The organism is Micromonospora sp. LOL_023 (genome assembly GCF_048060115.1).
GTDB lineage: Bacteria > Actinomycetota > Actinomycetes > Mycobacteriales > Micromonosporaceae > Micromonospora_E.
Window position 1 is genome coordinate 1 of the sequence record NZ_JBHMIM010000010.1, and the last position, 57671, is coordinate 57671.

At 68.9% G+C, this 57671-nt stretch carries 47 protein-coding genes (1 of these 47 running past the window's edge); 14 read left to right on the top strand and 33 right to left on the bottom strand.

The window, feature by feature from the left end; translation table 11 throughout:
* Window positions 1–94 precede the first annotated feature (94 nt).
* The 3 genes from ACFHVL_RS07485 to ACFHVL_RS07495 are packed head-to-tail and all read right to left on the bottom strand — an operon-like array spanning window position 95 to window position 3625.
* Complete coding sequence (locus ACFHVL_RS07485; RefSeq protein ID WP_416626455.1) at window positions 95–1438, bottom strand: FAD-dependent oxidoreductase; 1344 nt, start codon at window positions 1436–1438, stop codon at window positions 95–97.
* Complete coding sequence (gene kynU, locus ACFHVL_RS07490) at window positions 1431–2720, bottom strand: kynureninase (RefSeq protein ID WP_416626457.1); 1290 nt, start codon at window positions 2718–2720, stop codon at window positions 1431–1433. Before kynU ends, ACFHVL_RS07485 begins: the two co-directional genes overlap by 8 nt.
* Before the next feature lie 11 nt (window positions 2721–2731).
* On the bottom strand, window positions 2732–3625 hold the full coding sequence (locus ACFHVL_RS07495; RefSeq protein ID WP_416626459.1) for a tryptophan 2,3-dioxygenase: 894 nt from the start codon (window positions 3623–3625) through the stop codon (window positions 2732–2734).
* A gap of 143 nt (window positions 3626–3768) precedes the next feature.
* On the opposite strand from ACFHVL_RS07495, the gene ACFHVL_RS07500 reads away from it, so the two are divergent.
* From ACFHVL_RS07500 to ACFHVL_RS07515, 4 genes are all read left to right on the top strand, one after another.
* The gene (locus tag ACFHVL_RS07500; protein ID WP_416626460.1) at window positions 3769–4206 is read left to right on the top strand and encodes an Lrp/AsnC family transcriptional regulator; all 438 of its coding nucleotides are present in this window, start codon (window positions 3769–3771) and stop codon (window positions 4204–4206) included.
* Between the two features lie 48 nt (window positions 4207–4254).
* Entirely contained in the window at window positions 4255–5418 is a 1164-nt protein-coding gene (locus ACFHVL_RS07505) for a MalY/PatB family protein (RefSeq protein ID WP_416626462.1), read from the top strand.
* A gap of 87 nt (window positions 5419–5505) precedes the next feature.
* Window positions 5506–5871 carry a MerR family transcriptional regulator gene (locus ACFHVL_RS07510; protein WP_416626464.1) on the top strand — a complete coding sequence of 122 codons (366 nt, stop codon included), beginning with the start codon at window positions 5506–5508 and terminating at the stop codon, window positions 5869–5871.
* Complete coding sequence (locus ACFHVL_RS07515; protein WP_416626465.1) at window positions 5868–6734, top strand: TIGR03619 family F420-dependent LLM class oxidoreductase; 867 nt, start codon at window positions 5868–5870, stop codon at window positions 6732–6734. The genes ACFHVL_RS07510 and ACFHVL_RS07515 overlap by 4 nt, the downstream gene beginning before the upstream one ends.
* Window positions 6735–6752: 18 nt before the next feature.
* Here the strand turns inward: ACFHVL_RS07515 and ACFHVL_RS07520 are convergent, their stop codons facing one another.
* Window positions 6753–9191: a low temperature requirement protein A gene (locus ACFHVL_RS07520; RefSeq protein ID WP_416626467.1), complete on the bottom strand. Its 2439-nt coding sequence runs from the start codon at window positions 9189–9191 to the stop codon at window positions 6753–6755.
* A 230-nt stretch (window positions 9192–9421) separates the two neighbouring features.
* On the opposite strand from ACFHVL_RS07520, the gene ACFHVL_RS07525 reads away from it, so the two are divergent.
* Window positions 9422–10195, top strand: coding sequence for a hypothetical protein (locus ACFHVL_RS07525; protein ID WP_416626469.1), 774 nt, complete (start codon window positions 9422–9424; stop codon window positions 10193–10195).
* 78 nt (window positions 10196–10273) lie between these two features.
* Here the strand turns inward: ACFHVL_RS07525 and ACFHVL_RS07530 are convergent, their stop codons facing one another.
* From ACFHVL_RS07530 to ACFHVL_RS07555, 6 genes are all read right to left on the bottom strand, one after another.
* On the bottom strand, window positions 10274–12238 hold the full coding sequence (locus tag ACFHVL_RS07530; RefSeq protein ID WP_416626471.1) for a phosphatase PAP2 family protein: 1965 nt from the start codon (window positions 12236–12238) through the stop codon (window positions 10274–10276).
* Window positions 12239–12389: 151 nt separating this feature from the next.
* Window positions 12390–12533, bottom strand: a complete 144-nt coding sequence (locus tag ACFHVL_RS07535) for a hypothetical protein (RefSeq protein ID WP_416626473.1) — start codon at window positions 12531–12533, stop codon at window positions 12390–12392.
* 103 nt (window positions 12534–12636) lie between these two features.
* Window positions 12637–12855, bottom strand: coding sequence for a hypothetical protein (locus ACFHVL_RS07540; RefSeq protein ID WP_416626474.1), 219 nt, complete (start codon window positions 12853–12855; stop codon window positions 12637–12639).
* A gap of 49 nt (window positions 12856–12904) precedes the next feature.
* Window positions 12905–13354, bottom strand: a complete 450-nt coding sequence (locus ACFHVL_RS07545) for a DivIVA domain-containing protein (RefSeq protein WP_416626475.1) — start codon at window positions 13352–13354, stop codon at window positions 12905–12907.
* A gap of 78 nt (window positions 13355–13432) precedes the next feature.
* Window positions 13433–13636, bottom strand: a complete 204-nt coding sequence (locus ACFHVL_RS07550) for a DUF397 domain-containing protein (protein ID WP_416626477.1) — start codon at window positions 13634–13636, stop codon at window positions 13433–13435.
* A gap of 14 nt (window positions 13637–13650) precedes the next feature.
* Window positions 13651–14511, bottom strand: a complete 861-nt coding sequence (locus ACFHVL_RS07555) for a helix-turn-helix domain-containing protein (RefSeq protein ID WP_416626478.1) — start codon at window positions 14509–14511, stop codon at window positions 13651–13653.
* A 141-nt stretch (window positions 14512–14652) separates the two neighbouring features.
* On the opposite strand from ACFHVL_RS07555, the gene ACFHVL_RS07560 reads away from it, so the two are divergent.
* Complete coding sequence (locus ACFHVL_RS07560) at window positions 14653–14940, top strand: hypothetical protein (protein WP_416626480.1); 288 nt, start codon at window positions 14653–14655, stop codon at window positions 14938–14940.
* A 194-nt stretch (window positions 14941–15134) separates the two neighbouring features.
* On the opposite strand, the gene ACFHVL_RS07565 is transcribed toward ACFHVL_RS07560, so the two are convergent.
* The 5 genes from ACFHVL_RS07565 to ACFHVL_RS07585 all read right to left on the bottom strand — a co-directional run bounded on the left by ACFHVL_RS07565 (window position 15135) and on the right by ACFHVL_RS07585 (window position 29435).
* Complete coding sequence (locus ACFHVL_RS07565) at window positions 15135–15650, bottom strand: SUKH-3 domain-containing protein (RefSeq protein WP_416626482.1); 516 nt, start codon at window positions 15648–15650, stop codon at window positions 15135–15137.
* Window positions 15640–17694 carry a polymorphic toxin-type HINT domain-containing protein gene (locus tag ACFHVL_RS07570; RefSeq protein WP_416626484.1) on the bottom strand — a complete coding sequence of 685 codons (2055 nt, stop codon included), beginning with the start codon at window positions 17692–17694 and terminating at the stop codon, window positions 15640–15642. Before ACFHVL_RS07570 ends, ACFHVL_RS07565 begins: the two co-directional genes overlap by 11 nt.
* Before the next feature lie 2 nt (window positions 17695–17696).
* Complete coding sequence (locus tag ACFHVL_RS07575) at window positions 17697–18083, bottom strand: hypothetical protein (RefSeq protein ID WP_416626485.1); 387 nt, start codon at window positions 18081–18083, stop codon at window positions 17697–17699.
* Between the two features lie 314 nt (window positions 18084–18397).
* Entirely contained in the window at window positions 18398–25189 is a 6792-nt protein-coding gene (locus ACFHVL_RS07580) for a polymorphic toxin-type HINT domain-containing protein (RefSeq protein WP_416626487.1), read from the bottom strand.
* 61 nt (window positions 25190–25250) lie between these two features.
* Window positions 25251–29435, bottom strand: coding sequence for a LamG-like jellyroll fold domain-containing protein (locus ACFHVL_RS07585; protein ID WP_416626489.1), 4185 nt, complete (start codon window positions 29433–29435; stop codon window positions 25251–25253).
* A gap of 118 nt (window positions 29436–29553) precedes the next feature.
* On the opposite strand from ACFHVL_RS07585, the gene ACFHVL_RS07590 reads away from it, so the two are divergent.
* The 4 genes from ACFHVL_RS07590 (at window position 29554) to ACFHVL_RS07605 (ending at window position 31832) form a co-directional block, all read left to right on the top strand.
* Entirely contained in the window at window positions 29554–29736 is a 183-nt protein-coding gene (locus ACFHVL_RS07590) for a hypothetical protein (protein ID WP_416626490.1), read from the top strand.
* A 221-nt stretch (window positions 29737–29957) separates the two neighbouring features.
* On the top strand, window positions 29958–30590 hold the full coding sequence (locus ACFHVL_RS07595) for a hypothetical protein (protein WP_416626491.1): 633 nt from the start codon (window positions 29958–29960) through the stop codon (window positions 30588–30590).
* 96 nt (window positions 30591–30686) lie between these two features.
* On the top strand, window positions 30687–30842 hold the full coding sequence (locus ACFHVL_RS07600; RefSeq protein ID WP_416626492.1) for a hypothetical protein: 156 nt from the start codon (window positions 30687–30689) through the stop codon (window positions 30840–30842).
* Window positions 30843–31214: 372 nt separating this feature from the next.
* The gene (locus tag ACFHVL_RS07605; RefSeq protein ID WP_416626494.1) at window positions 31215–31832 is read left to right on the top strand and encodes a helix-turn-helix domain-containing protein; all 618 of its coding nucleotides are present in this window, start codon (window positions 31215–31217) and stop codon (window positions 31830–31832) included.
* Between the two features lie 85 nt (window positions 31833–31917).
* On the opposite strand, the gene ACFHVL_RS07610 is transcribed toward ACFHVL_RS07605, so the two are convergent.
* Genes ACFHVL_RS07610 through ACFHVL_RS07670 form a run of 13 tightly spaced genes read right to left on the bottom strand, consistent with a single transcriptional unit; the run spans window position 31918 to window position 48718 of the window.
* Entirely contained in the window at window positions 31918–33132 is a 1215-nt protein-coding gene (locus ACFHVL_RS07610) for an alpha/beta hydrolase (RefSeq protein ID WP_416626496.1), read from the bottom strand.
* Window positions 33129–34139 (bottom strand): LLM class flavin-dependent oxidoreductase, encoded by a 1011-nt coding sequence (locus tag ACFHVL_RS07615; protein WP_416626498.1) that lies wholly within the window; start codon window positions 34137–34139, stop codon window positions 33129–33131. The genes ACFHVL_RS07610 and ACFHVL_RS07615 overlap by 4 nt, the downstream gene beginning before the upstream one ends.
* 51 nt (window positions 34140–34190) lie before the next feature.
* Entirely contained in the window at window positions 34191–34571 is a 381-nt protein-coding gene (locus ACFHVL_RS07620) for a TIGR04076 family protein (protein WP_416626500.1), read from the bottom strand.
* Window positions 34568–35569 carry an NADPH:quinone oxidoreductase family protein gene (locus ACFHVL_RS07625; RefSeq protein ID WP_416626502.1) on the bottom strand — a complete coding sequence of 334 codons (1002 nt, stop codon included), beginning with the start codon at window positions 35567–35569 and terminating at the stop codon, window positions 34568–34570. The genes ACFHVL_RS07620 and ACFHVL_RS07625 overlap by 4 nt, the downstream gene beginning before the upstream one ends.
* Window positions 35566–36018: a nuclear transport factor 2 family protein gene (locus ACFHVL_RS07630; RefSeq protein WP_416626503.1), complete on the bottom strand. Its 453-nt coding sequence runs from the start codon at window positions 36016–36018 to the stop codon at window positions 35566–35568. The genes ACFHVL_RS07625 and ACFHVL_RS07630 overlap by 4 nt, the downstream gene beginning before the upstream one ends.
* Window positions 36019–36056: 38 nt before the next feature.
* Entirely contained in the window at window positions 36057–37325 is a 1269-nt protein-coding gene (locus ACFHVL_RS07635; RefSeq protein ID WP_416626505.1) for an amidohydrolase family protein, read from the bottom strand.
* On the bottom strand, window positions 37322–39148 hold the full coding sequence (locus tag ACFHVL_RS07640) for a hydantoinase B/oxoprolinase family protein (protein WP_416626506.1): 1827 nt from the start codon (window positions 39146–39148) through the stop codon (window positions 37322–37324). The genes ACFHVL_RS07635 and ACFHVL_RS07640 overlap by 4 nt, the downstream gene beginning before the upstream one ends.
* Window positions 39141–40829 carry a hydantoinase B/oxoprolinase family protein gene (locus ACFHVL_RS07645; RefSeq protein ID WP_416626508.1) on the bottom strand — a complete coding sequence of 563 codons (1689 nt, stop codon included), beginning with the start codon at window positions 40827–40829 and terminating at the stop codon, window positions 39141–39143. The genes ACFHVL_RS07640 and ACFHVL_RS07645 overlap by 8 nt, the downstream gene beginning before the upstream one ends.
* On the bottom strand, window positions 40826–42895 hold the full coding sequence (locus ACFHVL_RS07650; protein ID WP_416626509.1) for a hydantoinase/oxoprolinase family protein: 2070 nt from the start codon (window positions 42893–42895) through the stop codon (window positions 40826–40828). The genes ACFHVL_RS07645 and ACFHVL_RS07650 overlap by 4 nt, the downstream gene beginning before the upstream one ends.
* Before the next feature lie 4 nt (window positions 42896–42899).
* Window positions 42900–45182, bottom strand: coding sequence for a dipeptide ABC transporter ATP-binding protein (locus ACFHVL_RS07655; protein WP_416626511.1), 2283 nt, complete (start codon window positions 45180–45182; stop codon window positions 42900–42902).
* 5 nt (window positions 45183–45187) lie between these two features.
* Entirely contained in the window at window positions 45188–46084 is an 897-nt protein-coding gene (locus ACFHVL_RS07660; RefSeq protein ID WP_416626513.1) for an ABC transporter permease, read from the bottom strand.
* Window positions 46084–47094: an ABC transporter permease gene (locus ACFHVL_RS07665; RefSeq protein WP_416626515.1), complete on the bottom strand. Its 1011-nt coding sequence runs from the start codon at window positions 47092–47094 to the stop codon at window positions 46084–46086. Before ACFHVL_RS07665 ends, ACFHVL_RS07660 begins: the two co-directional genes overlap by 1 nt.
* Window positions 47095–47116: 22 nt before the next feature.
* A complete protein-coding gene (locus tag ACFHVL_RS07670) occupies window positions 47117–48718 on the bottom strand; it encodes an ABC transporter substrate-binding protein (RefSeq protein WP_416626517.1) in 1602 nt (533 codons plus the stop codon).
* A 432-nt stretch (window positions 48719–49150) separates the two neighbouring features.
* On the opposite strand from ACFHVL_RS07670, the gene ACFHVL_RS07675 reads away from it, so the two are divergent.
* Entirely contained in the window at window positions 49151–49666 is a 516-nt protein-coding gene (locus ACFHVL_RS07675) for a hypothetical protein (protein ID WP_416626519.1), read from the top strand.
* A 184-nt stretch (window positions 49667–49850) separates the two neighbouring features.
* On the opposite strand, the gene ACFHVL_RS07680 is transcribed toward ACFHVL_RS07675, so the two are convergent.
* The 5 genes from ACFHVL_RS07680 to ACFHVL_RS07700 form a co-directional block, all read right to left on the bottom strand.
* The gene (locus ACFHVL_RS07680) at window positions 49851–50783 is read right to left on the bottom strand and encodes a hypothetical protein (protein ID WP_416626520.1); all 933 of its coding nucleotides are present in this window, start codon (window positions 50781–50783) and stop codon (window positions 49851–49853) included.
* A gap of 135 nt (window positions 50784–50918) precedes the next feature.
* Complete coding sequence (locus ACFHVL_RS07685; RefSeq protein ID WP_416626521.1) at window positions 50919–51275, bottom strand: TetR-like C-terminal domain-containing protein; 357 nt, start codon at window positions 51273–51275, stop codon at window positions 50919–50921.
* A gap of 91 nt (window positions 51276–51366) precedes the next feature.
* Entirely contained in the window at window positions 51367–51606 is a 240-nt protein-coding gene (locus ACFHVL_RS07690) for a hypothetical protein (protein WP_416626523.1), read from the bottom strand.
* Between the two features lie 84 nt (window positions 51607–51690).
* Complete coding sequence (locus ACFHVL_RS07695; RefSeq protein ID WP_416626525.1) at window positions 51691–53817, bottom strand: sulfatase-like hydrolase/transferase; 2127 nt, start codon at window positions 53815–53817, stop codon at window positions 51691–51693.
* A gap of 119 nt (window positions 53818–53936) precedes the next feature.
* Window positions 53937–54701: a hypothetical protein gene (locus ACFHVL_RS07700; protein WP_416626526.1), complete on the bottom strand. Its 765-nt coding sequence runs from the start codon at window positions 54699–54701 to the stop codon at window positions 53937–53939.
* A gap of 549 nt (window positions 54702–55250) precedes the next feature.
* Between ACFHVL_RS07700 and ACFHVL_RS07705 the strand changes: the two genes are divergently transcribed.
* The 3 genes from ACFHVL_RS07705 to ACFHVL_RS07715 form a co-directional block, all read left to right on the top strand.
* Window positions 55251–56156, top strand: coding sequence for a terpene synthase family protein (locus tag ACFHVL_RS07705; protein WP_416626528.1), 906 nt, complete (start codon window positions 55251–55253; stop codon window positions 56154–56156).
* Window positions 56153–57190, top strand: coding sequence for a prenyltransferase/squalene oxidase repeat-containing protein (locus ACFHVL_RS07710; RefSeq protein WP_416626529.1), 1038 nt, complete (start codon window positions 56153–56155; stop codon window positions 57188–57190). Before ACFHVL_RS07705 ends, ACFHVL_RS07710 begins: the two co-directional genes overlap by 4 nt.
* A gap of 141 nt (window positions 57191–57331) precedes the next feature.
* Window positions 57332–57671, top strand: the 5' portion of a protein-coding gene (locus ACFHVL_RS07715; RefSeq protein WP_416626531.1) for a GTP-binding protein. Its footprint extends 260 nt past the window's final position; only the first 340 of its 600 coding nucleotides appear in the window; its start codon is at window positions 57332–57334; its stop codon lies beyond the right edge, outside the window.

The window sequence follows — 57671 nt, forward strand, 5'->3', positions numbered from 1 at the left end:
CCCGCATCCACGAACCGACCGTCGACGAAACTGCGCAACAGACCGGGGCCGTCGGCGGCCGGCCGACCGGCGAGCAACTCCGGATGCCACAGCGTCATCGGCGTCCCTTTCGGATGGACCGGGTGACGGCGGCGCTGAGTGCCCCTACCAACAGCGCCGCCGTCCCGGCCACCGCCGCGGCGAGCACCTGGTGCTGCCGGCGGACCCGACGCCTGACTTCGGCGTACGGGGTGGTGGTGAAGGAGACCATTTCGTATCGGGACACGTAGCGTCCCGGCAGTGCCCGTTCCAGGGCGTGTTCGACCTTGCGGAACGTCTGGAACGACGCCGAGGCGACCTTGTCGCGCATCTCGACGAAGTTCGCCAACGCCATCTGGGCGATCGCCTCGGCGTTGGCCTGGCGGCGGGACTGGTACAGCGGCAGCGCCGCCGCCCAGTCGCCGCCGGTGTCGTCGAGGCAGCGGTCCAGTTCGACGACGTCCTCGAAGGCGCAGTTGGCGCCCTGGCCGTAGAACGGCACGATCGCGTGCGCGGCGTCGCCGACCAGCGCCACCCGGCCGTCGACCTGCCACGGGTCGCAGCGCACCGCGCCGAGCAGGCCGACCGGGTTGTGCTGGTAGTCGTCGACCAGGTCCGGTGCCAGCGGCGGTACGTCCGGATAGTGCGTTCGGAAGTGCCGTTCGATCGCCGCCGGGCTGCTCAGCGAGGCGAAACTGGACGTGCCGCCGGTCGGCCAGAACAGGGTGCAGGTGAAGGAGCGGTCCGGGTTCGGCAGGGCGATCATCATCGATGTGCCGCGCGGCCAGATGTGCAGAGCACCGGGGTCGAGGGCGTAGTCGCCGCCGACCGCCGGGATGGTCAGCTCCTTGTAGCCGTAGTCGAGGAAGTCGAGGCTCTCGTCGACCAGGCCGTGGGCGAGCAGTTGGCCGCGTACCGCCGATCCGGCGCCGTCGGCGCCGAGCACGACCTGCGCGTGCGCGCGGACCTTGCCCTGGCCGGTGTCGAAGGTCGCCTCGCCGGTGTCCGGGTCGAGGCCGACGAGCCGGTGGTCGAAGACGACGGTGACGCCGGGCGCGGCCTCGGCGGCATCGAGCAGGGCGTTGTTGAGCGCGCCCCGGCTGATCGAGTTGATCGCCCGCTGCCCGTCGGCGCTGTAGGGCTGGAAGTCGAGGTCGCCGTCGACCGGGTGGATCATCCGGCCGGGCATCGGCAGCGCGTCGGCGAGCACCTGGTCGGCCAGGCCGATGCGGCGCAGCGCGTCCAGGCCGCGTTCGGACAGCGCCAGGTTGATCGACCGGCCGCGTTCGGCGGTGCCGCGTCGCGGGTCGAGCCGGCGCTCGTAGAGGGTGACCGGCAGGCCCCGGCGGGCCAGGAAGCAGGCGAGCAGGCTGCCGGCCAGGCCGGCGCCGACCACCGCGACGGGTGCAGGTTCAGACATCGTCGCCGCCTTCCGCTGGGAGGGTCGCGGCGAGCGCCCGGGCGGCCCGCCAGCAGTCGTGGTACGTCGAGTACAGCGGCACCGGGGCCAGCCGGACGATGTCCGGTTCGCGGGCGTCGGCGATCACCCCGTGTTCGTGGCGCAGCCGGGCGGTCAGCGCCTGCGCCCCCGCCCCGCCGCCGACACGCAGGGACAGTTGGCAGCCGCGGCGGGCCGGATCCCGTGGGGTGACGACGCCGACCGGCCGACCGGACAGGGTCTCGTCGAGCAGCTGTTCCAGGTAGCCGGTGAGCCGTTCGCTGCGGTCGCGCAGCGCCGGCATGCCGACCTTGTCGAAGATCTGCAACGAGGTACGGACCGGGCCCATCGCGAAGATCGGCGGGTTGGAGATCTGCCAGGCGTCGACGCTGGCCGGTGGCCGCGACACCGGGGTCATCTCGAAACGGGTGGCCGGCTCGGTGCTCCACCAGCCTTCGAAGCGGGCCAGGGTCGGGTCGCCGTGGTGGCGTTCGTGCACGTACGCGCCGGCCAGCGCGCCGGGCCCGGAGTTGAGGTACTTGTAGGAGCACCAGGCGGCGAAGTCGACACCCCAGTCGTGCAGCCGCAGCGGCACGTTGCCGGCGGCGTGCGCCAGGTCCCAGCCGACGATCGCGCCGGCGGCCCGGCCGGCGGCGGTGATGGTCGGGATGTCGAGCAGTTCGCCGGTCAGGTAGTTGACCCCGCCGAGCAGCACCAACGCCACCCGGTCACCCTCGGTGTGCAGGTAGTCGACGACGTCGGCGGTGCGCAGGGTGTCCTCGCCGGGGCGGGGCCGCAGCCGGATCACCGTACGGTCGGGGTCGAGGCCGTGGAAGGCGGCCTGGCTGCGCACCGCGTAGCTGTCCGACGGGAACGCCGAGTCCTCGATGACGATCCGGGTGCGGTCGCCGGCCGGGCGGTAGAACGACACCATCAGCAGGTGCAGGTTGACCGTCAGCGAGTTCATCACCACGGCCTCGCTGGGCAGGGCGCCGACCAGTCGGGCGGCGGTGTCGGTGAGGAACTCGTGGTACGGCAGCCACGGCCGACCGGCTTCGAGGTGGCCTTCGACGCCGAGCCGGGCCCAGTCGTCGAGGTCGTCGAGCAGTTCGGCGCGGGTCGCCTTCGGTTGCAGGCCGAGGGAGTTGCCGGCAAAGTAGGCGACGTCGGGGTGGTCGCCGCCGGTGGCCGGCGGGATGTGGAACAGGTCGCGGTGCCCGGGGTCGGCGGCGTCACGGCGACGGGCGTCGTCCTCTGTGAACATGTGGCAGCCTCTCACATGCTGGTCCGGGCGGACCAGATCTCGGGGAACACCACCCGGGCCATGCTGCGTTGCAGCCAGGCCAGGCCGGCGGAGCCGCCGCTGCCGACCTTGGCACCCATGGTCCGCTGCACCGCCTTGAGATGCTTGTAGCGCCAGTCGCCGAACTGCTCGGCGACCTCGGTCAGCGCCTCACCGAGCAGCCGCAGATGGTTGTCGGGGGTGTTGGTGCGGTAGATCGCCACCCAGGCGGCCTCGACCGCCGGGTGCGGCTCGTGTTCGGTGGCGACGTCGCGGGTCAGCAGGTCGGCCGGGATGTCGTGGCCGGCGCGGGCGAGCAGGGCGATCACGTCGTCCCACAGGCTCGGCGCGTGCAGGGTCTGCTCCAGTTCGGCGTACACCTCGGGTTGGCGGCGGAACGGGCGGATCAGCGACGGCGTCTTGACGCCGAGGGTGAACTCCAGGTGCCGGTACATCGCCGACTGGAATCCGGAGCCCTCGCCGAGCAGGTTGCGGAACCGGTTGAAGTCGGCCGGGGTCATCCAACGCAGCGTCTGCCAGGAGGCGTTGAGCCCTTCCAGGTGCAGGGCGGCGCGGCGTAGCGGGGCGGCCGCCTCCCAGACCTGGTCGGCGCGCAGCAGCCGCTGAGTTTCGCGCAGCTCATGGCGGGTCAGCCCGAAGTACAGCTCCATGATCTGGCTGACCATCAGGAAGGACATTTCGCCGGGGTCGTCGCTGAGGGTGCGCTGCAGACTGTGCAGGGTGCTGGCGTGCACGTACGCGTCGTAGGGCACCCGGTCGCCGAATTCCAGGGTCGGCTCGCCTGCGTTGTCGGCGGCGCGGGCGTCGCGTTCGGCGGCGTCCACCGGCCGGACGGCCGGTGGGCTGGCCACGTCGGTGCTGGTCACGTCGGCTGCCCTCCCTTTGCTGTGTCGCCCATGATTGCCGACCTGCGGTGCGCGGCTGAATACCGGATCAACGGCGGTACGCGCTTCTGACCTGCCACCTCGTGGCTAGATTGGGGAGATCGGTTTACGAAGGGAAAGTGTCCATGGACGAGATGGATTGGGCGCTGTTGCGCGAGTTGCAGGCCGATGCCCGACTTTCCTTCAGCGAACTGTCCCGCCGGGTGCACCTGTCGCCACCGGCGGTGGCCGAGCGGGTCCGCCGGCTGGAGGAGTCCGGGGTGGTCAGCGGCTACCACGCGCACGTCGACCTGACCCGGGCCGGCTGGTCGGTGATCGCGCTGATCCGGATGTCCTGCTACGGGTCGCACTGCATCCTGCGCGACCCGCAGGTGCCGACCTGGCCGGAGATCCTGGAGATCCACCGGATCACCGGGGACGCCTGCTCGATGCTGAAGGTGGCGGCGGCGTCGATGGACGCCTTCGAGGACGTGATCGACCGGCTCGCCCCGTACGGCCAGCCGTCCAGCACGATGGTGCTCTCCACCCCGCTGGGCTGGCGTCCGGTCACCGCCGCCGACTGACCTTAAGCTCCCCGAGGTGACCACCTCGAAGAAAAGTTGGGAGTTCTCGTGACGATTGTTTGGCCCTACGGCGACGGGGTGTGGGTGCCGCTGGACCGGGCCCGGCAGCGGACCAGCATCAAGTGGCGGTACTACCCGGCTGACGTGCTGCCGGTGTGGGTGGCCGAGATGGACGTCGACCCGGCCGGACCAGTCGTCGAGGCGATCGACGCGGCGGTGCGTGCCGGGGACCTCGGGTACGCCACCGGCGCGGGCTACGCCGAGGCGGTCGCCGGGTTCGCGGCGACGCGGTGGGGCTGGGACGGTCTGGACCCGGCGCGGACGGCGATCGTGCCGGACGTGATGCTCGGTGCGGTCGAGATGCTGAAGCTGGTGACCGGGCCGGGCGACACGGTGGTGATCAACCCGCCGGTGTACCCGCCGTTCTACGGGTTCCTGCGCAACCTGGGCCGGCCGGTGCGGGAGGCCCCGCTCGGTCCGGACGGCCGGCTGGACCTCGACGCGCTGACCGAGGCGTTCACCGCCGCCCGCGCGGACGGGCGCAGCGCGGCGTACCTGCTGTGCAGTCCGCACAACCCGACCGGGACGGTGCACACCGCCGACGAGCTGGCGGCAGTCGCGGAGCTGGCCGGCCGGCACGGCGTGCGGGTGGTGGTCGACGAGATCCACGCACCGATGACCGCCTCCGGTGTGACGTTTGTGCCGTACCTGTCGGTGCCCAGCGCCGCCGACGGCCTGTCGCTGATCTCCGGCTCGAAGGGCTGGAACCTGGCCGGCTTGAAGGCCGCCCTCGCGGTCGCCGGGCCGGCCGCCGCTGCCGACCTGGCCCGACTGCCGGAGGAGGTCGGCCACGGGGTCAACCATCTCGGGGTGATGGCGCACACGGCGGCGTTCCGCGACGGCGGCGACTGGCTGGACACCGTACGGTCGGCGGTCGACGCGAACCGGCGGCTGCTGGCCGATCTGCTCGCGGACCGGTTGCCCCAGGTCGGGTACGCACCCGGTGAGGCGACCTTCCTGGCCTGGTTGGACTGTCGGGCGTTGGGGCTCGGCGACGACCCGGCGGCGGTGTTCCTCGACCGGGGGCGGGTGGCGCTCAGCGCCGGGCTGGACTTCGGTGCGGGCGGGGCCGGGCACGCCCGGTTCAACCTGGCCGCCGCGCCCGAGACGATCGCCGAGGCGGTGCGCCGGATGGCTGCCGCCCTCGGCTGACCGTCGCCAGGGCCGCCGGCTCGTTGCCCTGACACCGACGTCAACGTTTAGCGTCACGGTGGGTCCGAGGCTGGCCGGGGAGGTCACATGTTGATCGGTGAGCTGGCGCGGCAGGCCGGGACGAGCGCCCGGACGCTGCGCTACTACGAGGCGCAGGGGCTGGTCCGGCCCCGGCGATGCGCCAACGGCTACCGCGACTACGACGATACGGAGCTGCGGGTGGTCGGCGAGATCCGGTCGTTGCTCGCCGTCGGTTTCGACCTGGAGGACATCCGCCCGTTCGTGACCTGCCTGCGGGCCGGGAACCCGACCGGCGACGTCTGCCCCGACTCGATCTCGGTGCTGCGGCGCAAGCTGGCCGAGGTCGATGCCGGACTGGCGCGGTTGGCAGGCGTACGGGAACAGCTGCGGTGCCAACTCGACCGGGCACGGGCGGATTGGCGGCGGCGGTGAGGTTCGCGGTCAGTTACAGCACCCCGCTGCACGGCACCGACCCGGACCGGCTCATCGGGTACGCCCAGCACGCCGAGGCATGCGGGTTCGAAGGGTTGTACGTACCAGAGCATGTGGTGCTGTATCCCGGTGCGACGGTCGGGGCGGTCGAGATCCCGCCGTCGCTGCCGTACGCGGATCCGTTGGACCTGCTGGCCTTCGTGGCGGCGGCAACCGACCGGCTGCTGCTCGGCACCGGGGTGCTGCTGCTGCCGTACCACCATCCGGTGGTGCTCGCCAAGCGGCTGGCCACCATCGACGCGCTGGCGAAGGGCCGGATGCGACTGCTGACCGTCGGTCTGGGCAGTCTGCCCGGTGAGGCGCGGGCGATCGGTGTCGATTTCCGCTCCCGGGGCCGACGTGCCGACGAGGCGATCGACGTGCTGCGGTTGTTGTGGGCCGGGGGTGCAGAAGGCGTCTCGTTCCATGGAGAGTTCTTCGACTTCGATCTGATCTGCAGCTTCCCGAAACCGTACGGGTCGATGTCGTTGCCGATCCACGTCGGCGGATCGAGCCGGGCCGCCGCCCGGCGGGTCGGGCTACGCGGCGACGGCTACTTCCCCGGCGGGATGCTGACCCCGGACGAGCGGGCGGCGCAGTGGAAGTTGGCGCGATCCGTGGCGGCAGAGGCTGGCCGCGACCCGGCGGCGATCGAGTACACCCGGTGGGGATCGATCGACATGCCGGCGCAGCGGGTCGCGGCCTTCGCCGAGCAGGGGGTGACCCGTATCGTGGTCGGTAGCGCCGCCGACGATCCGGCTGAGCAGCGGGACGAGCTCACCGAGTTCGCCGACCGATTCGGTCTCCGCCCGTTGACCGGATGACCGACCCATTCAGCACGGTCATTGACGTCGGCCTACACGCGTCTCGATCACCGTGAACGTCACCCCGAGACCAGCCAGCAGGACCAGATTCCACAGCACCGGCAGCGGTACGGTCAGCGGTGCGAGCACGGCCACCAGCACCGCGCCGCTGATCCGGTAGCCGCTGAGCCGACGCCAGACCCGCCACCAGAATGCCTGGTTGGCCGCGATGTAGCCGACCACACCGAGGTAGAGCGCGTAGTGGCCGAGAGCATGCGCCCGTGCCTGGACGGGGCTGCCGTGCAGGAGCAGCGTCTCGCGCAGCCCGAACGCGACCAGGATCAGCCCGGCCACCATCGGCAGGTGCAGGTAGGTGTAGGCGTCGCGGGCCAGCCTGGCCCGATCCAAACCCTGGGCGGCCTGCAGGGCGTCGTGGGCGAGCCCGGCGTCAGTGTGAAAGTAGGACCACCAGATGGCACAGATGGAGACCGCCGCACTGATCAGGAGCACGACCAGCAGGAATGAGGTCGGCTCCTCGGCGGCGGAGAACCCGAGGGCGATGACGGTCTCACCGAACGCGACAAGCATGATCAGCGCGTACCGGTCGGTCCAGTGCCGTACGGTGCGGACCCGCCAGCGACGCAGGCCGGTCCGGTAGCTCCCGAAGATCTCGGTCAGGACCGCGACCAGCCAGATCGCCGTGACGAGCAGGTCGGTCCGCTGACTGTCGGTGGCGGTCAGATCGAGCACGATACTGCCGGCCAGCAGCGTCAGCGCCACCGCGCTGGGCGCTACGCTCTGCCGGACCACCGCCTGCAGTTCCGGTTGTTCCCGCGCGACGCTCCAGATCAGCGCGGCCTGGATGAGCCGCCCGGCGATGTACGCGGCCACCACCACGCTCGCACCGGGTAGGCCGCCGGGGACGGATTCGAATGTTTGTGGCAGCGCGATCCCCAGTGCCAGCGACACCGCCATGATGCCGATCATCGCCAGGCGCACCGGGACGGTGTCGTGCCGGATCGCGTTGGTCACCCAGGAGAAGCTGGTCCACGTCCACCACAGCAGTGCCAGCAGGATCAGGCCCTGCAGCACCCCGAGCACCGAGTTTTCGCGCATCATGAGGACGGTGACCTGAATGAACGCGAACACGAAGACGAGGTCGACGAGCAGTTCCTTCGGGGTGGCCCCAGTGGTCTTGGCGGCTTCCGGGTCGGCCTGATCGTGCAGCTGCCGGTGGCGTCGCCGGAACACGGTGCGGTCGGCGGCCACCATCGCCGCGACCCCGAGCAGGAGCAGCGCGAGCGCGCCCAGCGGCGGGGCGTTGGCGGCCAGCGGCAACAGCGCCATCAGCGTCACGATGCCGACGATCGGGCTACGGCCCAGCATTGCGAGGGCGCGTCGTTGGAACCCGACCAGCCCGCTCAGATAGACGATGACCCCGCCGAAGAGCAGGACGGCGCTCGCGGTACGCCAGGGTTGGTCGGCGGTGCCGGTGGCGGCGGAGACGGCATGTTTCAGGCCGAACGCGAGCACGATGAGCCCGCAGACCATCGGCAGGTGCAGGCCGCTGTAGGCGTCCCGGGCGATGCGGGACTGGTCGGGTCGGGGCATGGCTTGCATCGCATGTTCCGCGACGACCTTGGCCACGTCGAAGTAGGTCCACCAGAGCACGGAGACCACGGCGATGCTGAGCGCCGCACCGGCCAGCAGTTGCCAGGTGATGGGCTGGTCCCCACCCAGGCCCTGACTGATACCGACGGAAATTACCGTTTCGCCGAGCGCGATGAGGACGACCAGACCGTGCCGCTCGGCGAGGTGCCGGCCGGACACCACCTGCGCGTTGCCGCTGCTGACGACCCGCAGCGCGCTGAAGTTGATCACAATGACCAGGGCGAACAACGCGGTACGGACGTACCGGTCGTCGATCGGCAGATCGAGTCGCGGCGGCAGCCAGACCGCGCAGGCCAGGATCACCCCGCCCGGCAGATAGGTCAGCCAGGAGGCGATCACCGGGCGCCGACCGGCGGGGCCCTGTGACCAGTGCAGGAAGCTCAGCACCACCAGCACGGTGTAGATGATCAGCAGGTAGCCGGCCGCGACGAGCAGCGGTTCGATGACGCCACCCGACTCGGCGGTGAAGGTGCCCGGAATGGCGACACCCATGATCAGCAACGTCGTGGCGATCCCGAACACGACCAGCGGCATCCCACCCTTGTCCAGGTACGCGACGTTGCCGAGCCAGGCGCAGGAGTTCCAGCAGTGCCACAGCATCAGCAGCACGAGGACGCCTTCGACGATCCCCAGCCATTCGAGCCGGCTCGCCATCAGGTCGGTGACCCGCAGGAAGGCGAACACGAAGAACAAATCGATGAAGAGCTCCAGCCAGCTCACATCGCCGGTGGTCCCCTCCCCCTCGGGGCGCCGAACGAGGAAACGACGCGGTTGGAGCTCGGGCGGCGCCGGACCTCCGTCCGTCATGCGCCCCACTGTGCGGATCGGGTGGTCGATTTGGCAGGCAGATCGGGAAATTTCACCCGCCCGCGCAGGCGTGGCGGGATGGCTGGCCCGTCCAGTCGGCGTCCAATCGTGATCCAGCGATAGTTGGGAAGCTGACCGAACCCGCCACCTGCGGGAAAGCACCCATCCCGGCAAGCGCTGACCATAGTGGAGGTCATGGATGGGTGGTCGACGGCCAGAAGGGGAGAGCCATGAGACGCGTACTGCTCCGTCGCACCGTCGCCGCTGTCGCGGCGGTCCTGATCACCGTGCCGCTGGGTGCCAGACCGGTCCAGGCGTTCGACTTCACGGCGATCATCGGTGCCGCGAAGGCGGCCTACGAGCTGTACAAGGAGTACAAGGAGGGCGACTCGCTGGATGAGGCCACCACCAAGATCATCAACACGATCAACGACGCGAAGACGGAAATCCTCTCCCAGGTCGACCGGCTGGCGACCGCCCAGGCCAAATCCTGCGCCCGCAGCGCGATCATCGACTTCAACGACATCAAGACCTTCAACCAGACCACCGTGCAGGCGTACGCCCGGGACACCACCGCCTGCGTGACGCTCATCGACAGCCTGCTCGAGGTCGTCACCGACAAGGCCTCCACCGACCAGCTCGGCTTCACCCTCAACACGGTCGGCCCGCTGGCGCTGACCGCCCGCGCCCACGCCGGCTTCAGCACCTCGTCCCTGCTCGGCCTGGTGGTCGACGGCAACGACACCGTGCTCAGCACGCTCACACCGACCTGTATCACCTCGCTGATCGGCAACAACGGCATCCCGCAGTCCGGCGCGGTCTACACCTGGCAGACCCGATGCACCGCCTACGACGGCAAGGTCGCCACGACCAGCAAGCGGATGGCGTACCCGCCGACGGCCAACCCGTTCGACATCCCCGGCACCACCGCACTGGTGATGCGCCACACCAGCCACGCCGAGGCGACCGTGGTGCTGCCGATCCTGCGGGCCACCCCCGCCTGAGTCGCCGCACCCGCTCCTGGACAGCCGACCCGTCGTTGCGCCCCGGCCTGACGCGGCCGGGGCGCAACGACGCCCCCGTCAGGCGGTCTTCAGCAGCCGCACCGACACACCGGTGGCGGTGTGGAACGGCTCGGCGGTGTAGCCGTCGAGCCCGGTCACGGTGACCGACCCGAACCTGCCGATGAGCTTCGCGGCCCGCAGCACCGGCACCGACACGTTCGCCGCCGGCGGGCGCTCCGGATCCAGCGCCAGCACCAGGGCGGCGCGACCGTTGAGCGTCGCCATCGCGTCGACGACCAGCGCCGACTCACCGCCGTCGGTCAGGTTCACCGACAGGGTCGCCTGACCGGACTGGCTGTACTCGTCGCGTACCCGCAGCTGGCCGGCGGTCCGGTCCAACCGCAACGTGCCGCCGCGCAGCTCCACCGCGCCGTCGCCCAACGCCCGCGCGGACGCCGCCACCAGGGTGCCGTCGACCAGCCGGGTGCCGCCGGCGAAGCTGTTCGCGCCGGACAGGGTCAACGCACCGGTGCCAAGCTTGACCAGCATGCCGTCGCCGTCGATGTCGTTGCGCCAGGCGTCGGCGGCGTGGAAGCCACCGGCGGCGGCGTCCATGGTGACCCGCACGGTGCGCCGCAGCGAACCGTAGCCGTCGGCGGCGGCGAACAGGTTCAGCCGACCCCACTGCTCCGGGCCGTCCAGCAGCGGATAGCCGCCCGGCAGCCCGGTGCTGCGCAGCACCTCACGGCGCTGCTCGGCGTCCAGGTAGGGCAGCCGGGTCTCGATCAGTGTCTCGGCACCCTTCGGCACCGTGAACGGGGTGTCCTTGCGGGCCTGCGGCAACATGTACGTCAGCCGGGGCGTCACCTTCGCCAGGTTCGCCGCCCGGTCGGCGTACGGGTCGGTGTCCGGTCCGGCCGAGTGGGCGTACGCGTACAAGGTGTCGGCGCTCGTGCCGGTGCGGGCCTGGAGATACTCCGCGGCCTGGCGCCGGGCGTCGGCCTTGAGCTGCGCGTACGCCGGGTCGGCGAGCACGGCGGCGGCCAGTGCGGTGGCCAGGATCCGGCCACCGATCACGTCCACCGGCGAGTGCATGCCGGCCACGATCCGGCTGTCCGCGACGTCACTGGCCCGAGCCAGCAGCTCCTGGAACCGCTCCGGTACGGCGTACGCGAACGCCAGCGCCGCCAGGTAGGCGGCGTTGGCGTGCCCGCTGGGGAACCCGCCGTCGTCGGCCGGGTTGTCGGCCCGCTGGCGCAGCAGCTGCGGCACCACGGCGGTGTTCGCCGCGTACACCGGCACACCCAGCACCGGGATGCCGCCGGTCTCGACGACCAAGCTGTCGTCGGTGAGCCGCCAAGGTCGCGGATACTGGTAGGTGGACTTGCTCGGGTTGCTGGAGGCGTGCGGGCCGCGGATCGTGTTGACCAGCTGCACCACCGTGCCCAGCGCCGATGAGGTGGAGCCGGCGCCGAGCGACGAGCCGGCTGGGGCGTCCGGCGGCAGTGCGTCGCTGACCCGGCCGGCCGGCACCCCGTCGGGGGCGGCGGTGATGCCGGTGACGGCGAGCGAACCGGCCAGGTACGGCTGCGTCAGCGGACCGAGGCCGCTAATCGCGCTGTAACTCTGGTGCTGCCGGTCGAAGATGTACGCCTGCTTCGCCTCGGCCTCGGTGCGCTCCTCGCCGACCTTCACCACGTAGCGGATGTTGGCCCGCAGCACGTCGGCGCTGCGCGGTACGCCGTTGTCCCAGCTGCTGCCGGTGGTCCACAGCTGCTCGAAGCCGGCAAGGATACGTACCGCCGCGTTGGTCTGCGGGGTCCGGTTGGCGGTGGTGTTGGTCAGGTAGTCGTCGACGAACGGCAACCCGGGGTAGCTGGGCGGCGGTGGCACGTTGCCGGTTGCCGCTGTCGTCGCCGCTGTGGCGGGGGCGGCGGCGGCCGGGGCCGCGGTGAGCAGGCTGCCGGCCACCGGTAGGGCGGCGAGGGCGGCCGAGCCGCGCAGGAAGACGCGGCGGTCTATCGCATGGTGCTGTGCAGTCATGGCTGCTGACCCTGGCCAACGTCAATGAACGGTACGGGGCCGGCTGGCCAACAACCGGTGGACTCAAACGATCATTAGCTCCAGACGTGACGCGTCTCCCACCAGTACGCCGACCACCGGTGACCTGCTGTCATGCGTCGACGCCGATCGGCTACCTCGCGGGGTTGGACGGCGGCGGCGGCGGGACGGTGGTCAGCTCGCCGCACTTGGGGCACCAGCGGCTCTTGACCCGAAACGAGAACAGCCCAGCCAGGTAGCCGAGCACCGTGGCGCTGGTCAACGCACAGATGTCCATGATCGTCTGCCTTCTCTCTCGGAGGGAATGGAACGTCTTTTCTACGGAGGGGATGGAACGGGGTCGGGCCGGATGGTTGCCGCCACCGGCCCGACCCTGGCTCTCACCGCCACCAGCCCATGAACCGCCAGTAGACGTCGCCGCAGCGGTCCTGCGGCAGGTCAGCCATCGCGTCCAGCAGGCACGTCGCCAGGTAGACCGACAGCGACACCCGTGCCCCCGCGTACTCGGCCAGCAGCTCCCGACGTCGCGTCTCGCACGGCCACGAAAGGCCGCAGCCAGCGCAGATCCAGCTCGGCCGGACAGGGCGATGCGCCGTCACCGAGGGCTCCCCTGATCCGTGCGCTGGGCACGACCTGCGGATTCGGGGATCACCGCTGCCCCCGATTTCGTTGTCCCTGGACGCGATTCGCGCCGCCCGGATCGGCGTCGACACCGGGTGGGTCGTTGAACCGGCAGCCGACGTGCCGCTGCCGCCACTGCCGCAGACCTTCGCGAAGGCGTTCCGCCTCGGCACGCTCGCTAGCCGCCGACCCGGCGAGCCGGTCCAGCTCATCGGCGACCTCGCGCAGATATGCGTACACCTCATGCGGGTCCAATCCCCGCCACCGCTGGGTGAAGCGGACGGCCCTGACCTGCCACGACTCGACCCGTCCCGCCGCCTCGTCGCTGTCTGCCGTCACCTCGACCACCGGCCACTGGCCACGTTGGATCCGCAGGACGACGACCAGTGAAACATTGTCGCGTATGTGGAATGTTCCAGCATCAGCACTGTTACAGGATGCCTTGCCGGGGCAGTCATCGCAAGAGCCATCTACCACCGTCTCCGCTTCCAGACATGCAAAAGCGGTGCCCGGGACAACCGGGCACCGCTTTGGGAGGACGTCAGTCAGCCGCGATCAGCGCAGGTCGCCCCGCTCGGTAGACAAACTGTGGATCAACGAGTCGAACGACGTACGGCTGAAGTCGAGGACCGGACCTGCCGAACCCGCCTTGCTGTCCCGCACGCCCACCCGATCACCCGCGACGTTCACCTCCACGCAGTTGTCGTCGCCGCCGGACCGCGTGGACTTGCGCCAACCTGTGGCTTGAAAGCTGCTCATAGCCTCGATTCTCCTCACCGACCCACTCCAGCCACAGCCCGGAGCAGGCCCGCGCTGTCCGCAGCCGTCAACGCCGACTCCCACACCCGACCGAACAGGTCCACATAAGGCTGCACCTCGTCCGGCTCGGTATAGACCAGATCAACCGTCTCCGTGTCCACTGCGACCGCATCTGGATCACCACCACCGAACCGATACACCGTGAACGGCGACCTCGGCAACCAGTAGTCGCGCAGCTCAGCGCCCTGCGGCAGCACCCGCACCGACACTCGATCGGAATCCTCGGCCAACGTCGCCAGGTGCAGCAACTGCTCCCGCATCACCTCCGGCGGTGCCGCCGGCCGCCGCACCGCGACCTCCTCGACCACCACCTCATACCGAGGACCGGCCGGCCGCGCCAGCATCCGCTGCCGCATCATCTTCGCCTCCACCGTCCGATCCAGGTCAGCCGACGGCAACCGGGCCTGCTTGAACGCCAACTCCGAACGCGCCCGCGTGTACGCCGGCACCTGCAACAACCCCGGCACCACGAACGACTGGTACTCACGGATGCTCACCGCACCGTGCTCCAGATTCGCGTAGACCGCCTGACGCCGACCCATCCCAGACCCGTACGACTCCCACCAACCACGCTCAGCGGCGTCGTTCGCCATCCGCACCAGCTCGTGCCACCGCTCACCGTCAACCGACAACGCACCCAGGATCGCGCTCACATCCGACACCGACGGCACCCGATCCGCCGTCTCGAACCGGGACAGCTTCGGCCGCGACATCTTCGCTGTCCGTGCCAGCTCCTCGGCGGTCAGCCCGGCATCCTCCCGAAGCTGTCGCAGCTCCTTCGCCAACCGACGCCGACGCACCAACGGACTACTCAACGTCAACCTCCCACCCGTTCCACCACCGGCAATGTTCCATCATCCGGCACGGACCAAGCTACCGAGACTCAGCCCGCAGCTCCCGGCACAGGTAGACGGGGAGAGATCATCCTCACCGCACACCAGCAGGGTGACCACTTCGTGCTACCGGTCAAGGAGAACCGAGCCGCGCTGTTCGACGCTCCCGACGCGCTGCCCTGGGCCGGCACCCCGATCGGCCACGAGAGCACCGACACCGGGCACGGCCGTACCACCCGCCGGACCATCCGGGTCCTGCCGGCCCCGTCCGGCCTGCCGTTTCCCCACGTCCACCAGGTCTGGCTGATCGAACGCTACGAACGCGCTACAGGCCTGCGGCCCCGCGCACGCCCACTACGACCGAACCAACCCGCAGACCGGCAAGCCGCCGAACGGATCGCGCAATCCTGACGCACCCCTACCCTGGCATCCTGGACTGACGACGCCGCAGCATCCGACACCCCCATCGCGACACTTCATCAAGATATGGGCGATGAGAGACGCCCACTGACGGCAACTCGAGCCGGCAGTCACAGACCCATGCAGATTCATCACGCTCTGCTACCAACGATAGGCCGGTCTTCCATCCAAATAGAACAATGCCTTTATTTCGGGGCAGGCCATCTGGGCTGGCCTTCCCGGGATCCGATACAGGTGAGGTCGGCCGACGCCCGCACGGCCAGGTCGAGTCCTCGCTCCAGACTGTCACCCAGCAACCAAATCAGGCCGGACGAATAGGCGACCATCCTCGCGGAGGCAGTTACGTATACGTACGAGTGACTCAGCCACCACGCCACTGGAAACACATCCTCGTTAACAACCGACTCCACTTCCGCCGCCTCAGACCGATGCCTCCGACCCACTCCGCCCGGATCTATTATCAATGACTCCGTGTTGGCGAAATTTGGTCCTTTGCTGTTGAGCGGCGCTATGAGCAGGCCTGAAAATGCTTCGAGGAAGGAGATCGCGAACGGATTAATCCGATAACCTTGTTCGACCAGCTCCGCGACGATCTCGTCCACGTCGACCTTCCTTCCCCAAAACCATCCGGACGCCTCGAGTGCGCCGACAAGCGGGAGTGGAAGCGCGGCGAAATCTAACGACTCGTCATTAGTTGACATTTACGAAAAGCCCTCCCAATGTGCGGGTACAAGCTCCGCAGGGGCGTGCGAGGTCACCATGCGCTCCCTTTGCAGTGTCGCTGACGTGTACCACTGTCATGTGGCCGCCACGGATAGCCGTTGACCCCTCCGCCGCATACGCCTTCGCCAGGCACTGCATTTCGGCGCAGCCGAGGTGCGGGTGATCAAACCCGGAAAGTTCATCTCTCATGGCATCTGGAATATTGGTTTGCGACTTGTTGTGCGCCCTGTATGTAGCACCACTCGGCGACGTGTACTCAGCGGCGAAGTCCGCTCCCCTGATCTCTCCCTCATCCGCCTTTTTCATAAGAGCGTTTGATGGATTGCAGTTGTGAACCAGCACCGGCGTGTTGTCGGCGAGTACATAGTACGTGTGGATGTCGGCGACGGTGAGGTTGTGGACCCGTGTCGCCTCGGTGCGGCGCTCCAGCGCGGTGATCTGGACCCAGGTGCCGGCAGAGGTCTGCAACCACTGCCCGACCTCAAGGTCTGCCGCGTCGACCCACTCCGACAGCTCCGGCACCCAGAACGGATGCCCGTCCGTAGCTGTGATCACCGACCGATCGCCACCGCCGGTGGCGACAGAAACGTCCACGAGCTCCTTGTCACCGTCACCAGTGATGACGGCCTCGACCCGTTTGGCCGCCGTCTCACCGGTCTCCGGATCCGTGGCGAGGACCTCCTCCCCCACCTCGAGATCCTCGATCGGCTTACTACCCCCGCCGGCCATCACCACCCGGGTGCCAGGCACGAAGCTGTTCGGAATTGGGCACGACGCACCCGCCAGGACCCGATCAGCCCACTTCGAATTGTCACGCCACTTCAACAACTGACGGCCGACCCGCGTCACCGCCGAGATGAACTTGTCGGCCTTCCGGATCAGCCCGACCGCCTTGGTCCACGGGATCAGATCCAGCAACGCCCACCCGCACGCCATCAAGTCACCGTCGATACACTTCATGATCTCCGTGATACCGAAGAGATCCAGAAGAAACTGGCCGCCCTCACGAACGACAATCTCGATGACACTTGTCTCTTTGATCTCCTTGGCCTTCGCGACATCATCATCACTCGGCCCCGTGTTCGAGCCAGCATTGGTATACGTCGGCGAAACCTTCACCCGCTGATCATCGATATCGTATCCACCACTGGGCTTCGGATACGCCTTCCAGTTTCCCTCATTGTCACCAGTGACGTAGAGACCAGACGGATCCGACAACGTCATCGGGCTGTTACTGGCATACGTGTAACCGTGCATCTGCTGCGAGTCGGTCACGTCCATGACCGGGTCCATCGACACGAACCGACCGATCCCCGGATCGTACTCACGGGCACCCAGATGGATCAGACCGGTCGGATCCTTGTCACCACCGACGAAGCCTTTCTGGTTCGGCCACGACGCCGGCACCGCACCCCGGGGCGTACCGAACGGCGTCTGCCGCCGCTGCTCCACCGCATGCGTCGTGGCGTTGATCGCCGTCTGATGAGTGCCCTGGTGATCCGCCACCAACCACACCAGACCGGCAGCCGTCCGCGACGCCACCACCTGACCACCATGCGCGTAGTAGCGCGTCACCTCACGCGTCCCGGTCGCCGTGGTGTACCGCACCTCCTGACCAGGCAGATACAACGTCTTGCCAGTGGCGTCCCGCCGGATCAACCGACTCCCATCAGCGTCGTACAGGTAACTCGTCGTCCCCGACGCATCCGTCGTCGACGCCAGACGCCCCTCCAGGTCCCACGTCAACGACTGTGACCCAGCCGAATCCGTCGGCCGGGTCAACGTGTTACCCATGTCGTCGTAGGTGTACGACCGCGTCGTCGACCCCGTCGTCGACGACGACAACCGATGCGCGTTCGACCCACCCCCAGCCGGGTAGGCGTACGTCGTCGTCACATCCCCGGACGACTTGTGATCGACCTGCTGCAACCGGTTGCCCACCACGTCGTACTGCCACGACAACCAGTACGGCGCAGGACCACCCAGCCCCGACGGGCAACAATGCGACAACGCTGAGGCCATGATTACATATTGGTATAAAGCCAAGGAACCGCACTGTGATTAGCAGCTTCATCCGTAATCACGACGCGCAAACCACACACAGATGACATCCACCGAGCAAAGTCCAGGACAGCCTCTCGATCCTCGGGCAATTCGGAGTCAGCTGGATCGAAGCAAAATTCGATTTCATCCACAGTAGACAAATGTCCGGATAGCCATATTCTTCCAGCCCGGACAACCAACTCGGTAGATAGAGAGCTAGCAGCGAGTCCCGCAAATATATCGGCAACCGGAAAGCCCCAAGCCGAGATCCTATTTCCGTTTTGAATTACATAGAATTCTGCCTCCCATTTTGATTTATCTAAAGCCGCCAGAAATCGTGACCACGTTTCAATGTCGCCGCCGATCACACACACATCTCTTAGGGATCCATCCACCGAGAAGATTCGGTCACTCCAGCTCACTGCTCACCTCGGTCATGAAATAAATCTACACACAGTGCAACGCGAACCGCCCACAAGAACCGGTGCATACGCCGACAATCGGCCCATCTACCGTAGCCTTACCAGCCCGAGAGACGGCTACTTTCGATGCACTGTGGCAGAGCACCATCCCCCAACGGTTTTGGCCCACCTTGTCCGGCGACCGAACCACCAAAAGCGTTGTCTTGCCGCCTGAAATTGGAACCGACCCAAGCCGCAGCCCGACCAAAAGAAGAGTTTGATCAGTAGGGGTCGAATACTCTAAAGCCCACAAATCGTTCAACCCCACCCTCCATCCCCCACCGCGCCCCAATTCCATTAGACATCTGAATATCCAAAAATGCGTCTCCATTCGCAGAGGTCGCCAGATTGCGTCTGGAATTGGGGTCAGTCAAGATTTCCTCAACTAGCGTCTGCCCGATCCAGTCGCGATCCGCAGGCGTCGTGTCGCCATATTTGTATCTTGCATGCTGTTGAGAACCGCGGTTCGGGGCTGCGTGCTTATCAATCGACCTACCGGCCGCTGAAGGGCCCGGGTTCCTCGCGCCCGGCTTGGAATTACGCATCAAGGCAAGATCATGCAACTCGTCCAGCGACCGATCCCCGATCCCGCAGTTGTGTACGAGGACAGGCGTGTCGCCAGCTACCACATAGTACGTGTGGATGTCGGCGACGGTGAGGTTGTGGACCCGTGTCGCCTCGGTGCGGCGCTCCAGCGCGGTGATCTGGACCCAGGTGCCGGCAGAGGTCTGCAACCACTGCCCGACCTCAAGGTCTGCCGCGTCGACCCACTCCGACAGCTCCGGCACCCAGAACGGATGCCCGTCCGTAGCTGTGATCACCGACCGATCGCCACCGCCGGTGGCGACAGAAACGTCCACGAGCTCCTTGTCACCGTCACCAGTGATGACGGCCTCGACCCGTTTGGCCGCCGTCTCACCGGTCTCCGGATCCGTGGCGAGGACCTCCTCCCCCACCTCGAGATCCTCGATCGGCTTACTACCCCCGCCGGCCATCACCACCCGGGTGCCAGGCACGAAGCTGTTCGGAATTGGGCACGACGCACCCGCCAGGACCCGATCAGCCCACTTCGAATTGTCACGCCACTTCAACAACTGACGGCCGACCCGCGTCACCGCCGAGATGAACTTGTCGGCCTTCCGGATCAGCCCGACCGCCTTGGTCCACGGGATCAGATCCAGCAACGCCCACCCGCACGCCATCAAGTCACCGTCGATACACTTCATGATCTCCGTGATACCGAAGAGATCCAGAAGAAACTGGCCGCCCTCACGAACGACAATCTCGATGACACTTGTCTCTTTGATCTCCTTGGCCTTCGCGACATCATCATCACTCGGCCCCGTGTTCGAGCCAGCATTGGTATACGTCGGCGAAACCTTCACCCGCTGATCATCGATATCGTATCCACCACTGGGCTTCGGATACGCCTTCCAGTTTCCCTCATTGTCACCAGTGACGTAGAGACCAGACGGATCCGACAACGTCATCGGGCTGTTACTGGCATACGTGTAACCGTGCATCTGCTGCGAGTCGGTCACGTCCATGACCGGGTCCATCGACACGAACCGACCGATCCCCGGATCGTACTCACGGGCACCCAGATGGATCAGACCGGTCGGATCCTTGTCACCACCGACGAAGCCTTTCTGGTTCGGCCACGACGCCGGCACCGCACCCCGGGGCGTACCGAACGGCGTCTGCCGCCGCTGCTCCACCGCATGCGTCGTGGCGTTGATCGCCGTCTGATGAGTGCCCTGGTGATCCGCCACCAACCACACCAGACCGGCAGCCGTCCGCGACGCCACCACCTGACCACCATGCGCGTAGTAGCGCGTCACCTCACGCGTCCCGGTCGCCGTGGTGTACCGCACCTCCTGACCAGGCAGATACAACGTCTTGCCAGTGGCGTCCCGCCGGATCAACCGACTCCCATCAGCGTCGTACAGGTAACTCGTCGTCCCCGACGCATCCGTCGTCGACGCCAGACGCCCCTCCAGGTCCCACGTCAACGACTGTGACCCAGCCGAATCCGTCGGCCGGGTCAACGTGTTACCCATGTCGTCGTAGGTGTACGACCGCGTCGTCGACCCCGTCGTCGACGACGACAACCGATGCGCGTTCGACCCACCCCCAGCCGGGTAGGCGTACGTCGTCGTCACATCCCCGGACGACTTGTGATCGACCTGCTGCAACCGGTTGCCCACCACGTCGTACTGCCACGACAACCAGTACGGCGCAGGACCACCCAGCCCAGACGTCGAAGGCGCCGCACCACAGTTGCCGTTCGACGGGGTCCACGCCGATGTCAGCCGCCGCATGTGGTCGTGGCTGAAACACTGATTGTCGTTACTGACCAGGTCAGCGGCCTTCGTGATGTTGCCGCTGTGGTCGTAGGTGTACCGCACGTCGGACACCGTGTAGGGCGCAGCCGTGTCCCGACCCACATAGCTCTGCGTCAGCCGCCCGGTGTCGAGTTCGTAGTCGTAGGCCAGCTCCGTCTTGTGGCCGACAGTGTTGCACGAGCTATAGCACAGTTCATGCTCATCGGTCCACCCCAGCGCGTTGTAGGAAGACGAGTGCACGTACGTGTATGTGTTCAGCCCGTACGTCGTCGTCAGCTTCGTCGGCTGGCCGAGCGAGTTGTAGTTGTAGTGCAGCGTCTCGGTCGGCAGATCCGTGGCGGCCGGTGCCACGAAGGTGCTCGCCGACAGACTGCCGTCAACGTTGTACGCGTACGCGTACTCGTACTCACCGGCGAGGCCCGTCTCGGCCGTCGGAATGGTGTACTTCTGCCCTGTCGGCTGGTATTCGTTGGTGTATCCCGTCACCTCGGTCTTGTAGGTGTGGGTGTTCGAACCGAGCTTTCTCACCGAGTAGCTAAGCATGCCCTTGGCTACGGTGTCGTAGACCCAGTTCGCCCGGGCGATACCGGCCGGGAACTCCTCGTACACCGCCGTTTTGCGATCGAGCTCGTCGTAGGTGAAGGCAAGGACGGCGAACCGGGAGTCGACCGTGGTGGTCAGCCGACCGCCATCGTCGTAGTCGTAGTACATCGTGCCGCGGTCCGGGTCGGTCTCGCTGACCTTGCGGCCCCGGACGTCGTACGTGTAGGTCCACTCGTTGCCCGCCGGGTCGGTGACCTTCGTCATCTGCCCCTTGGCGTTGTGCGTGTAGAGCGTCCGGCTGCCGGTGGTCCAGGCGGCGGTCCGTGGGTAGTCCCACATCTCCACGGTCCGACCCCGCGCGTCGGTGACGGTGGCCTTGCCGGTGCCGCCCAGCGGTGGGGTGACGTTGGTCCGGTCGCCAGCGTAGGTGTAGCTGGTGCGCCAGCGCTCGGCGTTGTACGGCTCGAATACCTCAGCGGCGACCCGGCCGGCCCCGTCGAAGACGGTACGGTGCTGCTGCGGCACGTCCATCGGCTCGACCGGCACCACCAGGTTGGTCGATGGCGCTGCCGAGTTGTAGTAGCTGCCGTAGGTTTTCTTCGCTCGGCCGAGCGTGTCGTAGAACGTGTTGGTCAGGATGCGACCGCCAGCCTCACTCGGCGACGGGGACTGCGTCTGCACCTGGCGCAGCAGTCCGTCGTAGAGGGTGTGGCTGGTGACGTAGAGACCGGCGTGGTTCAGCGTGTTCGAGGTGACCGAGGACGGCTGGCTGGAGCTGATGTTGTAGGAGTAGGTGGCTGTCGCGCTGTCCGTTCCCTTTACCCGGCCCGGCCGCCACACCCCGGTCAGCCGGCCCAGCGGGTCGTAGCCGACCTCGGTGATCTTGTTGTTCGGGTCGACCACCTTGGTCACCGATCCCCAGGCGGGATTCAGGGTGTTCGTGGTGGCGTGGCCGAGCGGGTTGGTCACGGTGGTGGCCGTGACCAGTCCGTTTGTCAACGAGTACGCGGTTGTCGTGGTGTTGTTGTTGGCATTGGTCACCGACGTGACCCGGCCGGCGGTGTCGTAGCCGCTGGCCGAGGCCAGGACGAAGCTCGGGCTACCGGCGTTCCATGCCGACATCTCCTCGGTTCGGGTCACGGTGCCACGCACCGGTGCAGTGCCGTGCGCGGTCGCCCCGTCGAAGAACGTTCGCACGTCGGAGACGACTTGGTGGTCACCGAGGTTGTTCGGATTTGTCGCTGCGGCGCAGGCAACTGCGAAGGTCCGCTCCCGGTGGACTCGATCCACGATCCACGCACTCGTGTTGCGGTTGCCGTACTCCCGTTTGATACACCGCTCGTCGCCGGAAACCCCGTCGTGGCCGAGGTCGTCGACCTGGACAGCCATCCCGTAGGCGTCGTAGGTGGTGTTGACCCGGGTCACCCGGTCTGGCCTGCCTGCGTCGAGCGCGGTGCGCGATCGGACCGACCCGACGCGGGTGTACCGGGCGGTGACGGTGTCGCCGTTGAGCGTGCGGGTCGCGGTCGCCGCCGATGCCCACGGGTCACTGATCTCGCCGGAGACCTCCGGACCGCTGACACCGTTGTAGGTGATCGTCTCCCGGACCATCCCGGCGAACCAGTTCTCGTCCGGCCAGCTCCCGCCCTTGGAGTCGACGACATTGACGGTACGGGTACCGCTGGGCTGCCGATCACCGTGCATGCCACGGAAGTACCGGGTCTCGGTGTATGCCCGGACATCGTCACTGTTGGGATCGCCGAGGGTGACGCCGACGCGGCCGTACCCTCGCCAGTCGGACCAGGTCTTCAGCTCGGGTTTGATCAACCCGTCGTCGTCGGTGTGATGCCAGGCACCGCCATCAAGGTACGAGTAGCGGTACAACACCTGAGGGTTGCCCGCCACGTCGTCGACCTCACGAAGCTCGTCGACGACGTACTTATGGAACCAATCGGTGATCGGAGCGCTCTGCCCGGGCGGCGTCCATCGGACCGGATAACACCGTTTGGTGTTGTTGTGCACGGCCGGCTTGGCACCACCTGCGGCACAGTCCCGTTCAGAGTAGGTGACAGCGATGGCGCCACCGGTTTCCGTGTCGATCCGGACGATACGGAACCATGCCATGGCCTCGATGTCGTCGATGCCGTCGACCCGGTTGTCCATCGACAGACCGGTGAACGTGATGTCGGGCATCGTGACAGCGCCGCCGACCAGGCCCTGGTGGGAGATCTTCGTCAACCACAGCGCGGCGTGGGTGGTATCGCCAGGGTCGGGGAAGCTGTGCGTCAGCGTCCAGCGGTCGACATTGCTGTAGCCGGAGCCACTACGCGTCTGGGTGGTGATCGAGGCCAGTCTCTTCGTGGTCCAGAAGGTCGGGCTGTAGACAGCACAGGAGGTGCTCGAGGTGCATTCCTGGTCCCAAGGGGTGTCCGGCCATCGGAGAGCGTCGCGGGTCGCACAGTTGGCGAGGCAACGGTCAGCGACTGCGAAGACCACCTTTGCCGGGGCCGTGCCGGCGAGTGCCCCGTCGACACCTGAGGTCTGCCGGGTTCCGTAGACGATCTCGTTGAGGTGGCCGCCTCGGGTGTACTCCACCGCGTTGGTGGCTGTGTTGTTGCGGCCGTAGCGGTTGAGTTCGCGGCCGTACCAGTAGGACATCGAGTTGCCGTGTGGGTCGATGACGTAGTCGAGGTTCCACCGCCATGCCTGCTGGCAGGAGGACGCCGCGAACGTCGTGGCCCGGCACGGCTCGTTGAGGTGGTTGCCGAACACCGGCGCGGTCCAGGTCGAGTTCGTGACCGGGTTGTTCGTCGTCCAGCCGGGCAGCTTGTGCCGTCCGAACCAGTACTGAGTGCCCTCGGCGGTGGTGACTACCCAGTGTTCGCCAACATCTCCATTCGCACCGGGAGTCCCGCTGTCACCATTGTCTGCTCCGATCTTGCGTTCGATCCGGGATCCGTCCTCGGAACGCAGATGCCATCGGCCGTCGGTGGGGTTGTAGAGCAGCTCACCGCTGGTCCCGTTGAGGTTCAGGATCGCGTTGTCGGTTGCCCAGCACAGATCGCCGGTTGCGGTCGTATTGTTCGCGCCTGCGCCCATGTCGTCGGCGCACGGCTTGTACCGGCGCTCGATGTAACCGCCAGGCCAGCCCTCGAAGCCGCCGCCGACCCAGGACGGCTGGTTGTTGGCGGCGGCGTGCCGGCCGTCGACCGCTTGGGAGCTGTAGCTGAGCCCGACCACCGGTTGCGGACCACCCGGTGCAGGGGGCACGCGCAGCGGATAGCTCCAGGTGAACGCACCCGAGTTGCCACCAGCTGTCCAGGTCGACGACGGCTGTAGCGAGGTGGCACCGAAGTCTCCGGCGGCACCTGCCGTGCTGGCCGCAAGCATCAGCAACGCACCGGAGCCGGCGGTCGCGGAGAGATCGACCTCCGCAGACACCTCGAATACAGTGACATCGTTGCGCGATGGCAGCGGCTGTGCGGAGCACTGCGGTTCATCCGGTGTGGTGAGCGCGCACTCGGGCAGTAGGGACAGGCGCAGTCGGCTGGCCCAACCGCCTCCGTATGCGGTGCGGAAGGCTGAATAGTCGACGGTGACCGTGTTAGCTCCCGCATCGGCCGTGCTCGCGCGACCGGCGGTGATCGGCGCGACCCGCAACAGGACGCTGTGAGCGTTGACCCGTTCGGTGACTGTGCGGTCGAGAACCTCGACACGAACCTGATCGACGGCAGGATTGTCCGTGTCCGCGTGACCGACCCTGATCGGCAGCCCGCCGGGCTCAGCCGCTGTCTCAGGTGCGCCCCGGCGGGTTGTCGCCATGGGCAGGGAAATTTCAGCGTCGGCGGCTCGCGGCCAGACCGGTGCCGGTGCTGCCGCTGCCGTCGGACTGGTCTCGGTCGTCCGCTGTCCCGGCTGAGACGTCCGGCTCTGCACCGGCTCGACCGTGACGCTGTCTACAGGTGCCGGCTCGGGTCGCTGTTCGCCGGCAAGCGGCGCGGCCTGTGCGGGCACCTGGCCCAGCCCGAGGACCAGCACCGTCGCGGTGACGGCCGCAGTGAGCAGCCTGCCACGCCGGCTGGGGCGTCGCAGTTTCGGGTACGCCGACGTACGTGGACGCTTCACCGGTTGACCTCCGAGGCCGGGACGACGCAAACGACAGACCTGACGTGGCTGAATCGCTGGTTCAACTTGTCACCGGCTGGAACAGCACACCGTGACCGCTGACGATTACCGGGTGGTGGTAGGAATACTGGACAGCCACGGTGCCGCCGGCGTTTTCCACGCCGGTCGTCGCGTAGCCACCCTGCTCGTAGAAGTTGACGTCGATGTCGTCCCAGACGATCTCGATGTCACCGTTCTCGTGGAGGATCGTGGCGAAGCTGACCCTCGCTGACGAATCGTTGAGGCTCACGACGTTCCGCCATTCGATCACGAATCGTCGGTTCGGGGCAGAGCCGATCGTCTCGGTCCGCACGGAGGCCGCCTGGTCCACTACCCAGTCGTGCCAGAACGGATAGACAGTGGCGTCCGGCCGACCGACCGCAGCAGGCTGGGGGATCGGATTCGGGTCCCAGGCATGGCCGTTCGGCGCTTCGAAGCTGACGACACCGTCGTTCTGCACCCAGGCAGTGGTGAACTGCTGACCGTACAGCGTGACCGGGAAGGGCAAGTTCTGGATCTGATGGATGCCGTCATCCCCGGTCAGGGGCAGCACGGCACCGTTGGCGGGCACGTAGGCACGCGGGCCGTCGGTGACGGCGTACCTGGTGCCGGTTGAGTTCTGCAACGCAAAGTCGACGATGGATGTGTCGTTGCCGAACACGGTGACCGGTTCTGCGGAGGTGCCGTAGCAGGCACCGCTGGCGGGGGTAGCCAGGACCGTGTAGGAGCCGCCGGGGAGTCCGGCGAAGGTGAATCGACCGTCGGCGTCCGTCGCCGTGCTCTCGCCGGCGACAGTGACCGTCACATCGCTCGCTGGCACGCCAGCACATTCGACGGTGCCTCGGACGTCTCCGATCGGTTCCGGGCCGGCCGTGAACCTGACACCTTCTCCACTGCGCAGCACCGCCTCGTGGAAGGAGTGGACCAGCGCCACGCTGCCGTCGGTGTTCTCGATCGCCACTGCGCCCTGCGCCCCTTGGGCTCGGGGCGTAGCGCCGATCCCGTCCCAGGCGACGACGATGTCGCCGCTCTCATGGAAAATCACTTCGAAGCTGACCCGGACGGTGGGTTCCGCCTCGCTGCGGACGTTTCGCCATTCGATGACGAAGCGGCGGTTCGGGGCCGAGCCGATGGTATCGGTCCGTACGGACGCGCTGGAGTCCACCACCCAGTCGTCCCAGAAGGGGTAGACGGCGCCATTGGGCTCGTTTCCTGCCGCAGGTGAGGGCAGTGGCATGGACTGCCACGGCACCCCTGCGTAGTTCTGGAACGATGCGACACCGTCGATGTCGACCCAGATGGTCGTGTACTGCTGGCCGTAGAACTCGATCGGGAACGGAGAGGTGACCTGGGTCCGGCCGTCGTCGCCGGTCAACGGAAGCACGGTGCCGTTGGCTGGCACAAAGGTCACAGGTTCAGATCGACAGGCGTTACCGACGGCATCCGTGAGTGGCTGCAGTGGCAGGTCGATCTCCGCCTGGTCGTAGAGGTCGACTTCGACGTCGAGCAGCCGTCCGCAGTTGCTGCCCGACTCGGCCGACACCGTGTACACGCCCTGTTCGACGTGGGGGAACTCGTAGTTGCCGGCGGGGTCGGCGGTGACGGTGATGCCTGCGGGCTCAAGCGTGACGATCGCGCCCGGATCGGGATCCCCGGTGACCGCATCGGTGACGGTGCCCGCGAGATCGAACGCCTGGATGGGGTTGCCGACCAGCGGAGTGAGGAAGACAACCGCCTGGCTGTCCGCGAGTGTCGGCGAACTGAACGAGTACTCCAACCCTGAGTTGCCCCCCGGGCTCTCGATCCCCACAGTCGCGCTCTCGCCACGCTCCGCCGGACTCGACTGATCGATGCCACTGTAGTTCAGAATAATTCGTCCTGATTCGAACAGCGTCACTTTAGCATTGATCCGCTGCGAGGCGTTGCCCGCAAGGTGGACGTTTCGCCACTCGATCGAGTGTTGCCGAATGGGAGGGATCCCTACCGTTCCGGTGTGGACGCTGGCAGACCCGTCGACCACGATGTCGTCCCAGAATGCAGCAATCATCGCATTTGGCTGGGCAGGTGACGGGATGTTCACCGAATCTCCGGGATGTGATCCGACCGGGTCAACGAAAGTCACAATCCCATTCGTGTCGACCCACGCCGTGGAATAGCTGTTGCCGTAGAAGGGAAAAGCAAACGGTAGACCGACCTGGCTGACAGCATCATCGCCGGCCAGTGCGATCGCGGAACCGTTGGCGGGTGTATACGTCTGGGTGACGACCTGACACCCGTAGCCGTACGCATCGGTCACCGGGTCCAGCCGTAGTTCGATCACCGTCGCGTTCAGGATCTCGATCTCTGTGCTGGCCGCCAAGCCACATCCACCGCCGACACTTGCGGCAACCAGATAGTCGCCTGGCGTAAGACCAGGAAAGGAGAACGCACCGCCTGCGTCGGTTGTTGCCGATAGGCCAACCGGCTCCAGCCGGACCGCCACACCGACGGCCGGCTGCTCTGTGGTGTTGTCGACGACTGTGCCTGTCAGGCCGGCAGCGGCCATGACTTCGATCGCAGCCGATTGAGACAGACCGTTGGCACCGGTAGCGGTATTGCGACCTGCGGCGAAGACCCGCAGCTCACCCACGCTGACCGCGGTGATGTTCACCGTCGCCGTTCCACCGGGCGTCGTCGGGGTGGCGCTGAGGTCGAGCGTGTCGGTGCCGACGCTGTAGCGGAATTGCGTGACGTTGACGTCTCCGCCGGCGTCGAAGCGCACCTGGACCTGATCGCCAACCGTGGCTGTGGCACCGCCGGGAAAGGTGACCTGCGGCGACAACGGCCGCGCCATCTGCTGAATCTCGGCGACGGGGACCGCGTAGTTGTAGATGCGGACGTCGTCGATCGCGCCCTTGAAGTACGAGTCGTTGACCCCACCATAACGTCGTCGGCCGACGGTCCACGGACCGGTGCCGTGGAAACCAGCGGTCAGCGTCGCGGTGTTGGGCTGCAAGACTCCGTCGACGTATAGCCGCAGTTGCTTCGTAGACACGTCGTACACCCCGGCGAGGTGGGTCCAACGGCCGGCGGTGGCCGTGGCGGTCGAATGCACTGTTGCGAGGCTGGTCGTCGCGGTGTCGGAGTTCGCCATGGCGAAGCGCCAGTTGTTGCTGCCGGGAATGTGGCTGATCGCAAACGGCGAACTGCTCGTGCTGTCCATCCCAATGACCGCCTGTTGATCAGGCCCAACCGTGCTGTTCAGGCGGGCCCATGCGGCGACGGTAAAAGTCGAATCGGTGCGAACGGTCAGCGGAGCCCCGGTTTGCGGGTGTGGCGTCTGCACCCCGTTGGCGCGATAGGCATGTGCGTTGGCGGCCGCCAGTGACAGCGCGGTGCCGACGCCGCCCCGGCCAGTTGTGCTGGTCGCGCCGCTAAGGGTGAGCGTGTTGCCGTGCCCGGTGTCGTCCGAGCCGACCACCGACACATCGTCGAACACCCACTGGGCGGCCGGCCCATTTCCGCTGGCCACCTTGAACTGATACGTGACCATGCTGGAGAACCAGCCGGCCCGATCGGTCGACCACACCCGCAAGGTGTTGAGGCCGTCCCTCGGCGGCACGATGGTGACGGTAGCAGCGCCACCGCTGCTGGGAGTCACCCGAGGCGCGGCAGCCGCTTGGACCCCGCTGTCCAGTGTATAGGCGTAACCGGTGACGTCTGTGGCACCGCTCGTCGGCGGCTTAATGGTGATGGAGCCGGCGATGCCGACGCCACCCGAGCCGGGAAGGTTCGGATTGCCTGGGTTGTAGGTCGGATAGGCCACTGAACTGATGCTGGCGGGCGGGTTCGGTGGGATCAGGTCGGCCATGAACTCGCACTCACCGGACCAGCGGCCGTCGCCGACATCGTCCCAGATGTGGGCCTGCACGGTGTAGATCTGGCTGTCCTGGAGTTGCTTGCCGGCCGGAATAGATGCGGTGTTCACCGTGGCAGGGTTCGCCGAGGTGCCTTCCCGGTAGTCGTTGTCGACCCGTGACTGGCCGTTCTTCCACCAGTAGAAGCGGGTACGAAGCGACTGCTGACCGCCGTCAGGGTCACTGACCCGCGCGGAAAAGGCCGGGGTCGGGGTCGTCACGTACGGACGGCCGCTGCCGGACACACAGGTCTTGCCCGCTACCTTGAGATCAGTCGGAGCGTTGGGGCGGGTGTTGTACTCGATCGCCAACGCAGCGTCGTTCTTGTAGCGCTTCCAGGAGTACTTGTCGTTCTCGTTCGCGGCCCGCAGACCCAGGTAGATCATGCCGGTGCCGGCGTTGGACAGCTGCTGAACCCGACTGGCTATGTTGAACTCGATCTTCTTGGGCCCGCAGGAGTTGCCGTACCGGCGGATAGCGTCGGAGGTGGCAAGCGTCGACTTCCAGCCAGAGCCGGAGGTGTTCCATGCCCAGTTCCAGGTGGTGGAGGAGCCAAATGACTGCACCTCGCGCAGATGGGTACGGCGGACCGGGCTGTTGTTGCCGCAGTAGGCGCCGGTCCACTGCTGGGTGAGCGAGAAGACCGCTCGGTTGATCCGCTTGTACTTGACCCGGGAGATGTCCATGGCGAACAGCGATCGGTCACGGTACGTCGGACCATCGAAGTCATTGAACCCGGCCCGCATGACACCGTAGGTGCCGTCGCCGTTGCTGATCGATGACGCCTTGTAGTACGACGTCGAGGGATGGGACTGGCGCAGCACGGTCCAGGAGTGCCGGGTCCCGGAGGTCTTGGTCCAGGTGGGATCGATGTAGACGGGGTAGACGGTAGCTGGATCGGCGAGCATCTCGGCGTCCGGGGTCAGGGTAAGCTTGCCGGACGAGACGGCGGCGGTGACCTTGGCCTGCCGAGGCTCGATCGCGCCATCCGGCGGGCCAGCCGGGCTCCCCGGGGTCTTGCCTTCTTCGGCTCGTACACCACCGCGGCCAGGGTCTTCCGGCTGCCCGCCGGCCGTGTCGACGGCACCGCGCGAGTCCCACATCACCGGTGTCGGGCCATCGATAACGACCTCGCCGGCATCGTCTACCACCGAAACCTGGCCGGTCTGTTCGTCGACTTCCAAGGCGGCACCGTCCAGGTCGGCTCCGAACTCGATCTGGTCGAGTTCCGGGTTGTCGGCAGCCTTGGGCGAGCGGATGACAAGGAGATGGGTGAATGCGTCGACGTCGGCCCGCACCTGAAGGTCCACACCGGGCAGCACGTTCGGGTACGTCGCTGTGTTGCCGTCGACGGCCGGCTCGGGCAGATCGCCCGGCCAGTGCAAAGCCACGGAACCATCACCTGCCCGCATGCTGGCGAAGGCATCGTCGGCGCCGCCACCGGAGAAGCTGACGTCGAGCGTTGACGCGGTCGGTACGATGCTCCCGTCGGAGCGGCGGCGCAGCGTCGGATCGACCGGCGTCCAGCCGCCGCTGCCCTGGCGAATCCACTGTGGCCTGAGATGTTCGGTACGCACCAGCGTGCCGTCGGGCCGGGCGTAGGTACGGCTGTGCTCTGTCCGGACACCACCGGCCTCGACAATCTCGCCGCTGCGCTGCGCTGCTCGCACGGCACCCGCCTCGTCAAGTGTCGCGGCGGTGGTTACCGGTGGCGTTGACGCGGACTCGGACGGGATACGTGGCACGGCCGCAGCAACTGAGGGCGGCGACAACAGCGTTGCCGCCAACACGAGCACTGTAGTACCGAGAACCATCCGCCGCAGCGGCGGCACCTGAACCTGCTCAGCGTCGACAGGCGAGACTGGAACGGCCACCGCTCAACCCCCGTGGTCGATCAATGTGAGGCGTACACACAGTAGCGGCACACCTACAACAAGAGTCAATGGCGAACCTGAAATTTCTCCAGGCAACTTTCAGCTGGCCGGCCTGCCGGATCTCAGGGTTCCGGTTGGGGCGGTTAGTTCGATACCATCAAACAAGAATCGGCGCGGCCCGGCGGGCGGTCCGCACCACCGCAATGGGAGGTCCGGGTGCGCAGGTCTGATCGCGTCGTCGCCGACGGCGACGTACGCCAGGATCTGGTCGGTGCCCGGATGCGCCAGTTCCGCAAGGAGCAGGGGTTGACCCTGCGCGGCCTGGCCAGCCGGGCGAACCTGTCGATCGGGTTCCTGTCCCAGGTCGAGCGGGGTGTCTCCTCGATCGGGCTGACCGCGCTCAACGGCGTCGCCGCCGCCCTGGACCGCCCGGTGGCCGAGTTCTTCAGCGAGGAGCCTGCCGCGACGGCCGAGGACCCGCAGGGCAACCTGCCGGTGCACTTCACCCTCACCCGGGCCGACAACGGCGCGACCGAGTACGTCTCCGGCCAGCAGACCTACCGGATGCTGTCGGACCGTGGCCCGAACCTGGTGCTGGAGCCGATGCTGGTGCACATCGCGCCAGGGGGCCGCCGCGACGAGGCGTACGGGCACGCCGGCGAGGAGTTCGCCTACGTGGTCCGGGGCGAGCTGCTGTACGAGGTCGACGGGGTGGAGCACCGGCTGCACCCGGGCGACAGCCTGCACCTGCGGTCGAACACCCCGCACCGGCTCTACAACGACACCGACGAGGTGACCACCGTGGTCTCGGTGGTCACCCCCCGGCTGTTCTGAGCGCACCGAAGTTGCCCACTACTGGGCAAGTGTTCACTGTCACCTAATAATTCCGGGCAGACCCAGCCCACCCGGAACGTGCAGGTCAGCGGCCGAGTCGCCGGTCCACCTCGGTCATCGTGGCCGACCAGATCGGCGCGGCCGGGTCGATCACCGAGAAGTGGTCGCCGGGCTGCTCCAACCAGCCCGGATCCTCGCCGGCGGCTCGGGCCGCCGCCACGTACCGACGGTTGAAGTCGATCAGGTCCAGGTCGTCACCGGCCCCCTGCACGATCAGCTGTGGCACGCCGATTGGCAGCCGGTCCAGCGGATCCGACGCGGCGTACACCTGCGGGATCGTGTCGCGACCACCGCCGAGCGCGGCGGCGACCGCGCCGGTGCCGACCTGGCGCCGTTCGCCTTCGGTCAGGTCGAGCACCCCGGCCAACGACACCGCGAGCGCCACCCCGACACCACCGCCACCCGCACCGACACCACCACCGCCTACGGCCGCAGCAGCACCGCCACCAACGCCGGTGCTGGCGGCAGCGGCCGCTGTGTCTGCGGCCAGTCGTAGCGCCAACTGTCCACCGGCCGAATGGCCGAACACCGCGACCCGGTCCAGGTCCAGCGATCCGGCCGGCACCGCGTCGCCGGTCAGCTCCGGCAGGTTGGCCAGCACCGCCAACCCGGTCGCCACATCGGCGGTGGTGGCCGGCCAGCCGTGCCGGTCCGGCCGACGGTACTCCAGGTTCCACGCCGCAAAGCCCCGGTCGGCCAGGTCGATGGCGAGCGCGTCCATCAGGTCCGCCGCCCAGATCGACCGCCAGAAGCCGCCGTGCAGCAGCACCGCCACCGGCACGCGATCACCTGCCGCTGGGGGCAGCCGCAGCTCACCCCACTGCTCCGGATCCGGACCGTATGCCACGCGCAGCGCCGGTCGGCGCTGCCGGTGCACCGCGTGCCGGATCGCCCAGGCCAGCCCCCACACGCCACGGCCGTACAGGTGGACCGCCGCCGGATCGGTCGGCTGCGGACCGGTGACCTCGGGGTCGTAGTGGACGGTGCGGGCGGCCCAGTCGCCGCCCGCGGCCAGCAGCGAGCGCACCGCCGGGTCCGGGCCGGGCAGCAGCACCACGGCGCGGCCGGCGATCCCGGCGACATCGGAGAGCAGTTGCCGCACCTGGCCGGCGTCGGCCGCGGCCACGAAGTCACCGGTCACGCCGAGACCGGCCGCCTCGCCGACCACCAGGCCGTGCAGCAGGTGCGGGTCGACGTCCAGCCCCGGGCCGGCGACCACGAGTACACTATCGACGGTCATCGGGCAACCTCTCTGCGCAACAGTGGCAGCACCGCGCCGCCGAGCAACTCGACCCCACGGTCGTCGGTGAGCCCGTGCGGGGTGCCGAACTCGACCCGGCGCACCCCGGCGTCGATCAGTGTCTGCGCCTGGGCGGCCACCTGCACCGGGGTGCCGGAGAAGGCGAACCGGTCCAGCAGGTCGTCACCGACCAGCCGGCCCGCGTCGACGTCGCGGCCGGCCGCCACCAACGATTTGACCTGCGCCAGCAGTTCGTCAGGCACGGTGACGGTCGGATCCAGGTCGGCGACGACCGCCAGGTACATCGCCACCTCGGTGCGGGCCTTCGCGCGGGCCGCTTCGCCGTCGGTGTCCACCACGGTCACCGCGCCGAGCACGATGCCGATGTCGTCGACGGAGCGGCCGGCGGCGTCGGCGCCGGGGCGCATCCGGTCGCGGATCACCGGCACCATGTCCGGGTTGGCGCTACCGCCGACCTTGATCTCGTCGGCGATCCGGCCGGCGAGAGCGGCACCGCGCGGGCCCCAGGTGCCGAGCAGCAGCGGCGGGTCCGGGCGCTGTACGGCGTACCGCAGGGTGGTGTCCGGGGCGAGCCGGAACACCTTGCCGTCGAAGCCGGTGGTGTCGCCGCGCAGCAGCCGGTAGACGACCTCGGCGGCCTCGGCGAGCACGGTGAGCGGGCGCGGCTGCTCGATACCGACCGCACCGAGCCAGGTGCCCCGGGCCAGGCCGAGGTAGGCCCGCCCGTGCGAGGCCAGGTCGAGGGCGGCGAGCTGACCGGCGATCTCGTACGGGGCCATCGAGTACGGGTTCAGGCAGGCCGCCCCGAGCCGGACCCGCCCGGTGGCGGCGGCCATCTCCAGCAGCGGGAAGATCGGCGGCTGGTACATCAGGTCACCGAAGACGGTGAGCACGTCGAAGCCGTACGCCTCGGCGGCGCGGGCCAGCCGGGCGTAGTCGCCGGCGCGTTTGTCGCTCTGCAGGCCGAGTCCGATTTCGACAGCCACGCGAACCTCCGATGGATCAGGGCCCGATCAGGCGGGCCAGGCCAGGTGAGGTCAGGTCAGGTCGGCGGAGTTCATCCGCCGTTTGCAGGTCCGCTCGACCCGCATGACCAGGCGCTCCTCCGGATCCGGGCAGATGAACAGGGTGTCTCGCTCCAGCCAGTCCCCCGGCGGCATGTCGCGCTGCTTGGCGGCCAGGAACGGCAGCACCGAGGCGAGCGCGTACACGCAGAAGTGTTTGCCGGCCGGGATCTTCAGGTGCGCGCTGTCGGTCAGCTCGAAGTGGTCGCCGACGGCCATCCCGCAGACCGAGCGGCCTTCGATCCGATCGACGCTGACCCGCAGGTCGTAGACCTCCATGTCGCCGCCTCCGACGACTTCGGCGCCGCCGTCGGCGCCGTCGGCGCCGTCGGCGTCGGCAGAGTGCTCGCTCATGTTTGCTCCCTCGGGTCGATCCGGACGATGATCTTGCCGGTGGTGCGTCGGTCGGCCAGGTCGGCGAGCGCGGCCGGGGTGCCGGCCAGGTCGACGATCCGGTTGACCGGGGGCCGGACCGCGCCGGCCGCGACCAGGTCGAAGATCCGCTGGTACGCCTGGGCGACCGCGTCGGGGCGGGTCCACGGGTACGTCGAGCCCCAGGAGAGCCCGATCAGGGTGGCATTGCCGGCGATCAGCCGCATCGGGTCCACCGGTGGCGGGTTGCCGCCAGCGGCGCCGACCGCCACCAGCCGGCCTTCGAAGGCGAGGCAGTCCAGCGAGCGGGTGAACACGTCGCCGCCGACCGGGTCGACGATCACGTCCGCGCCGGTGCCGCCGGTGGCGTCGCGCACCGCGTCGACGAAGTCGTCGGCCAGGTAGTCGATGGCGACGTCGGCGCCGTTGTCGCGGCACAGCGCGGTCTTCGCCGGCCCGCCGGCGGTGCAGATCACCCGGGCGCCCCGGGCGGCGGCCAGCTGGGTGGCGGCGATGCCGACGCCACCGGCTCCGGCGTGCACCAGCACCGTCTCTCCAGCTTGCACGTTCGCACGGTCCAGGGCGAACCAGGCGGTCTGGTAGGTGACCGGGATGGCGGCGGCCACGACCGGGTCGAGGTCGACCGGACGCGGTACGGCGAGCGCGGCGGCGACGGTGACGGTCTCACCGAGCGCGCCGTGTGGCAGCGCCGGGCAGGCCACCACGTCGGTGTCGGCGAGGGCCTCGGCGCCGGCACCGGTGGCGACGACCCGGCCGGCGAGTTCGACGCCGGGGGTGAACGGTGGTTCGGGGCGCACCGGGTAGCTGCCCCGGCAGAGCATCACATCGAGGAAGTTCAGTCCGACAGCGGCGACCGCGATCCGTACCTGGCCGGGGCCGGGTGGCGGGTCGTCGGGCAGGTCGGCGACGGTGAGCACCTGGTCGGGTTTGCCGTACCCGGTGGCGATCAGGCGTCTCATGCCGGGCTGCCCGCCGGCTGCGGTGCGGTGCCGGCCGGCCGCGGGGCCGGGTCGGCCGGTTCCCGGACCAGCTCGCAGTGGTGGTGCACGATGCGCCACCCGTCGGCGGTGCGGCGTAGCACGTCGGTGACCCGGCTGTGCTCGGCCGGTCCGCCGCCGGCCGGCACCGCGACCAACACGTAGCGGGCCAGCGCGGTGTCGCCCCACACGTCGACCCGCAGTTCCTGCGGCGCGAGCCGGTCCAACTGCGGTCGGGCCCCGGCGGAGTCGCGCTGCGCGCGGTAGGCGTCCAGCTGGTCGCGGGTGCGCAGCGGCCCCGGCAGGTGCGTCTCCCAGGTGGTGAGCTCGGCGTGCAGGTGCTGGTCGAAGCGGGCCCGGTCGCCGGCCAGGAACGCGTCGTACATGTCGTCGATGCCGGCGGCGATCTCGGCGGTATCCAGGTTGGACATGTCACTGCTCCTCACGTCGGTCACCAATCGATCCGAAGTCACCAGGCGGTCCAGCCGGCCCGGTCGTCGCGGACCACCCGGCCGCCGGACATCACCCAGCGGACGCCACGCAACGCCGACGTGTCGGCGGCCGGGTCGGCGTCCATCGCCACCAGGTCGGCGTACTTGCCGGTCTCGACGGTGCCGAGGTCGGCCTCGGCACCGAGCCAGCGGATCGGGCCGAGCGTGCCGGCGTACAGCGCGCGGGCCGGGCCGATGCCGCTCTCCGACAGGTATTCGAGCTCCCGCACGGAGGCGTTGGTGCCCTCGAAGTGCCAGAACGGCGGCATGTCGCTGCCCAGCAGCACCTCCACCCCAGCGGCGAGGGCCATCGCGTAGCTCTCCAGGTGCCGGGGGCCGGCACCCAGCGAGCGGCACTGCATCCATTCCGGTACGCCGAGTTCGTCGAAGAACTCCTTGCAGCGGGTGACCAGCAGGGTCGGCACCAGGGCGGTGCCGCGCCGCGCCATCCGGGCGGCCACCTCCTCAGTGAGCTGGTAGCCGTGCTCGACGCAGTCCAGTCCCAGTTCGACGGCTTCGCCGATGACCGACGCCGGGCCGGCGTGCGCGGTGACCTTACGGCCCCAGGCGTGCGCGGTGTCGATGACGGCGGCCATTTCATCGGGGAACAGCTGTCTGGTGTGGATCGACTCGTGTTCCCCGGCGATGCCGCCGGAGATCATCACCTTGATCAGGTCGGCACCGGCCTTGATCTGGCTGCGTGCACCGCGCCGGAACCCGTCGGCGCCGTCGCATTCCAGGGTGTCGTTGCTTTCGTGGCCGTGCCCGCCGGTGCAGACCAGCGCCTTGCCGGCGGTGAAGATCCGTGGCCCGGTGACCCGGCCGGCGGTGATCGCCCGGCGCAGCGCGAAGTCGGCGTGGTCCTTCTCCGCGACGCACCGCACGGTGGTGACCCCGCAGAGCAGGCTACGCCGGGCCCCGTCGGCCATGTAGAGGGCCAACTCGTGCGGGGTCATGTTCTTGACGCTCTGCCCGCCGGCACCGGGCAGCGACAACGACAGGTGGGTGTGCATGTTGGTCAGGCCGGGCGTCAGGTACGCCCCGCCGAGGTCGACCTCGGTGGCGTCGGTTTCGGCGCGGGCGGCGGCGGTCACCTCGGCGGCCGGGCCGACGGCCGCGATCCGGTCGCCGCGTACCCAGACGGCGGCGTCGGTGACCGGGCCGATGCCGTCGAGGATGCGGGCGTCGACGACGGTGCAGTTGGTCAGGACGGTGTCGACCGGTTCGGGGCGGGCGGCGGCACTCATGCCGGCGCCCGGTGGGGTGGGGTGCTCATCGATACCTCTTTCGGTGCGGCGGCGACCGCGGTGGGTGCGGCGTGGGGGTCGCTGCCCGGATCGGGGACGGTTGCGCCGTAGCCGTCAGGGACGGTTGCGCCGTAGACGTCGCGGGCGGCGGCCGGCGACACGTAGCCTTCGGCGACGTCGGCGCGGACCGCGTCCGGGTCACGCTCACCCGGGTCGCCGTGCCCGCCGCCGCCGGCGGTGAGCAGGATGATCCGGTCGCCGGGTACAACCGGGGTACGTCTGGTGCTGACCCGGTGTTCCCGCTCGGTGCCCGGGTGGACGATCACCTGGATCGGGTCGGGTCGCGCGCCACCGTCGAGCGCCCACGGCGGCGACTTCGTCTTCTTCACCACGGAGAGGAACTCGCCGGCGGTGACGAACCGGATGTCGCGCCGCAGCCCGGGGCCGCCGCGGTGCCGGCCGGCCCCACCGGAGTCGGTGCGGATCTCGACCCGTTCGAAGAACATCCCGGTCCGGGCCTCCAGGACCTCGACCGGGGTGTTACGGGCCTGGGTCTGGCACAGGTGGTTGGCCGGGCCGATGCCGTCGTGGTCGGGTGCGGCACCCCAGCCGACCGGGTCGTTGTTGCTGACCGCGAAGAGCTGCCCGGTGTCCGGGTGGGTGCCGACCATCATGAACCCGGGCACGTCCCCGCCGGACGAGGCCGCCAACCGGTCCGGCATGCCTTGGGCGAGCGCCTGGTAGATCAGCTCCATCGCCACGGTGCCGGTCCACTGGGTGAAGGTGGCCGCCGGGTAGACGGCGTGGAACAGGCTGCCCGGCTCGGCGACGACCCGCAGCGCGGTGAAGTGCCCGGCGTTGGTCTGCTCGGTCGGAGTGGTCAACGCTTTGAACGCGACCCGGGCGGTGGCGATGGTGGACCCGTACGGCAGGTTGACCGGGCCGGCGACGGCCGGCGACGAGCCGGTGAAGTCGATGGTGCAGGTGCCGTCGGCGATGGTGACGGTGACCTGCATCCTGATCGGGTCGTCGGTGATGCCGTCGTCGTCGAGCCAGTCCACGGCGGTCCACGAACCCTGTGGCAGTGCGGCGAGGGCGTCGGCGGTGGATGCCTGCGCGGCGGCGATCGCCGTGTCGACGACGGTTTCGACGGTGGCCGGGCCGAACCGTTCGATCAGCTCGATCAGCCGGCGTTCGCCGGTGCGCAGCGCGGCGACCTGGGCGTTCAGGTCGCCGACGACCAGGTCCGGCATCCGCGAGTTGAAGCGGATCAGCTCGATGATCTCGTTGGCCGGCTCACCCCGGCGGAACACCTTGGTGCCGGGGAAGATGATGCCTTCCTGGTGCATGTCGGTGGAGTCGAGCACGTAGCCCGGGTCCTTGGCACCCAGATCCATCCAGTGCGCCCGCACGCAGAGGAAACCGACCAGTGTCCCGTCTCCGGCCGGTCCGTCGTCGCCGGCACCGGCCGGGTCCGGCAGGAAGACCGGGGCGAACAGGGTGGCGTCGTAGGAGTGCGCCGCGTTCCAGTACGGGTAGTTGAGCAGCACGATGTCGCCGGGGTGCAGGTTGTCCCGGCCGACGTAGGCGACACCTTTGCGGATCGAGTAGTCGTTGGCGCCGAGAAACCGGCTCAGCCCGGTGGATTCGGCGACCAGCCGGAGCTGGGCGTCGTAGATGGAGATGCCGAAGTCGTACACCTCGTAGATGACCGGGTTGAACGCGGTGCGCACCAGCGCGGATCGCATCTCCTCGGCGGCGGCGACCAGGTAGCTGCGTACCACCTCGGTCGCCGCACCGTCCACCATGGAAGCATCAGTCATCGACGTCGACCCCGTAGACGTCGCGGGCGGCGGCCGGCGACACGTAGCCTTCGGCGACGTCTTCACGCACCGCGTCCGGGTCACGCTCACCCGGGTCGCCGTGCCCGCCGCCGCCGGCGGTGAGCAGGGTGATCCGGTCCCCGGGTACGACCGGGGTGCGTTTCGTGCTGACCCGCCGTTCCCGCTCGGTGCCGGGGAAGACGATCACCTGGTTCGGATCCGGCTGCGCGCCGCCGTCGAGCGCCCACGGCGCCGACTTCGTCTTCTTGATCACCGACAGGAACTCGCCGGCTGTCACGAACCGGATGTCGCGCCGCAGTCCGGCGCCGCCCCGGTGCCGGCCGGCCCCACCGGAGTCGGTGCGCATCTCGAACCGTTCGAAGAACATCCCGGTGCGGGCTTCGAGGACCTCGATCGGCGTCATCCGCCCGGTGCTGCCGGAGACGTGGGTGGCGGCGTTCATGCCGTCGTGCTCGCGGGTGCCGCCCCAGCCCACCGGGTCGTTGTTGCTGACCGCGAAGAGCTGCCCGGTGTCCGGGTGGATGCCGACCATCATGAACCCGGGCACGTCCCCACCGGACGAGGCCGCCAACCGGTCCGGCATGCCCTGGGCGAGGGCCTTGAGGATCAGCTCGACGGCGACGATGCCGGTCCACAGGGTGAACGTCGGCTGCGGGTAGACGGCGTGGAACAGGCTGCCCGGCTCGGCCTTGACCCGCAGCGGCGCGATGGTGCCGGCGTTCGACGGCTGGTCGGGTGAGGTCAACGACTTCAGGATGACCTTGCAGATCGCCTCGGTGGCGCCGTACGGCATGTTGATCGGGCCGGGCACCGCAGGTGACGAGCCGGCGAAGTCGACGGTGAAGGTGCCGTCGGCGATGGTCACGGTGACCTGCATCTTCACCGGGTCCTCGGTGATGCCGTCGTCGTCGACCCAGTCGGTGGCGGTCCAGGATCCCTGCGGCAGGGTGGCGAGCGCGGCCCGGCTGCGGGCCTCACCGTCGGCGATGATGGCTTCGACGGCGGCGGTCACGGTGGGCCGGCCGAACTTGGCCAGGATCTCCAGGAACCGGCGTTCGCCGGTGCGCAGCGCGGCGATCTGTGCGTGCAGGTCACCGAGGACCTCGGCGGGCATCCGCGAGTTGAAGCGGATCAGTTCGTGGATCTCGTGCACCGGCTCACCCCGCGAGACGACCTTCGTGCCGGGGAAGATCAGCCCTTCCTGGTGCATGTCGGTGGAGTCGAGCACGTAGCCCGGATCCTTGGCGCCCAGATCCATCCAGTGCGCCCGCACGCAGAGGAAACCGACCAGGGTGCCGTCGGCGTCCGGATCAGCGTCGTCGGGCATGAACACCGGGGCGAACAGGGTGGCGTCCGAGGCGTGCGCCGCGTTCCAGTACGGGTAGTTGAGCAGCACGATGTCGCCGCGGTGCAGGTTGTCGCGGCCGACGTAGGCGACCCCCTTGGCGAGCGAGAAGTCGTTGGCGCCGAGGAAGAACGTCAACCCGGTCGCCTCGGCGATCAGCCGCAGGTCGGCGTCGTACATCGACATACCGAAGTCGTGCACCTCGTAGATGACCGGGTTGAACGAGGTGCGGATCAGGGTGGCCCGCATCTCCTCGGCGGCGGAGATCAGGTAGCTGCGTACCACCTCGGCGGTGGCTCCGTCCAAGGTGCTCACTGCGCCTCCTCCAGGGTGACCAGCAGGTAGCCGTGCGGGTCGACCTCGACGCGCTGGCCGCTGGGCACCACCGTGGTGGAGGTGCCCTCGTCGACCAGGGCCGGGCCGGCGAACCGGTCCCCCGGCGCGAGCTTCGACCGGTCGTAGACGGCGAACGCGGCGACCTCGCGGGTGCCGAAGTCGAAGGCGTCGCGGTGGCCGAGCAGCGCCCGCGCCGGGTCGCCGTCGCCGGCCGCCGGCCGGTGAAGCTCCGGGCTGGTGGTCCGGCCGATGCCACGGACCCGCAGGTTGAGGATCTGCAGCCGGTTGCCCATCGCGTGCCCGTACCGGGCCCGGTGCAACTCCTCGAACGCGGCACGGACCGCGTCGCGGTCCAAATCGGCGCCGACGGTGACGATCAGGGAGTGTTCCTGGCCGAGGTAGCGCAGCTCCAGCTGGCGCTCCAGCACCGCCGAGGTGGCGTCCACCCCCTGCTCCACCAGTGAGGCGACCGCTTGCGCCTCGACCTCGACGAACTTCGCCGCCAACTCGGTCAGGTCGACGCTGCCCTCGGGCGCGTCGGCGTCCAGCGTGGCCAGCACCGTACGGGAGAAGTCGTTGACGATGTCCGCCGACAGCATTCCCCAGGCGGAGAAGCCGGACGGGGCGAACGGCACCACCACCTCCCGGATGCCCATCTCCCGGGCCAGCAGCGGGGCCAGCAGCGGCCCGGCGCCACCGAAGGCGAGCAGCGAGAAGACCCGGGGGTCGTGGCCGCGTTCCACGGTGATCTGGCGGACCGCGCCGACGGTGCGGGCCAGCAGCACGTCGTAGATGCCGGCCGCGGCGGCGGTCGGGCTCAGCCCCAGCGGGGTGGCGATCTGCTCGTCGAGCGCCGCCAGCGCCGCCTTCGCCTGCAACCCCATGGTGCCGGCCAGGAACCGGTCCGGGTCGACGTAGCCGAGCACCACCGAGGCGTCGGTGACGGTCGGGCGCTGCCCGCCCCGGCCGTAGCAGACCGGCCCGGGGTCGGCGCCGGCGCTGTGCGGCCCGACCTTCAGCAGGCCCCGGTCCAGCCAGGCGATGGATCCGCCGCCGGCGCCGATGGTACGGATGTCGTAGGTCGGGATCAGCAGCGGGAAATGCTCCAGCTGCGCCTCGTACGCGGCGACCGGGCTGCCGCGTTCGATCACACAGGCGTCCAGCGAGGTGCCGCCGATGTCGAAGGTGAGCAGGTTGTCCCGGCCCAGTTCGCCGGCCAGGTGGGCGGCGCCGACGATGCCGCCGGCCGGCCCGGACAGCACGGTGTGCGTCGGGGACGTCTTGGCCATTGTCGAGGTCATCGACCCGCCGCCGGAGCGCATGATCAGGAACCGGCCGGTGAAGCCCCTGGCGGCCAGCCCCGACTCCAGCTCGTCGACGTAGCGTTCGAAGATCGGCCGGATGTACGCCTCCAGCACGGTGGTGCTGGTCCGCTCGTACTCGCGGTGCTCGCGCACGATGTCCGTCGACACCGAGACGCTGACCTGCGGGTACGCCTCTCGGATGATGGCGGCGGCGGCGCGTTCGTGGCTCGGGTCGACGTGCGAGTGCAGGAAACAGACCGCGATCGAGCCGACGCCCTGGCCCTCGACCAGGGTACGGGCGGCGGCCCGGACACTGTCCGGGTCGAGTTCGGTGACGACCCGGCCCCGGTAGTCCAGCCGGCCGGTCACCCCGGCGGTGTGCCGCCGCTTGACCAGGCTTTCCGGCCGTTGGTACTGGAAGTCGTACATGTGGTCGGCGGGCACGTTGCCCCGGCCGAGCAGGAAGACGTCGCGGAAACCCTCGTTGGTGATGATGCCGGTGGCCCCGCCGCGGCGTTCCAGCACCGCGTTGAGCCCGAGCGTGGTGCCGTGGATGAACAGCTCCACCTGGGACAGGTCGGTGCCCAGCGCGGTGACCGCGTCGAGTACTCCCTCCCACGGGCGGGCCGGAGTGGTCGACGCCTTACGGAACCGGACCTGGTTGGTGCGGGTGTCCAACTCCATCGCGTCGACGAAGGTGCCACCGATGTCGACGGCGAGCCGAATGTGGGGTGCGGGCATCGTCTCAGGTCACCTTCCGGATAGTGGCGTCCGTCGACGCCTGCGCTGCGGTCAGGGCATCGGCTGTGGTCAGGGCATCGGCTGTGCTCGGGGCGTGGGCGAGCAGGTCGGGGATCTCCGGGGCGCGCCAGCAGGCCGCCCGGCTGCGTCCGTACGGCTGGAGTTGCTGCTCGGAGGTGCGGCACCGGCCGGTGACGAACGGGCAGCGGGCGGCGAGCGGGCAGCCGGCGTCGCCGTCGGCCTCCTCCAGGTCCTTGAGCAGCTCGACCCGGCCGCCGTCGAAGCCGGCGCCGAGGCTGGGCGCGCTGGACAGCAACGCCCGGGTGTACGGGTGCGCCGGGCTGGTGAAGACCTCGTCGACCGGGCCTTCCTCGACGATACGGCCCAGGTAGAGCACGATGACCCGGTCGGCGAAGCCGCGTACCGTGGCCAGGTCGTGGGAGATGAAGATGGAGCCACGGTCGCAGTCGGCGGCGACGTCGCGGATCACCTCCAGGATCTGCGCCTGCACGGTGACGTCCAACGCCGAGGTGGGTTCGTCGAAGACGATCAGGTCGGGGTCGCCGACCAGGGCGCGGGCGATGCCGATCCGCTGGGCCTGGCCGCCGGAGAGTTCGTGCGGGCGGCGGGCCAGGATGGAACGGTCCAGCTCCATCCGGTCCAGCACCGCGCCGACCCGCTCGGCCCGCTGCTGCGCCGGTACGCCGAGAGCGCGCAGCGGTTCGCCGATCGCGTCGGCGACGGTGCGGCGCGGGCTGAGCGCGCCGAACGGGTCCTGGAACACCAACTGGGCCCGGGTACGCAGCTTGCGCAGGGCCCGGCCACGCAGTTCGGCCATCCGGACGCCGCCGATCTCCACGGTGCCGCTGGCCGGCTCGACCAGCCCGAGGATCAACTTGGCCAGGGTCGACTTGCCGCAACCGCTCTCCCCCACCACGCCAAGGGTTTCACCGGCGGCGACGGTCAGGTCGACGCCGCGCAGCGCATGGTGCCCGCCCCGGCCGAACCGGCTGCGGTAGACCACGTGCGCGTCGTCGATACGCAGCACGGTGCGCTCGGTGCCCACCTGTTCCGGCGCCGCTGCGGACAGCGGGCCGCTCGCCGTCGCGGCGGCGGGGGTCGGGTCGGTGGTCGGCGGCCCGGTCTGCGGATGGAAACAGGCCAGCGTCCAGCCGGCCACGGCCCCGGCCGTGCCGTCGGAGCTGGTAGCCGGACCGGCGGCTGGGCCCGCAGCCGTGGCCGTGGCCGGCGCGGCGACCGGCACCGCGCCCGTCGGCGGGCGCTGCTCGGCGCACCGCTCGGTGGCGTGCGCGCAGCGGGTGACGAACGGGCAGTTGCCGGGCGGCTCGGTCAGCAGCGGCATCCCGCCGGCGGTGGCCCGCACCAGCCGGCCGTCGACGTCGGGCACCGAGGCGAGCAACGCCCGGGTGTACGGGTGGGACGGGGCACGCAGCACCCGGTCGGCCGGTCCGCTCTCCACGACGGTGCCGGCGTAGAGCACCACGACCCGGTCGCAGATCTCGGCGATCGAGGCCAGGTCGTGCGAGATGAGCAGCACGCCGCGCCGGTCGGTGTCGGCGGCCTGGCGGAACTGCCGCAGGATCTCCCGGGCCAGGGTGACGTCCAGGCCGGTGGTCGGCTCGTCGGCGATCAGCAGGCCAGGTGCGCAGCCGGTGGCGAGCGAGATCATCACCCGCTGGGCCATCCCGCCGGACAGTTCGTGCGGATACGCGGCGAGCCGCCGCTGCGGGCTACGGATGCCGACGGCGGCGAACAGTTCCCCGGCGGCCTCGCGGGCCTGCTGCTGGCTCATGCCCTGGTGGGTGACGAGCCGGTCGACCAACTGCCGCCCGACCGTCCGGGTGGGGCTCAGCGCGCCGCGCGGATTCTGGAAGCAGATGGCCGCCCCGTGGCCGCGGTGCCGACGCAGCTGGTCCGGTCCGAGCCGCAGCACGTCGACGGTGCCGCTGTCGGTGCCGGTGCCGCTGTCGCTGCCGACATCGCCGTCGGTGCCGACATCGCCGACGCTGGCGCCGGCGGTCGAATCCCCGCCGTGGAAGCGGACCCGACCGGTGGTGTGCGCGCCGCCGGGCAGCAGTCCGACGATGGACCGGGCCACCATGGACTTGCCGCCGCCGCTCTCGCCGACCAGGCCGACGACCTCGCCCCGGTCGACGTGCAGACTGACATCGGTGAGCGCGGCGACCTGCCGGCCGGGCCGGCGGATCAGCACCGACAGGTTCTCGATGGCGAGCAGGTCCCGGGTCGTGGTCACGCTGGAGGCCATCGTCATCACCGCCGCTTCGCTTCGGCGCGTTCCTGCAGGCCTTCGCCGAGCAGGCTGAACCCGAACACGCTGACCAGCAGGAACAGGCCGGGCGGGACCGAGGTCCACCAGCGGCCGGCGACCACGTCCGGCGAGCCGAGGCTGATCATCGACCCCCATTCGGCGGTCGGCACCGAGATGCCCAGCCCGAGGAAGGACAGCCCGGCCAGGGTCAGCATCGCCCAGCCGCAGCCCAGCGGGGCGATCACCCGGACCGGGGTGAGGCTGTTCGGCAGCACGTGCCGCCAGAGCACGCCGAGGTGCGACGCCCCGGAGGTGACGGCGGCGTCGATGAACGGCAGTTCGCGTACCGACCGGACCTCGGCGCGGACCAGCCGGGCGTAGCCGGGGGCGTTGACCAGGGCGATCGTCAGGATCAGGTTGACGGTGCCGCCGCCGAGCAGGGCGGCGACCGCGAGGGCCAGGATGAAGGTGGGGAACGCCTGGAAGATGTCGAGCAGCCGCATCAGCACGTCGTCGACCCAGCCGCCGAAGTAGCCGGCGATCAGGCCGAGGGTGGTGCCGGCGAACACGGCGAGGGCGACGGCGGCGACGGCGATGCCCAGGTCGAGCCGGCCGGCGTGCAGCACCCGGCTCCAGACGTCCATGCCGTTGATGTCGGTGCCGAGCAGGTGGCTGCCGCCCGGCGCCAGCAGCGTGCCGGCGGGGTCGATCTCCTCCGGGCCCCAGGAGCTCAGCAGCGGTGCGGCGAGCGCGGCGAGCGCCACGACGGCGAGGATCGTCGCGCCGACGGTGATCAGCACGGTGGCGAACCGGCCGCCCCGGGCGGCGCCGACGGCCACCACCGGGGCGGCGTCGTCGGCGCTGTCGCCGGGTCCGCCGGCCGCGCGCAGGTCAACCATCAGATCTTCACTCTCGGGTCGAGGATCGCGTGCACCACGTCGGCGATCAGGAAGACGAGGACGTAGCAGACGGCGATGAGCAGTACGGAGGCCTGCACGACCGGGAAGTCGCGGTAGAGCAGCCCGCGCAGCGCCCATTGGCCGAAGCCCTGCCACGAGTAGACGTACTCGATCAGCACGGTGGATCCGATCGCGGTGCCGAAGACCAGAGCGGCCAGCGACGGCAGCCGGACCAGGGTGGCCCGGATCAGGTAGCCGCGGCGCAGCAGCCGATCGCGCAGCCCGTGCGCGGCGGCGGCGGTGTACGCCTCGGAGTGCAGCACCTCCAGGGCGGAGGCGCGCACGCTGCGCAGCAGCGGCGCGACCACCACGATGGCCAGGGTGGCCACCGGCAGCGCCAGGTGTCCGAGCGCGGAGGTGAACGCCGGGCCGTTGGCGGTCAGCACGGCGTCGATCAGCTCGGCGCCGGTGATCGGGGTCAGGTTGGTGTCCGGGTCGACCCGGCCGCTGGGTGCCGGGAACCAGCCGAGAACGCTGTAGCCGATCAGGATCAGCACCAGGCCGAGCCAGAACTCCGGCACCGAGTTGCCGATCAACGCGAGCACCCGGATGCCGTGGTCCCCGGCACGGTCGGCGTGGCGCGCCGACCAGATGCCGCCGACCACGGCGATGAGCACCGCGACGGTGACCGCCAGCACCACCAGCTGCAGGGTGGGACCGACTCGCAGGGACAGTTCGCTGGCGACCGCGTTGCCGCTCTGGATCGACGTGCCGAAGTCACCGGTGGCCAGCCCGCCGAGGTAGTCCAGGAACTGTTTCCACAGCGGCTGGTCCAGTCCGTAGCGGGCGCGTGCCGCCGCGGCCTCCACCTCGGTGGCGTTGGGGCCGAGGATGGTCCGGATCGGGTCCCCGGGAAGGACCCGCACCAGGACGAAGGTCGCGACGATCACGCCGAGCAGCACCGGAACGAGCTGCAGCAGCCGGCGGGCGACGAAACGGGCGATGCGCATGAGGGGTGGATGCCGCCGTCGGTCAGGCCGAGGTGCTCAGGTAGCGCAGCCGGGCCAACCCGTCCATGGGCTGGACCCAGCCGGCGACCGATTCGCGCACCGGCAGGTTGAAGTTGGGCTGGCAGAGGATCACCCACGGCACGTCGGCGGCGAGGATCTCCTGGACCCGCAGCCACAGCTCGTTGCGCTCGCCCGCGTCGACGACGGTGTGCGAGCGCTCGTAGATCTCCTCCAGCTCCGGGTTGACGTAGTTGGAGTAGTTGAGGTTGGCACCGTCGACGAAACTGGTGGCCAGCATGTACTCGACGTCGTTGACCCACAGCTGGCCGGAGGTGATCTGCAGCGGGATGTTCTTCTGCTGCCGACGTTCGGCCAGGGTGGCCGGGTCCAGCGGGGTCAGCTCCAGCTCGATGCCGACCTTGCGGGCCTCGCTCTGGATCAGCACCGCGATCTGCTGCTGGGTGTCGTTGTCGGTGGCGTAGACGAGCTCGGAGGTGATCTGGGTGGACCCGGCGGCGGCGAGTGCGGCGCGGGCGGCGTCCGGGTCGTAGCCGTACGGGTAGCCCCGCTCGTCGTAGCCGGGCATGTCCAACGGCACCAGGCTGCTGGTGGGGCGGGCGTCACCGCCGTACACGTTGTTGATGATCTGGTCGTAGGGCACCGCGTGGGCGAGGGCCTTGCGCACGTCGACGTTGTCGAACGGCGCGGTGGTCACCGACATCTGGATGGCGACCTGCTCGTTGCTGGCCGCCGAGATGACCTTGATGCCGTCGGCGGATTTGAGGTCGGCGATGTCGCGCTGGCTGATGCCCAGCGCCACGTCGACGTCGCCGGCCTGCAGCTGCAGCCGCTGGTTGGCGGCGGCCGGCACCACCGAGATGCGGATGGTCTTGGCCTGCGCCGGGTCGGGGCCGGGGTAGCCCTCGTTGGCGGTGAGCACGATCTCCTGGCCCTGCACCGCCCGATCGACGTTGAAGTAGCCGCCGGTCGGGGCGTTGTTGGCGAACCATTCGGTGGCCCACGGGTCGGCGTCGGTGGCGTGCTTCTTGGCTTCCTCGGAGTCGAACACGTACAGCGAGATGGCCTGGATCTGCCGGGTCAGCGCGCTGGGGAACGCCTGGGTGAACTGCACGGTGTAGTCGTCGACGACGGTGACCTGGTCCGGCTCGGTCAGCCCGATGGTCCGGTAGATGCCGGCGACGTTTGCCTGGGCGGCGAAGGCGCGGTCCTTGGACCACTTGACGTCGGCGGCGGTCATCTCGTTGCCGCTGGCGAAGGTCAGGCCCTGGCGCAACTTGAGGGTCCAGACGGTCTGGTCGGCGTTCGGCTCGAAGGACTCGGCGAAGGTGGCGACCACGTTCTCGGTGTCGAGGATCCGGGAGCCGTCGGCCTCGGTCACCCCGTAGTCGATCATGTACGGGAAGATGTTCTTGTAGAGCATCAGGGCGACCGGGTCGAAGCCCACGAAGTCCTGGTCCCAGCTGCTGAGGTAGCTGGAGACGGCGATGCGCAGGGTGTCCGAGCCGGTGCTGGGCGAGGCGTCGTCGGAGCCTTCGGTACGGGAACCGGAGGCGCAGGCACCGGTGGCGAACAGCAACGCGCCGATGCCGCCGAACTGCAGCACCGACCTGCGGGATAGGGCGGGCGAGGCGGATCCGCCCCGCGGAGAGGTACCGGCCATGGGAGAAGACCTCCGTCGTTAACGGCGAGGGTGACCTTGATAGGGCTGATTCTGCGGTGTGCTCTTTAGTGAGCGGTGGAGCGGCAATGCGGCCGTGGATGCGACTCACCCACCTCCGTGTTCTATCAGGCTGAACGTTCGTGAACAAGAGGTGAAACCCGTTCACCGTGACATTCCAACGGGTCGGACGAGGCGGGAAATCCCGTCGACCCCACCCACGATCTTGCAGCTATCGATAGCATTTGCCAGATTTGTCCTGCGGTAGACCCAAGATCGTCGACAAACGTCGATCCGACGCTTAAGCTGCCAGACTGACCTCTGGTAGCGCTCCCACACCGTTCCCCTGCCGGAGGCGCCCCGAACGGAGGAAGTGTCATGCGCCGCTGCACCGCGAGCGTACTCGCCGGGATAGCCGTCCTGGTGCTGGTCACGGGCTGCAACACCGCCCCTGGTAGCACCCCGGGAAACCCTTCTGCCCCACCGGCCCCAGGGCCCGGCACGACCCAGGAACCGATCCAGGTAAACGTCGCCGACGCCTTGGGCACCGCCCAGCAGGAGTTCACCCTGATCGCCAACGGCGACTGGTCCGGAGCCTGGCAGCTGTGGACCGCCGAAGCCCAGCAGTCGGTGCCGGAGGAGGTGTTCGTCGAGGCCAACAAGGCATGTCCGCTACAGGCCGGGGTGGAGTTCGAACTCCAGGAAGTCACCCCGGTCAACGAAACCGCCGTCGACCTCACCTGGCGCCGCGACGACACCGTCGGCAACAGCTCGCTGCGGCTCGACGGCGACACCTGGCGGTTCGATCCGGGCGGCGGCGTGCTCGTCGAGTACGCCTCCGGTGCCGACGAGACGATCGCCAGCCGCAAGGCCGCCGGGAGTTGCCCGCCCTGATCGCGTCCCGAACCCGGCCGGCCCCGTCCTCAACCAGCCGGACCCGCACACGAAGCGGCGGTGCTCGTCTTCGTCGCGATTCCGGCGGAGCAGCCCCGGAAACGTCTGAAAGGTGCGCCCGCGCCGCGCCGGACGTGGTGGACACCCACGTCCTCGCCGGCCGGGCGCACCTTCACGCGGACCGTCAGATGGCGATCAACCGCCCGAGCCGCTCGGCGGTGAGCTGCTGGAAGCCTGACTCCTCGAATCCGAGGATCAGTTGCAGCGACGCGACCACGGGGTCGAGGGTGACCCCGGTCGGAAGCGGGACGGCGATGGTCGAGTTGGGGGCGGCCGTGGGACCCGTGGAGCTCCACTTGGCGTTGACGGTGTTGCCGTCCTTGTCGCTTGCCGCGATCTCCACGCTCACCGGATTGGGCGGGCCGGTCGTCTCGATGGAGGCGCTGTAGGTGAGTCCGTTCGGGTCCTTGGTGACGGTCACCCTGACGCCACCGGTCACAGTGGCGGCGACGCCGAGAGACAATGCTCGGGTGGCCCACCACAGAGTACGGCCGACGGCCGCATTCGCGAGGGTGATCATCGGCACCGGCGCCACGGAGACCTGTCCGTCGACGAAGGTGCTGAGGTCTGCCTGGCACTTGTACTGATGACGTGCCCTGATCGGCTGGTAGACGCCCAGATTGGTGTCTGGTCCGGATCTGGTGACCGAGTAGGACAACCCGATGTCCCCGCTGGTCGGGTTCTTGGCGTACAGGTCGATGTTGCCGCCGTCGAGCCCGATCCACTCGAACTGGAGATCCCCGACCTGGAAGGGTGGCGGAACCTCGTTGTTCGCCTGCCCGCTGAGGACGACGGGCAGCACCTGCGCGGCGACGTTCGCGACTTTCATGACCGTGCCCAACCAGCCGCCGAGACTGAGTAGCGCCGCAGCCGGCGCAGGTGCCGGCACCGGCTGCGTGGGGGGCGCGGGCATCGGTTCCACGGCCGGCGCGGCCGCCGCGGCGGATCCCGGGAGGAACGTGCCACCGACGGCCGCCGCTGCGGCGATCCCACCGACCGCCGCGCCGCGCACTACGTCGCGCCGACTCACCGGTCTGCGCTCGTACGATTCGCTCATGTGCTCACCCATCCTCCGATTGGTCGCCCCGAGCTCACGGGAGCAGACCGGACGGTGCCGTGCTCGGCACCGGTGGTGGATCAGATATTAGAGGGTATCGATACCAACAGGAAGATCGATGTTTACGAATGGTGATCACTCGGACACCAAGGGTGGCTCAAGCGCTGGTCCCGCCGATGTCGTCGTCGTTCGGTGCGGGGCCGGTGGACCCGGTGGGCCCCGGCGGGGTGACGGCGGGGTGACGGCGACGACCAGGTCGACGATGCTGTCGGCGTACTCGTCGGTCAGTGGTCCGGTGCGCAGCAGCCAACGATGGTAGAGCGGACCGAACAGCAGCTCCACGACCTGGTCCAGGGCAGCGTCGGAGCGGACCTGACCGGCGTCGCGGGCGGACCCCAGCCGGGTGCGGACCATGTCGAGCTGAAACCGGACGAAACGACGCTGCCCGGCGACGGCGGCTCCGGGGCCGACGACCCGATCGAGCCGCCACACCGGGCAGCGCGCCGTACCGAGCGGCGGGTGAGCGGCAGAACCGCCCTGCGCGGCCCGGACCAGGCACCTCCCGCAACGAGCGCGGAGCAGATCAGCGCCAGGCGCGACGCCCCTTCTTCTTCTGGTGCAGCGTGTCGCCTGCGCGGCGCAGCAGATTCGAGGTACGCGATGGGCCACGGCGGGACTCCACCACCGAGCTGAGCTTGCGCGCACCGGCCGCCGCCAACGGCACCGCGATCGCCACGACCGCCCAACGCTTGATCATCCTGCCGACCATGGTCGCCTCCTTCGTCCGGGCGTCGAACCCGTTTCCTGCTGTCCGGATGGTCATACCCGTCCAGCCGGCCAGGCACGCCCCCGGCGTCCAAATCCACACCGGCCGGCACCGCCTGCGGCGTCCTTTGCTTCTGCGGGGTCAGCCAGTCGGCATCCGCTGGGCGGTCACGGCCCCGCCGTCGTCGGCGACCAGGAACAGCTCCAGTTCGTTCGCACCGGGCACGAACAGGTCCTCGTCCGGGATCAGCCCGACGAAGCGCAGCCGTCCCTCGCCGTCGCGGGCCGCCTGCACCACGGTGCCGACCGTACCGTTGACGGCGATCGCGATCGGCGCCCCGTCCGGCACCACGTCCGGCAGTGCGCCGTGCACCAACGCCGGCAGCAGCCCCCGCTCGGCCTGGACATCGCCGAACGCGGCCAGATTCGCCACCGTCGCCGTCGGCCCGACCCCGGTCACCGTCAGATCGGCGACCGCCGTACCGATCAGGTCGGCCGCCGGCAACAACGGCCACACCGGGTGCGCCCCACTGCCCGCGCGTACCGAGGCGAAATGCAAAGGGCCGTCCACCGTCATCGGCTCCCCGGGCTGATCGTCGAACCGCTTGTCGGTGGTCTCGCGTGGCTCGCCCGTCGCGGAGATCCCATCGGTACGCCACGGCACCGCCACCCCGGCGTGATCGGCGACAGTCGGCAGCAGATCCACATGCTCCCAGTTGCGGTCGTCGATCCGACCAACCCGCTGGCCAGGCTCCTTGACGAACAGCGGCACCCAGGCGAGCTCGGGGGCCGCCCTGAACTCCGGGTCCATCTCACGGCCCGAGACATCCTGGCTGAAGCTGACCCCGTGGTCGGAGGTCACCACGATCAACGCGTCGTCGTAGAGGCCACTGCCGCGCAGCGTACGCATCGCCTCACCGATCAGCAGATCGGTGTAGCCGACCTGCTCGATGTGCCGCTGATGGGCGAGTCTGGACCACCAGGTGCCGTCGAAGGGCAACCCGCTCGGTCCGTGGTAGCGCATCCCACTCGGCAGGTACGTCCACGGCGAATGCGGCATCAGCAGATGCAGGAAGCAGAACGTCGGGGTCTCCTTGGGCTGCAACGAGCCGAGGAACTCGGTGAACCTCGCCGGCTGGTTCTCCGTCAGCCGGCTCATCCGGAAATCCGGTCCGGCCTGCGGGTCCTTGTCGTTGGCGCGGACCTCGTCAGCCACCGTAGGTTCCCGGAAACTGGCGGTCGGATCCTCCAACGAGTCGGTCGGCGAGATCAGCTGGCCGTACAGCCCGGCGGTCTCCCGCAGCATCACCTGCAGGCTGCCCCGGGCCTGGCCGGGACGCCCCCGGCAGTGCTCCGGCGGGCACAACTGGGTGACGTTCTCCCAGGCCTCGATCTCGTACTCCGGACCGAGCAGGGTGAACAGGTTCTCCGGATACTGCGAGTAGTGCGGGGTCACCGCCCCGGCGGGGTACCGTCCGGTCAGCATCGCCGGTACCGCCGAGGTCGTCTTGCCGCTGACCGTCGTGGCATTGCGGTACCACGTCGAGCCAGCCGCCAGGTTGGCGAAGTTCGGCACCCGGTCGGCGTCGAGTTCGCCCTGCTCGTCGAGCAACGACAGCAACGGGAACTCGTCGAGAATGATGACGACCACCGGTGGATGCGGACCGGTACTGCGTACCGGCATCTCCGCCGCGCCGCGGCCGAGGAACACCGCGGACGACGGCGACGCGAAGACGAACAGCAGGACGAACACCAGCGGACCGACGGCCGCCACCCGCAGCACCTGGCGGGTCACCGCGAACCGGGCGTACCCCGCGACCGCGGCCACCGCCGCCACGGCCGCGACGACCATCAGCAGCGGACCCCGGGTATCGGTCAGGGACTTGCCTACCTGCACCGCCAACAACGTGGCCAGACCGCCAAGCAGCACCAGGTGGGTCCACCGGCGGGCGACCGCCCCGGCCACCAGCCCGGCAAGCAGCTCGACGCCCCACAGCAGCGTCGGTGGCACCAACACGACGATCGCGACCAGGGCCAGCACCGCCACGACTCCGGCACCGTGGAAGAAGAAGAAATCCGGGCTACGGCCGATCACGTCGAGCAGCGGCTGGGCCACACCGAGACCGCTGAGCGCGATCAGCTCCAGCAACCCGTGCCAGGTCGGTTTGCCCGCTGGCGGCCCGACCTCGCGTTCCTCGGTCGCCCGGGCACCGCCCGGTCCGGTCGGGGTCATCGCGCTGGTCGGGTCGTGCGCTGGCGGCTCGGTCACCCGTGCACATCTACCACACCAACCTGGATCGCACGGATGATGGTGGCCTGGTGACACCGAATGTCGCCGTGGGTGGGTGCGGCCCGGTCGCGCCACACACACCCACGCTCGCTGGGCCGTCAGGCCGAGGCGGCCTCCTGGCGACGGCGCAACGTCCGTACCCAACTCTGCGCGGTGTGTCGAGGCACGGCGAAGTGCGTGGCGACGGCGCCGACGCTGCCCATCCGGTCGAAGACGGCGCCGAGGTCCTGCGGTGCCCGCCGGTAGCTGCGGGCGGTGGCCGGTTGGGTGGTGCGCCCGGCGCCGTCGGCGCGTTTCGCTGGCGTGGCCTTACGGCCGCCAGTGGCCTTACGGGCGCCAGTGGCCTTACGGGCGCCAGTGGGCTGGCGGGCGGCCACCGTCTTCTCCTGGGCGGTCTTCTGCCGCGCGGGCTTCTGGGCGGTCGCCGTCTTCTGCCGCGCGGGCTTCTGGGCGGTCGCCGTCTTCTGCCGCGCGTGTTTGCGTGTGGTGGCGCCGCGGGTACGGGCGGGGGCCGTCGCGCGTACCGCCGTGGTCTTCTTCGCCACGCGGGTCGTGGCCTCGGGCACCGCCGAGTCGGGCACCGCCGGATGGTCCGCAGTAGAGGTCAGCGCGACCGGCGCGGGATGGGCCTCGACCGCCGGCTCGTCCGGCTCGATCGCCGGACTGTCCGGTTGGCCGACGATGGAACGGAGCAGTTGCTCGACATTGACCGAGGGAAGCTGCCCCGGTGTGAGGCCCGCGCCGGTGCCGGCGCGGACCAGCAGCTCGGTGATCCGGGCACCGGCACCGGTCACCTCGACCCGCAACGTCGTCGTCGCCCGGGATTCATCGTCCGGGGCGATCGTTATGGTGTATGAACTCACCGCTTGTCGAACCTCCATGGCTGCGGACGTCGCACGGCGCAGGACCCAGCCCCGTCGAGGTCACCGGCCGCCAAGACGCCTGACGATATCCGCAGCAAAGCTACCCCTTGGTACAGAGAACCACCAAGCAGGCCCTTGCTCCGAAAAGGACGCTCGCCCCAGCCTGCCGCGGCACCACCGGAGCCCGTACCCGCCCCCCTGAGACCCACCCCGGCGGTCACCACAGGTACCGCCCCGACTGCCCGAGTAGCAAAGGAACTTAACATCTATGCAGCTAGATTAAATGTAATCATCGTGGCATGATCAGCCGAAAGTCATCTTTTGCTTCCGATAAGTCACCGCCCGGCCGGGTTGACCCTGCAGTCAGGTGACAGAACGAGACAGACATGCAGGAGATCGAGTGATCGGCGCGGCACCCCGCACAACATCGTCCAACCTCCCGTCAGCCGCTGCCACCGTCCCACCCCCCGGTGGACCGGGCCGGACCCGAGATGGCGCCGTCGCCGCCGGGACCCGAGATGGCGCCGTCGCCATCATCGGGACCCGCTGATGCGAACCGTCGCCACCTCCGCCGGCGAGAACCTGCAGGTCGCCGCCGAACACGGACGCATCTGCGCGATCGCCACCACCGGCCAGCGCGACCTGGCGGAGTACACCAGCGCCTACCCCGAACTGTTCCCCGTCAAGCCGTTCGATCCGGCCTTCTTCGCCGCCGTGTCACTGGCATCGGCGTTCAGCGCACCCTGGTGCACCCCGGAACAACTGCGGCTGACCAACCGGGCTGCGGTCTGGGTCCGCGCGCTGCGCTGGAGCGTGCACCATCGGGCCGGCAGCGAGGCCGACGTCGAAATCCTCATCGACCGTTGCCGGGCGGTGGCCCACGGGGTGCCCGCCGGAGAGCACGACGAACTCGGCCGGTTCCTCGCCGACCTTCTCGCGCAACTCCTGCCGACACCGGGCTTCGCCGCACGACGCGACGGTTGGCGGGCCGAATTGGAACGGACGCTCAACGCGATCGGCCGCGAATGGCGGTGGATGTCCGCCGACCGCGCCCGGCCCGGTGCGAGCCGGCCGACATTACGCGAGTATCTCGACAACGCCGACTCCCTGGGTTCGACGTTCGTGCACCTGACCCACTGGCTTCGCCTCGGCGACAGCTCAGCTCTGGCCCACCTGAACGAACTCATCACGGTCTCCCGGGAGGCACAGCGGGTCCTGAGGTTGGTCGATGACCTCACCTCCGCCAGCCGGGGCAGTGGCCGGGGAGACTTCGACGCGCTGCTGACCGCGGACCGCAGCAGAGTGGAAGAACAAGTCGGACATCTGGTTGACCGCTGCCGAGAGTTGCTGCGGCCGCTGGAGGTCCGGTGCCCGAACCAGGCCAGCTATCTGGCCCGCCAACTCGGTTTCAACAGCGGATTCCACCGGATCGCCGACTTCTGGGGCAACTCGTGACCGTCACCGAAGGTTGGACCCGGTCGGAAGTCCGGGCAGCGGAGATCGGTTGGGCCGGGCCAGGGGCCCGGCCGCCGAGCCGCTGGAAACAGTCCGCACAAGAACTCACCGACGAACTCAGCGGTCGGCACCGGACCGCCCCCGTCGTGGTACGGGCGGACCCTGCCGCCACCACCGTCCACGACCAGGCCTCGGCCCTGGCGACCCTGCTGCGGGCGGACATCTCGCTCCTGGTGTCCCCGGACCTGATCGACTCCCTGCGGGCCGCGCTCGCACCGGCGGGAGCCGCCCCCGCATCGGCACAGCGGACCGAAACCATCGCACTGGTGATCCACACGCTGGCGTTGCTCGGCCAGCCGACCGACCAGGGCGTACTACTCGACCTCAGCGGCGGCGGCGTCACCGTCCCGGCCGGGCACGACACGCCAGTCACCGCCGCCCGTCTGCTCGACGCCCTCGGCGCGGCCGGCGACGGACGGCGCTACTACGAGGTGACCGCTGCCCGCGGCAGGATCAGCGCCTGGCTATGCGACCGGCAACGACCGGACGGATCCTGGCACGATCGACGACACACCTCACCGCACTTCACGACCGCCGCCTGCGCCCTCGCCCTGCACGACGCCGGAGTCGGGGCGCGGGCCTCGGCCGCGGTGCTACGGGCGGTCGACTGGGTGCTGCGCACCCAGCGTCCCGGCGGGGCGTGGGGGCTGCGGTACGGCACCGCCGAGGAGACCGCCTACGCGTTGCTGGTGCTGCTGGCGACAACCGACCCGCCAAGCGCCAGAATGGCCCGGTCCGCCGGCAACGGAGCCGCCCACCTCACGCCGGCCGACGAAGACCCGTCAGCCGAAGACTGGCAGCACAGCACCGGCACACCGCGACCCGCGCCACTGCCGGCGGCACAGGCCAGCATCGTCGCCGCCGGACATCTCGCCCAGAAGATGGCGGTGAACGCCGTCGACGGGCACGGCTGCACCGGGCCCGAAGCGCCTGGCTATCCTTTGTCACTGCCACGTACCGTCGTCGGTGGCTGAAACGGCCACTTTCCCGGATTTTGCCGCTGAGCACCGTCCGGGTGATGCTCGTGACCCGCTCGAGCACGCGATGGCGCAAATGCGGGATCCCCCGTCGGCGTCGACCGGACCTGACGACAGCGTGTTCGAGGTGGTCAAACAATGGATTACGAGCACCTTGACCCGTCAGTGTCCGAGACGGTCGCCCCGATCGGAGTGAAGATCCTCGTCGCCGGTGGTTTTGGTGTCGGCAAGAGCACCCTCGTCGGCGCGGTGAGCGAGACCGGGCCGCTGCGCACCGAGGAACAGCTCACCGAGATCGGGCTCGGCGTCGACGACGTCACCGGCGTCGAGACGAAGACCACCACCACCGTGGTGATGGACTTCGGCCGGATCACGCTCGGAAAGGAGCTGGTGCTCTACATCTTCGGCACCCCGGGACAGCAGCGTTTCCTCTTCGTCTGGGACGAACTCGCCGTCGGCGCTCTCGGCGCGGTGGTAC

Coding starts and splice junctions, on each gene's coding strand:
- ACFHVL_RS07485 (WP_416626455.1), bottom strand. CDS start 1,438: ATGTCTGAACCTGCACCCGTCGCGGTGGTCGGCGCCGGCCTGGCCGGC.
- kynU (WP_416626457.1), bottom strand. CDS start 2,720: ATGTTCACAGAGGACGACGCCCGTCGCCGTGACGCCGCCGACCCCGGG.
- ACFHVL_RS07500 (WP_416626460.1), top strand. CDS start 3,769: ATGGACGAGATGGATTGGGCGCTGTTGCGCGAGTTGCAGGCCGATGCC.
- ACFHVL_RS07510 (WP_416626464.1), top strand. CDS start 5,506: ATGTTGATCGGTGAGCTGGCGCGGCAGGCCGGGACGAGCGCCCGGACG.
- ACFHVL_RS07520 (WP_416626467.1), bottom strand. CDS start 9,191: ATGACGGACGGAGGTCCGGCGCCGCCCGAGCTCCAACCGCGTCGTTTC.
- ACFHVL_RS07525 (WP_416626469.1), top strand. CDS start 9,422: ATGAGACGCGTACTGCTCCGTCGCACCGTCGCCGCTGTCGCGGCGGTC.
- ACFHVL_RS07530 (WP_416626471.1), bottom strand. CDS start 12,238: ATGACTGCACAGCACCATGCGATAGACCGCCGCGTCTTCCTGCGCGGC.
- ACFHVL_RS07535 (WP_416626473.1), bottom strand. CDS start 12,533: ATGGACATCTGTGCGTTGACCAGCGCCACGGTGCTCGGCTACCTGGCT.
- ACFHVL_RS07550 (WP_416626477.1), bottom strand. CDS start 13,636: ATGAGCAGCTTTCAAGCCACAGGTTGGCGCAAGTCCACGCGGTCCGGC.
- ACFHVL_RS07565 (WP_416626482.1), bottom strand. CDS start 15,650: ATGTCAACTAATGACGAGTCGTTAGATTTCGCCGCGCTTCCACTCCCG.
- ACFHVL_RS07570 (WP_416626484.1), bottom strand. CDS start 17,694: ATGGCCTCAGCGTTGTCGCATTGTTGCCCGTCGGGGCTGGGTGGTCCT.
- ACFHVL_RS07600 (WP_416626492.1), top strand. CDS start 30,687: ATGTTCGGTACGCACCAGCGTGCCGTCGGGCCGGGCGTAGGTACGGCT.
- ACFHVL_RS07610 (WP_416626496.1), bottom strand. CDS start 33,132: ATGACCGTCGATAGTGTACTCGTGGTCGCCGGCCCGGGGCTGGACGTC.
- ACFHVL_RS07620 (WP_416626500.1), bottom strand. CDS start 34,571: ATGAGCGAGCACTCTGCCGACGCCGACGGCGCCGACGGCGCCGACGGC.
- ACFHVL_RS07625 (WP_416626502.1), bottom strand. CDS start 35,569: ATGAGACGCCTGATCGCCACCGGGTACGGCAAACCCGACCAGGTGCTC.
- ACFHVL_RS07630 (WP_416626503.1), bottom strand. CDS start 36,018: ATGTCCAACCTGGATACCGCCGAGATCGCCGCCGGCATCGACGACATG.
- ACFHVL_RS07635 (WP_416626505.1), bottom strand. CDS start 37,325: ATGAGTGCCGCCGCCCGCCCCGAACCGGTCGACACCGTCCTGACCAAC.
- ACFHVL_RS07640 (WP_416626506.1), bottom strand. CDS start 39,148: ATGACTGATGCTTCCATGGTGGACGGTGCGGCGACCGAGGTGGTACGC.
- ACFHVL_RS07650 (WP_416626509.1), bottom strand. CDS start 42,895: ATGCCCGCACCCCACATTCGGCTCGCCGTCGACATCGGTGGCACCTTC.
- ACFHVL_RS07655 (WP_416626511.1), bottom strand. CDS start 45,182: ATGGCCTCCAGCGTGACCACGACCCGGGACCTGCTCGCCATCGAGAAC.
- ACFHVL_RS07660 (WP_416626513.1), bottom strand. CDS start 46,084: ATGGTTGACCTGCGCGCGGCCGGCGGACCCGGCGACAGCGCCGACGAC.
- ACFHVL_RS07665 (WP_416626515.1), bottom strand. CDS start 47,094: ATGCGCATCGCCCGTTTCGTCGCCCGCCGGCTGCTGCAGCTCGTTCCG.
- ACFHVL_RS07675 (WP_416626519.1), top strand. CDS start 49,151: ATGCGCCGCTGCACCGCGAGCGTACTCGCCGGGATAGCCGTCCTGGTG.
- ACFHVL_RS07680 (WP_416626520.1), bottom strand. CDS start 50,783: ATGAGCGAATCGTACGAGCGCAGACCGGTGAGTCGGCGCGACGTAGTG.
- ACFHVL_RS07690 (WP_416626523.1), bottom strand. CDS start 51,606: ATGACCATCCGGACAGCAGGAAACGGGTTCGACGCCCGGACGAAGGAG.
- ACFHVL_RS07705 (WP_416626528.1), top strand. CDS start 55,251: ATGCGAACCGTCGCCACCTCCGCCGGCGAGAACCTGCAGGTCGCCGCC.